61 protein-coding genes, 1 pseudogene and 2 riboswitches (1 of these 64 only partly in view) are annotated in these 56022 nt (G+C 44.7%); of the genes and pseudogenes, 45 read left to right on the top strand and 17 right to left on the bottom strand.

What is annotated here, in order from left to right; all coding sequences use genetic code 11:
• Nucleotides 1-8 precede the first annotated feature (8 nt).
• Complete coding sequence (locus IEY34_RS06855) at nucleotides 9-785, top strand: S-layer homology domain-containing protein (RefSeq protein WP_189009518.1); 777 nt, start codon at nucleotides 9-11, stop codon at nucleotides 783-785.
• Nucleotides 786-945: 160 nt separating this feature from the next.
• On the top strand, nucleotides 946-1611 hold the full coding sequence (locus tag IEY34_RS06850) for a tetratricopeptide repeat protein (RefSeq protein ID WP_189009515.1): 666 nt from the start codon (nucleotides 946-948) through the stop codon (nucleotides 1609-1611).
• A gap of 14 nt (nucleotides 1612-1625) precedes the next feature.
• Here the strand turns inward: IEY34_RS06850 and IEY34_RS06845 are convergent, their stop codons facing one another.
• Nucleotides 1626-2684 (bottom strand): acyltransferase, encoded by a 1059-nt coding sequence (locus tag IEY34_RS06845; RefSeq protein ID WP_189009511.1) that lies wholly within the window; start codon nucleotides 2682-2684, stop codon nucleotides 1626-1628.
• 272 nt (nucleotides 2685-2956) lie between these two features.
• Here IEY34_RS06845 and IEY34_RS06840 point away from each other — a divergent pair, with 272 nt between their 5' ends.
• The 5 genes from IEY34_RS06840 (at nucleotide 2957) to IEY34_RS06820 (ending at nucleotide 7879) form a co-directional block, all read left to right on the top strand.
• On the top strand, nucleotides 2957-3388 hold the full coding sequence (locus tag IEY34_RS06840) for a DUF86 domain-containing protein (RefSeq protein ID WP_189009508.1): 432 nt from the start codon (nucleotides 2957-2959) through the stop codon (nucleotides 3386-3388).
• Between the two features lie 82 nt (nucleotides 3389-3470).
• On the top strand, nucleotides 3471-4103 hold the full coding sequence (locus IEY34_RS06835) for a helix-turn-helix transcriptional regulator (protein ID WP_189009505.1): 633 nt from the start codon (nucleotides 3471-3473) through the stop codon (nucleotides 4101-4103).
• A 193-nt stretch (nucleotides 4104-4296) separates the two neighbouring features.
• The gene (locus tag IEY34_RS06830) at nucleotides 4297-6399 is read left to right on the top strand and encodes a methyl-accepting chemotaxis protein (protein ID WP_189009502.1); all 2103 of its coding nucleotides are present in this window, start codon (nucleotides 4297-4299) and stop codon (nucleotides 6397-6399) included.
• A 653-nt stretch (nucleotides 6400-7052) separates the two neighbouring features.
• On the top strand, nucleotides 7053-7499 hold the full coding sequence (locus IEY34_RS06825; RefSeq protein ID WP_189009499.1) for a DUF948 domain-containing protein: 447 nt from the start codon (nucleotides 7053-7055) through the stop codon (nucleotides 7497-7499).
• A gap of 14 nt (nucleotides 7500-7513) precedes the next feature.
• On the top strand, nucleotides 7514-7879 hold the full coding sequence (locus tag IEY34_RS06820; RefSeq protein ID WP_189009496.1) for a YtxH domain-containing protein: 366 nt from the start codon (nucleotides 7514-7516) through the stop codon (nucleotides 7877-7879).
• Nucleotides 7880-7937: 58 nt separating this feature from the next.
• Here the strand turns inward: IEY34_RS06820 and IEY34_RS06815 are convergent, their stop codons facing one another.
• Both IEY34_RS06815 and IEY34_RS06810 read right to left on the bottom strand, forming a co-directional pair.
• Nucleotides 7938-9053, bottom strand: coding sequence for a phosphodiester glycosidase family protein (locus IEY34_RS06815; protein WP_189009493.1), 1116 nt, complete (start codon nucleotides 9051-9053; stop codon nucleotides 7938-7940).
• A gap of 121 nt (nucleotides 9054-9174) precedes the next feature.
• Nucleotides 9175-9843, bottom strand: a complete 669-nt coding sequence (locus IEY34_RS06810) for a helix-turn-helix domain-containing protein (RefSeq protein WP_189009490.1) — start codon at nucleotides 9841-9843, stop codon at nucleotides 9175-9177.
• A gap of 170 nt (nucleotides 9844-10013) precedes the next feature.
• Between IEY34_RS06810 and IEY34_RS06805 the strand changes: the two genes are divergently transcribed.
• The 7 genes from IEY34_RS06805 to IEY34_RS06775 all read left to right on the top strand — a co-directional run bounded on the left by IEY34_RS06805 (nucleotide 10014) and on the right by IEY34_RS06775 (nucleotide 17351).
• The gene (locus IEY34_RS06805) at nucleotides 10014-12050 is read left to right on the top strand and encodes a glycoside hydrolase family 15 protein (RefSeq protein WP_189009487.1); all 2037 of its coding nucleotides are present in this window, start codon (nucleotides 10014-10016) and stop codon (nucleotides 12048-12050) included.
• A gap of 16 nt (nucleotides 12051-12066) precedes the next feature.
• Nucleotides 12067-13227, top strand: coding sequence for a glucose 1-dehydrogenase (locus IEY34_RS06800; protein ID WP_189009484.1), 1161 nt, complete (start codon nucleotides 12067-12069; stop codon nucleotides 13225-13227).
• 405 nt (nucleotides 13228-13632) lie between these two features.
• The gene (locus IEY34_RS06795; protein WP_189009481.1) at nucleotides 13633-14052 is read left to right on the top strand and encodes a disulfide oxidoreductase; all 420 of its coding nucleotides are present in this window, start codon (nucleotides 13633-13635) and stop codon (nucleotides 14050-14052) included.
• 85 nt (nucleotides 14053-14137) lie between these two features.
• Nucleotides 14138-15118 (top strand): polysaccharide deacetylase family protein, encoded by a 981-nt coding sequence (locus IEY34_RS06790; RefSeq protein ID WP_189009477.1) that lies wholly within the window; start codon nucleotides 14138-14140, stop codon nucleotides 15116-15118.
• 110 nt (nucleotides 15119-15228) lie between these two features.
• The gene (gene racE / locus IEY34_RS06785; RefSeq protein ID WP_189009474.1) at nucleotides 15229-16038 is read left to right on the top strand and encodes a glutamate racemase; all 810 of its coding nucleotides are present in this window, start codon (nucleotides 15229-15231) and stop codon (nucleotides 16036-16038) included.
• A 121-nt stretch (nucleotides 16039-16159) separates the two neighbouring features.
• The gene (locus IEY34_RS06780) at nucleotides 16160-17050 is read left to right on the top strand and encodes a M14 family metallopeptidase (RefSeq protein ID WP_189009471.1); all 891 of its coding nucleotides are present in this window, start codon (nucleotides 16160-16162) and stop codon (nucleotides 17048-17050) included.
• A 91-nt stretch (nucleotides 17051-17141) separates the two neighbouring features.
• Nucleotides 17142-17351, top strand: a complete 210-nt coding sequence (locus tag IEY34_RS06775) for a hypothetical protein (protein ID WP_189009468.1) — start codon at nucleotides 17142-17144, stop codon at nucleotides 17349-17351.
• Between the two features lie 274 nt (nucleotides 17352-17625).
• Here the strand turns inward: IEY34_RS06775 and IEY34_RS06770 are convergent, their stop codons facing one another.
• The 3 genes from IEY34_RS06770 to IEY34_RS06760 all read right to left on the bottom strand — a co-directional run bounded on the left by IEY34_RS06770 (nucleotide 17626) and on the right by IEY34_RS06760 (nucleotide 21233).
• Nucleotides 17626-17805, bottom strand: a complete 180-nt coding sequence (locus IEY34_RS06770; RefSeq protein ID WP_189009465.1) for a hypothetical protein — start codon at nucleotides 17803-17805, stop codon at nucleotides 17626-17628.
• A 131-nt stretch (nucleotides 17806-17936) separates the two neighbouring features.
• Entirely contained in the window at nucleotides 17937-18782 is an 846-nt protein-coding gene (locus IEY34_RS06765; RefSeq protein ID WP_189009462.1) for a bifunctional 5,10-methylenetetrahydrofolate dehydrogenase/5,10-methenyltetrahydrofolate cyclohydrolase, read from the bottom strand.
• A gap of 60 nt (nucleotides 18783-18842) precedes the next feature.
• Nucleotides 18843-18922: riboswitch (ZMP/ZTP riboswitch) on the bottom strand.
• Nucleotides 18923-18986: 64 nt separating this feature from the next.
• On the bottom strand, nucleotides 18987-21233 hold the full coding sequence (locus tag IEY34_RS06760; RefSeq protein ID WP_189009459.1) for an FAD-dependent oxidoreductase: 2247 nt from the start codon (nucleotides 21231-21233) through the stop codon (nucleotides 18987-18989).
• A 123-nt stretch (nucleotides 21234-21356) separates the two neighbouring features.
• Here IEY34_RS06760 and IEY34_RS06755 point away from each other — a divergent pair, with 123 nt between their 5' ends.
• The gene (locus tag IEY34_RS06755; protein ID WP_189009456.1) at nucleotides 21357-22139 is read left to right on the top strand and encodes an AraC family transcriptional regulator; all 783 of its coding nucleotides are present in this window, start codon (nucleotides 21357-21359) and stop codon (nucleotides 22137-22139) included.
• Nucleotides 22140-22192: 53 nt separating this feature from the next.
• Here IEY34_RS06755 and ytvI read toward each other — a convergent pair whose 3' ends face one another.
• The 3 genes from ytvI to IEY34_RS06740 are packed head-to-tail and all read right to left on the bottom strand — an operon-like array spanning nucleotide 22193 to nucleotide 24462.
• On the bottom strand, nucleotides 22193-23305 hold the full coding sequence (gene ytvI / locus IEY34_RS06750) for a sporulation integral membrane protein YtvI (protein ID WP_189009453.1): 1113 nt from the start codon (nucleotides 23303-23305) through the stop codon (nucleotides 22193-22195).
• 16 nt (nucleotides 23306-23321) lie between these two features.
• Nucleotides 23322-24071: a type I methionyl aminopeptidase gene (gene map / locus IEY34_RS06745; RefSeq protein WP_189009450.1), complete on the bottom strand. Its 750-nt coding sequence runs from the start codon at nucleotides 24069-24071 to the stop codon at nucleotides 23322-23324.
• A gap of 31 nt (nucleotides 24072-24102) precedes the next feature.
• Nucleotides 24103-24462, bottom strand: coding sequence for a winged helix-turn-helix transcriptional regulator (locus IEY34_RS06740; protein WP_189009447.1), 360 nt, complete (start codon nucleotides 24460-24462; stop codon nucleotides 24103-24105).
• A gap of 246 nt (nucleotides 24463-24708) precedes the next feature.
• On the opposite strand from IEY34_RS06740, the gene IEY34_RS06735 reads away from it, so the two are divergent.
• Together IEY34_RS06735 and IEY34_RS06730 are read left to right on the top strand one after the other, a co-directional pair.
• Nucleotides 24709-25011, top strand: coding sequence for an iron-sulfur cluster assembly accessory protein (locus IEY34_RS06735; protein ID WP_189009445.1), 303 nt, complete (start codon nucleotides 24709-24711; stop codon nucleotides 25009-25011).
• Complete coding sequence (locus IEY34_RS06730; protein WP_189009442.1) at nucleotides 25011-25232, top strand: YuzB family protein; 222 nt, start codon at nucleotides 25011-25013, stop codon at nucleotides 25230-25232. The genes IEY34_RS06735 and IEY34_RS06730 overlap by 1 nt, the downstream gene beginning before the upstream one ends.
• Before the next feature lie 389 nt (nucleotides 25233-25621).
• Here IEY34_RS06730 and IEY34_RS06725 read toward each other — a convergent pair whose 3' ends face one another.
• Nucleotides 25622-26116, bottom strand: a complete 495-nt coding sequence (locus IEY34_RS06725; protein WP_189009440.1) for a glutathione peroxidase — start codon at nucleotides 26114-26116, stop codon at nucleotides 25622-25624.
• Between the two features lie 168 nt (nucleotides 26117-26284).
• Between IEY34_RS06725 and IEY34_RS06720 the strand changes: the two genes are divergently transcribed.
• Nucleotides 26285-27775 (top strand): esterase-like activity of phytase family protein, encoded by a 1491-nt coding sequence (locus IEY34_RS06720; protein ID WP_229757501.1) that lies wholly within the window; start codon nucleotides 26285-26287, stop codon nucleotides 27773-27775.
• Between the two features lie 55 nt (nucleotides 27776-27830).
• On the opposite strand, the gene IEY34_RS06715 is transcribed toward IEY34_RS06720, so the two are convergent.
• Entirely contained in the window at nucleotides 27831-28715 is an 885-nt protein-coding gene (locus IEY34_RS06715; protein ID WP_189009437.1) for a TIGR01777 family oxidoreductase, read from the bottom strand.
• Nucleotides 28716-28825: 110 nt separating this feature from the next.
• On the opposite strand from IEY34_RS06715, the gene IEY34_RS06710 reads away from it, so the two are divergent.
• From IEY34_RS06710 to IEY34_RS06680, 9 genes and pseudogenes are all read left to right on the top strand, one after another.
• Nucleotides 28826-29830: a UCP032817 domain-containing protein gene (locus IEY34_RS06710; RefSeq protein WP_189009434.1), complete on the top strand. Its 1005-nt coding sequence runs from the start codon at nucleotides 28826-28828 to the stop codon at nucleotides 29828-29830.
• A 195-nt stretch (nucleotides 29831-30025) separates the two neighbouring features.
• On the top strand, nucleotides 30026-31249 hold the full coding sequence (locus tag IEY34_RS06705; protein ID WP_189009432.1) for an MDR family MFS transporter: 1224 nt from the start codon (nucleotides 30026-30028) through the stop codon (nucleotides 31247-31249).
• Nucleotides 31250-31360: 111 nt separating this feature from the next.
• Nucleotides 31361-31453: riboswitch (cyclic di-GMP riboswitch) on the top strand.
• A gap of 94 nt (nucleotides 31454-31547) precedes the next feature.
• On the top strand, nucleotides 31548-31847 hold the full coding sequence (locus IEY34_RS06700) for a hypothetical protein (protein WP_189009429.1): 300 nt from the start codon (nucleotides 31548-31550) through the stop codon (nucleotides 31845-31847).
• A 488-nt stretch (nucleotides 31848-32335) separates the two neighbouring features.
• Nucleotides 32336-33250 carry a DHH family phosphoesterase gene (locus IEY34_RS06695; RefSeq protein ID WP_189009426.1) on the top strand — a complete coding sequence of 305 codons (915 nt, stop codon included), beginning with the start codon at nucleotides 32336-32338 and terminating at the stop codon, nucleotides 33248-33250.
• Between the two features lie 89 nt (nucleotides 33251-33339).
• Nucleotides 33340-33468, top strand: a pseudogene (locus IEY34_RS36585) (VOC family protein); the annotation flags it as partial.
• A complete protein-coding gene (locus IEY34_RS37250) occupies nucleotides 33461-33589 on the top strand; it encodes a hypothetical protein (RefSeq protein WP_268240110.1) in 129 nt (42 codons plus the stop codon). The pseudogene IEY34_RS36585 and the gene IEY34_RS37250, both read left to right, overlap by 8 nt.
• A gap of 131 nt (nucleotides 33590-33720) precedes the next feature.
• Entirely contained in the window at nucleotides 33721-34416 is a 696-nt protein-coding gene (locus tag IEY34_RS06690; protein ID WP_189009423.1) for a response regulator, read from the top strand.
• Entirely contained in the window at nucleotides 34413-35486 is a 1074-nt protein-coding gene (locus IEY34_RS06685) for a sensor histidine kinase (protein ID WP_229757500.1), read from the top strand. The genes IEY34_RS06690 and IEY34_RS06685 overlap by 4 nt, the downstream gene beginning before the upstream one ends.
• Nucleotides 35487-35609: 123 nt before the next feature.
• The gene (locus tag IEY34_RS06680; RefSeq protein WP_189009420.1) at nucleotides 35610-36416 is read left to right on the top strand and encodes a DUF8832 domain-containing protein; all 807 of its coding nucleotides are present in this window, start codon (nucleotides 35610-35612) and stop codon (nucleotides 36414-36416) included.
• Between the two features lie 386 nt (nucleotides 36417-36802).
• On the opposite strand, the gene IEY34_RS06675 is transcribed toward IEY34_RS06680, so the two are convergent.
• From IEY34_RS06675 to IEY34_RS06655, 5 genes are all read right to left on the bottom strand, one after another.
• Nucleotides 36803-37438, bottom strand: a complete 636-nt coding sequence (locus IEY34_RS06675) for a M23 family metallopeptidase (RefSeq protein ID WP_189009417.1) — start codon at nucleotides 37436-37438, stop codon at nucleotides 36803-36805.
• Between the two features lie 343 nt (nucleotides 37439-37781).
• Nucleotides 37782-39008 carry a serine hydrolase gene (locus IEY34_RS06670; RefSeq protein WP_189009414.1) on the bottom strand — a complete coding sequence of 409 codons (1227 nt, stop codon included), beginning with the start codon at nucleotides 39006-39008 and terminating at the stop codon, nucleotides 37782-37784.
• Nucleotides 38926-39882 carry a DCC1-like thiol-disulfide oxidoreductase family protein gene (locus IEY34_RS06665; RefSeq protein ID WP_373291165.1) on the bottom strand — a complete coding sequence of 319 codons (957 nt, stop codon included), beginning with the start codon at nucleotides 39880-39882 and terminating at the stop codon, nucleotides 38926-38928. Before IEY34_RS06665 ends, IEY34_RS06670 begins: the two co-directional genes overlap by 83 nt.
• A gap of 385 nt (nucleotides 39883-40267) precedes the next feature.
• Nucleotides 40268-40960, bottom strand: a complete 693-nt coding sequence (locus tag IEY34_RS06660; protein ID WP_189009408.1) for a DUF5819 family protein — start codon at nucleotides 40958-40960, stop codon at nucleotides 40268-40270.
• Between the two features lie 67 nt (nucleotides 40961-41027).
• The gene (locus IEY34_RS06655; protein ID WP_189009405.1) at nucleotides 41028-41372 is read right to left on the bottom strand and encodes a hypothetical protein; all 345 of its coding nucleotides are present in this window, start codon (nucleotides 41370-41372) and stop codon (nucleotides 41028-41030) included.
• Between the two features lie 401 nt (nucleotides 41373-41773).
• Here IEY34_RS06655 and IEY34_RS06650 point away from each other — a divergent pair, with 401 nt between their 5' ends.
• The 16 genes from IEY34_RS06650 to IEY34_RS37705 all read left to right on the top strand — a co-directional run bounded on the left by IEY34_RS06650 (nucleotide 41774) and on the right by IEY34_RS37705 (nucleotide 53329).
• On the top strand, nucleotides 41774-42565 hold the full coding sequence (locus IEY34_RS06650) for a helix-turn-helix domain-containing protein (RefSeq protein ID WP_189009402.1): 792 nt from the start codon (nucleotides 41774-41776) through the stop codon (nucleotides 42563-42565).
• A gap of 118 nt (nucleotides 42566-42683) precedes the next feature.
• Entirely contained in the window at nucleotides 42684-43580 is an 897-nt protein-coding gene (locus IEY34_RS06645; RefSeq protein WP_189009399.1) for a phytanoyl-CoA dioxygenase family protein, read from the top strand.
• A gap of 20 nt (nucleotides 43581-43600) precedes the next feature.
• A complete protein-coding gene (locus IEY34_RS06640; protein WP_189009397.1) occupies nucleotides 43601-44410 on the top strand; it encodes a sugar phosphate isomerase/epimerase family protein in 810 nt (269 codons plus the stop codon).
• Nucleotides 44411-44677: 267 nt separating this feature from the next.
• The gene (locus IEY34_RS06635) at nucleotides 44678-44887 is read left to right on the top strand and encodes a DUF3955 domain-containing protein (protein WP_189009394.1); all 210 of its coding nucleotides are present in this window, start codon (nucleotides 44678-44680) and stop codon (nucleotides 44885-44887) included.
• Nucleotides 44888-44910: 23 nt separating this feature from the next.
• Entirely contained in the window at nucleotides 44911-45819 is a 909-nt protein-coding gene (locus IEY34_RS06630; RefSeq protein WP_189009391.1) for an ABC transporter ATP-binding protein, read from the top strand.
• On the top strand, nucleotides 45812-46579 hold the full coding sequence (locus IEY34_RS06625; RefSeq protein WP_189009388.1) for an ABC transporter permease: 768 nt from the start codon (nucleotides 45812-45814) through the stop codon (nucleotides 46577-46579). Before IEY34_RS06630 ends, IEY34_RS06625 begins: the two co-directional genes overlap by 8 nt.
• A 31-nt stretch (nucleotides 46580-46610) precedes the next feature.
• Complete coding sequence (locus IEY34_RS06620; RefSeq protein WP_189009385.1) at nucleotides 46611-47090, top strand: DUF2975 domain-containing protein; 480 nt, start codon at nucleotides 46611-46613, stop codon at nucleotides 47088-47090.
• An 11-nt stretch (nucleotides 47091-47101) separates the two neighbouring features.
• A complete protein-coding gene (locus tag IEY34_RS06615; protein WP_189009382.1) occupies nucleotides 47102-47308 on the top strand; it encodes a helix-turn-helix domain-containing protein in 207 nt (68 codons plus the stop codon).
• Between the two features lie 94 nt (nucleotides 47309-47402).
• Nucleotides 47403-47663 (top strand): AraC family transcriptional regulator, encoded by a 261-nt coding sequence (locus IEY34_RS06610; protein ID WP_189009379.1) that lies wholly within the window; start codon nucleotides 47403-47405, stop codon nucleotides 47661-47663.
• 148 nt (nucleotides 47664-47811) lie between these two features.
• Nucleotides 47812-48516: a GntR family transcriptional regulator gene (locus IEY34_RS06605; RefSeq protein WP_189009377.1), complete on the top strand. Its 705-nt coding sequence runs from the start codon at nucleotides 47812-47814 to the stop codon at nucleotides 48514-48516.
• 81 nt (nucleotides 48517-48597) lie between these two features.
• A complete protein-coding gene (locus IEY34_RS06600) occupies nucleotides 48598-49611 on the top strand; it encodes a zinc-binding alcohol dehydrogenase family protein (protein WP_189009374.1) in 1014 nt (337 codons plus the stop codon).
• Between the two features lie 13 nt (nucleotides 49612-49624).
• A complete protein-coding gene (locus IEY34_RS06595) occupies nucleotides 49625-50761 on the top strand; it encodes a mandelate racemase/muconate lactonizing enzyme family protein (protein ID WP_189009372.1) in 1137 nt (378 codons plus the stop codon).
• Nucleotides 50762-50784: 23 nt separating this feature from the next.
• Nucleotides 50785-51633 (top strand): SDR family oxidoreductase, encoded by an 849-nt coding sequence (locus IEY34_RS06590; RefSeq protein WP_189009369.1) that lies wholly within the window; start codon nucleotides 50785-50787, stop codon nucleotides 51631-51633.
• Between the two features lie 61 nt (nucleotides 51634-51694).
• Nucleotides 51695-52018 (top strand): L-rhamnose mutarotase, encoded by a 324-nt coding sequence (locus tag IEY34_RS06585; RefSeq protein WP_189009366.1) that lies wholly within the window; start codon nucleotides 51695-51697, stop codon nucleotides 52016-52018.
• Between the two features lie 142 nt (nucleotides 52019-52160).
• Complete coding sequence (locus IEY34_RS06580; protein ID WP_189009363.1) at nucleotides 52161-53144, top strand: glycoside hydrolase family protein; 984 nt, start codon at nucleotides 52161-52163, stop codon at nucleotides 53142-53144.
• Entirely contained in the window at nucleotides 53141-53329 is a 189-nt protein-coding gene (locus IEY34_RS37705) for an RICIN domain-containing protein (protein WP_189009360.1), read from the top strand. The genes IEY34_RS06580 and IEY34_RS37705 overlap by 4 nt, the downstream gene beginning before the upstream one ends.
• 146 nt (nucleotides 53330-53475) lie before the next feature.
• Here the strand turns inward: IEY34_RS37705 and IEY34_RS06570 are convergent, their stop codons facing one another.
• Entirely contained in the window at nucleotides 53476-54024 is a 549-nt protein-coding gene (locus IEY34_RS06570; protein ID WP_189009357.1) for an RICIN domain-containing protein, read from the bottom strand.
• 538 nt (nucleotides 54025-54562) lie between these two features.
• Between IEY34_RS06570 and IEY34_RS06565 the strand changes: the two genes are divergently transcribed.
• Both IEY34_RS06565 and IEY34_RS06560 read left to right on the top strand, forming a co-directional pair.
• The gene (locus IEY34_RS06565; RefSeq protein ID WP_189009354.1) at nucleotides 54563-55717 is read left to right on the top strand and encodes a glycosyltransferase family 2 protein; all 1155 of its coding nucleotides are present in this window, start codon (nucleotides 54563-54565) and stop codon (nucleotides 55715-55717) included.
• A gap of 15 nt (nucleotides 55718-55732) precedes the next feature.
• A protein-coding gene (locus IEY34_RS06560) for an aminotransferase class III-fold pyridoxal phosphate-dependent enzyme (RefSeq protein WP_189009351.1) crosses the window boundary here: on the top strand, nucleotides 55733-56022 show its 5' portion. Its footprint extends 985 nt past the window's final position; 290 of the gene's 1275 nt are visible here — the first part of the coding sequence; its start codon is at nucleotides 55733-55735; its stop codon lies beyond the right edge, outside the window.

Genomic DNA, 56022 nt, shown 5'->3' with positions numbered 1-56022 from the left:
GCAGACAAATGAACGGAACGCTTACGGCCTCCGTCACACCAAGCTATGCCTCCAATTTGAAAGTAGCCTGGAAAAGCAGCAATCCCAACATCCCTTCTGTAGACGCCAAAGGGAATATTAAGGCGCTTATTCCCGGTTCAGTAACCATTACCGCAAGCGCTGATGCCGGGATTACGGATCAGAGTAAAATAACTGTCACGGAAGGAACTGCGGTGAAGCCTGATCCCACGGATACGGGGGTCACAGCAAGCCCTTTTACGGATACGAAGGGACACTGGGCAAGCGCTGAGATTGCCAACGCTTATGAGCTTAAAGTGGCTAGCGGCTATCCTGACTTTACATTCAGACCGGATGCAAGCATCACGCGATCCGAATTTACCGTTATGCTTATGAACGGCTTGAAACCTGTTCAGGAGGGTGACCCGCTTACGTTCGGCGATACGAACACGATCGAGGACTGGGCGGCAAAGGCAGTGAAACAAGCTGTCAAACTAGGAATCATCAGCGGCTATCCAGATGGGACCTTTCATCCGACTTCCAACATTACCCATGCCGAAATGATCTCCATGGTCGTGAAGGCATTGGGTAATGCGCTTACCGCAGGACTTTCCACGAATTATGCGGACGATGCCGACATTCCGGATTGGGCCAAACCGGCGGCCGTCATCTCGGGCAAAAATAAGCTCCTTGGCGGCACGCAAGGCAATCATTTTGCCCCATCTGCCTTAACGACCAGGGCGGAAGCTGTGGCAGCCATTGTGCGAATGCTGGGGTTGAAACCATAGGGGGCTGGTTTTACCTCAAGGTACAAATTGACTTGATAACCTAGCCGCCGGCTGGGTTATTTTATATGCTTTTAGAGAAAAGCGGAGGCTTATCAAAGGGAATGGATGACTGATATCGTCATAATATGGTAGTATTAGGAAATTGAAAGGAGAGTTTACTGTGTTACTTAAATTTTTGGCTTTTGGTTTGTTATGGCGTCTTGTAGGCAATCCGTTTATTGCCCTTCTAATCTTATTAATCATACTCTATGTGTTAGATAGAAGATTTGTCGGATTAACGCCAAATATTTTTAAGCCGTTCCAGTTGAACCGCCGGGCTGCACGGCTGCGCAGTGATTTGCATGCGAACAAGCATAATACCTCAGCGAAGCTGGAGTTGGCACGCATCTTACTTGAACGCAAAAAGTATCGTGAAGCACTTCCCTACTTGGAACAAACTTTAGAGATTATGGAAGATTCAGCGGATGTCCACTATGAAGTAGGTCTATGTTATTTAAAACTAGGGGATCTGGCCAAAGGCGAGAGCTTCATGCTCAAAGCTATAGAATTGAATCCGCGCGTCAAATTCGGCGAAGCCTACCTCCGATTAGGCGAGGCATTGGCTCCTGCGGACCCGAGCCGTGCGGCTGCCTTCATTGAGCAGTTCCGTGATCTGCATTCCTCCTCGGTGGAAGCTTATTACCGGCTCGGTCAGCTGTATACGCAGCTCGGTCGTACAGAAGACGCCAAGCGCGCGTATCGCGAGGCGCTCGATATTTACCGCGGCTTGCCGCGTTACAGCCGCAGACAGCAGCGGCGTTGGGCGCTGTTAGCGCGGTTTAAATAGGAAGAACCTGAGGTTCAGCGCCTCAGGTTCTTCTTATTAACTATGCGCGTATAAAGCAGCACGATCAGCCAGGAGCCGATCAGCCCGATGAATATGGAGCCGATTGTGTGCCAATCATACAGCCCAATCGACGATTTCTGATCGGGTCTGGTTTGATCCCAGAGTGTCAGCAAGGCTGGATGGAAGAGGTAGATTCCGAAAGAAGCCGTGCCGATGGAGGTGGCGAAACGACTTAGGCTGGTTTCTTTCACAAGCAATTGGCGCGCCCCCAGATCAACGCATAGCGGCATAGCCAAACAATAGGCAAGCAGCGCCAATTCAAACCAGGTATTTTCAAGAGAAATAAGGCTATATTGATGAAGAAGCAGCAGTACGGTATAAGTGGTCCCAGTCAGCACCGCGAAGGTCCAAATCCATCTTCGGTACTGATTGGCCCAGTTGATGATGGCTGAATAATGAATCCCCATAAAAGCGCCGAACGCGAATAATGCCGTATAACTGATAAACAAAGAGGCATATTCAGGGATTGGCGTAATCCAATGGTGAAAGCTATAGCCTGCCGCTTGCAGGCCAATTCCTAGAGGGATTAAAAGTCGACGAATGCGATTTGAGCGTTTTACGAGCGTCATCATCCATGGGAATAGGAGATAGAACTGAACAATGATGACCATATAATAGAGATGATAGCTGGCATTTCCAGATAGCAATAGTTTAACGACATAAATCACATCGAAATGAATCGTTCCGTGAAACATAAACTGGTTATACAAATAGTAAAAAATAGACCAAAGCACGTAGGGAATCAGAATCTTACGCAGTCGTTTCGTCCAGAAAGTACGAGACATGCCCGGCTCCCATCGGTCGTAGTAGGTGTAGAAAAGGACAACACCGCTGATCCAGATGAACAAAGGAACCGTGAATAAACTGGCCTGGTTGAGTGTGAAGAAGACAGCTTGAGAAACGGTGCCTAGAGGCAATAAAGTCGCCCCAGAGGTTCCGTGTATGAGCAGGACAGCTAGGATTGCAATTGCGCGTACGATGTCGATTTCTGGAAGTTTGGGTCTAGATAACATTGGGGAAGTCTCCTTTTTTCACTTTTTTCACTGTATCATGAAAGAATTAACAGGACAACAACATCCTTAGCAGGTGAGTCAGGCTGCTTGCTTGACGCTTCCTAGCTGCCCGCGATACACTGAGAGAAGATTGAAACAAGAAGTCAAGAGGGTGAAGAACATGAGCTATGAATATGTCATGCAGGCGATATTGTTAGTGTTTTTAGTTATTATTACTTTTTTTGCAATGGTAATTTGGACGAAATGGCGTAAAAGAGGACGGAGATAGCCGTATGTACTTTATTAATCATGAACAAATTGATCAAAGAATTCAGTTTCTGTCTTCTTTAGCAGAAGCTAGCAACCAGTTGAAACAGCAGTGGGAGCGCGACACGAATGATCTTGTTTGGCAGCTTGCCCAAGAGCGTGTGCTTCATTTGGCTATCGAAACGGTGACGGATATTGGAAGTTTACTAATTGACGCTTTTATATTGCGAGATGCGAGCAGTTATGAGGATATTCTCGAAATTGTCCATGGTGAAGGGGCTTACTCGGAACCATTGAAAGAAACGCTGCTGCAGCTTGTGAAGCTGAGGAAGCCGCTCGTTCAAGATTATGCAGAATGGAATCGTCAGGATTTAAATCCGCTAATCCCTCTATTGCCAGCGGTTTTTGAGGAATTTGCTTCCAGTGTTAGCGCATTTATCAAGCACGAATTGGAATAACATACATAGTTGTTTCTTAATTTACTTATTGGTTATGTTGCTGTAAAATGATTCTAACGATAGTCTGAGGGTAGGTGAGCCAATGAATCAAGCACTTGAAACATCCACACGTAAAGTGATTCTTTCTATGCTCAAGACTCAAGGGCCTCTAAGTGTTCATGACATGTCCAAACAGCTGGGGATAACAGAAATGGCCGTCAGACGTCATATTCATTCCTTGGAGAAAGACGATTTGCTCGAAACAAAGCTTGTCCGGCAGGCGATGGGCAGACCGACGAATGTTTACACATTAGCCCCGCTAGCTGACGAATTATTTCCCAAGAAATATATGCAGCTAACGATAGATTTACTGGATGAATTGCTCGAAGGCGAAGGTCATGAGAAAATAGATCGGCTTTTTGAAGGCAGACAAGAGAAGCTTCAATCTCGCTATGAGGCACGAATGCAAGAGAAGAGCTTAGAACAACGGGTTGCTGAGCTTGCACTCATTCAGAATGAGAATGGTTATATGGTGGATTGGTCACAGGTAGACGAAGGCGAGTTTGTGTTCAGCGAGCATAACTGTCCGATTACACAAGTGGCGAATGTATTTCAACAAGCTTGCCGATGCGAGCTAGCGCTTTTTCAGCATTTGCTTGACGCCAATGTGGAACGAACGGAATGCTTGGCCAAGGGCGGCAATAAATGTTTATATATCATAACGCAAAATAAATAGTCATCCATGGAGTGTAATGCTCAAGTGGATGATTTTTTTATTGGCGAACACCGATAGCGCATCTGCGATTACCCGGAGCTGCTTATTTGTGTTCTTATTTTTACCCAATTATTTTGCGTAAGACTATTCAAAAATTTTGTCGAATTGTCGATAAATATTTAAAAGCAGCAGATAGAGAGTGGGGAGATTAATTATGATGTGGTTGCGTAACCGGAAATTGTCTTTTAAATTAGGAGTCGCGATTGGTTTGGTGCTTCTCTTAGCTTTTGGAAGCTTGATTGGTGTGAATCTCAAACAAATCTACAGCACCAGCTTGAGTCAGGGAGAATCGGAGGCGAAAGAGGCTTCGTCAGCCGTATCCAATAACTTTCAGAAACAGGTGAATGAGACCGTTGCGTCCTTGTCGACGCTTCGCAGTGTGGTTCTAGAAGCAAGTACTTCCAAGTCATTGACACGCGAGGAAGTAGTCCGGATTTTTAATGCGGAATTGGTTGAGCATAAAAAGATGTTAGCCTTTTATACGCTGTGGGAGCCTAATGCATTCGATAAGAAAGATGCAGCAAATATCAAAAAACTGCCCTATGACGACAGCACAGGCCGCTTCATTCCCTATGTGGTAAGAGTTGATGACAAAATTGATGTCCAGCCCTTATTGGATTATGAAAAAGAAGGCGCAGGAGATTACTATCAGATCGCCAAAAAGACGAAAAAAAATACGTGGATTGAGCCGTATCTATATCCCATCAGCGGGAAAGATGTCTTAATTACCTCATTGATTATGCCGATTATGGACAAGCAGGGCAATTTCCTTGGCATCGTAGGGGCGGATATGGCGCTTAGCGATTTGCAAAAGCAAATTGAACAACTAAAACCACTCGGCGGCTACGCATCGATGGTCTCGGCAGCTGGAAGCTATGTTGCGAATGGAACTTCACCCGAGAAAGTGAGCAAATCTTATAGCGAGAATCCGGAAGCAGCAGCCATTTGGGAAGGTGTTCAAAAAGGGGAACGTTCCTCTTATATGAAGGGAAGCAACGGAGAGGATCTTCACTTATTTACGCCTATACAACTTGACGGCTCAGATCACGCTTGGTATATGGAATCTGTTATTTCCAAGCAAACGATTTTGCAAGCTTTTAACGAAGGACTGACCCTTTCTCTGATCATTGCGATTTCGGCTTTAATTATTCTGGCTGTCATTATGTTCCTTATTGTTCGGATGTTTGTTCTGAGTCCAATACAAGCAGTAAGCCGACTTTCCGTGAAGCTAGCGGAAGGCGAATTTACCGAGAAGCTGACGGTCAAAGGCAGAGATGAGTTCGGACTGATGTCGGAACAGTTTAATACAATGGTAGACAAGCTGCGTATGATGATTCACACAGTGACTGAGCATGCCATGTCGGTTGGCGCAACGTCGGAAGAACTGAATGCCAGTGCCGAACAAACAAGTAGGGCCGCCGAAACAATCGCGATTTCTATTCAGGAGATGGCTAGCGGCTCCGAGACGCAACTAATCGATGCGCAGGAAACGGCACGAGCAATGATGGAAATGGCAATCGGTGTTCAGAAAATTGCTGAATCTACCGCGATCGTGACGGACTCCACAGAGGATGTAAGAGTCAAAACAACGGCAGGGAATGACAACATCCAAATGGCGGTTCGCCAAATGGGCTTTTTGAAAGAGAAAGTCGAAGAAACTTCTATCGTAATTCGCCGCCTAGGTGAGCGTTCGGAAGCGATCGGGAGTATCATTGGTGTTATCTCCGGGATCAGCAAGCAAACGAACTTATTAGCGCTTAATGCAGCTATTGAAGCATCAAGAGCGGGCGAGCATGGCAAAGGCTTCGCCGTGGTAGCCGCGGAAGTTCGCAAGCTTGCCGAGCAGTCTAACGCAGCTTCTCATCAAATCGCAGAATTAATTAGTGAAATCAGTGAAGATACGAAGTTAGCCGTGAAAAGCATGGATCAAGGGACAACGGAAGTAACCAAGGGTGTTCAAGTCGTAACCGAAAGCGGCGCGATTTTCGCCTCTATTACAGTGGACATGACACAGGTTCATCAACAAATTCAAGAAGTTTCAGCGGCGTCAGAGCAAATGTCAGCAAGCACGGAGCAGGTTTTGGCGACAGTGGAACAACTGGCAAGCATTGCAAGAAGTTCAACGCACAATGCGCAAAATGTAGCTGCAGCTTCCGAAGAACAGTTAGCCACAATGGAAGAAATCAGTGCTTCATCGGAGGCCTTGGGCCATCTTGTACAGGAACTGGTAGATTTACTTGCCCGATTTAAAGTGTAATGGATGAAAGGCTGTCTCACAAGGTTATCTTGTGAGCGGCCTTTTTTGCATGATGAGCATTGGTAGTAATGATCAAGGCAAGGAATAACCCCAGCTGCTTCGCACAGAGATAAGGGAACTTCAAGCTGCTATATTCTAGCGAAAAGCGTTACTTACGCAGGTTGGAACTACAGTTCACTAATCTAGTCAATAGTCTCATACGGCATCTAATGAACTGTATGATTCTTATAGGCGAGAAAAAGGCTGCTTTGAGGATTTAGTGAACTGGATTGGCGCTATCGAGCAAATTTGAGGCGTAAAGGTGAACGTTTGCTTGATATAGCGGTTCTGGCATTCATTAGATTTTCAGAATGAGTGATTTTGGCCGTATAACGGTTATTGAGTTCGTAAAGGGGCTTGGGCTTGCCTCAAGGTGCATTGATTTGGCGACCTAGCCGCAGGCTAGGTCACTATCACAGCCCCAGGCCTAATTCCCGGCCTCGACCTCCATAGGGTTGCAAGATCTTTTATCCACGCTGTCAGCACCTGAAAATTTTTTGGTTTTTTTTGTGTCAAAACAAGCAGCAGCTACTTATACTGTACTAATTCATAGGCATTCGTCTAGAAGCCAAGACGCAGCACGCATGTTTTACAGCTCTCAGGAGGTGCCCGATATGACATGGATCGAAATCAGTATTGTGGGTTCAGCAGTTGCTTTTGTTCTGCTTATTGCCTTTGCTGTACGTTTGTTGATAGCTGCAACACATGCGATTCGTCAAGTGCATGATGCTATTATTCAAATAAAACAGCAGGCAGCGGCAACAGCTGAGCAAGCCGAGCAACTTTTTAAACAAACAGGGCAACTTACTGAAGAGGTGCACATGCAGGTGCTGGCACTAGAGCCAACAATCCAATCCATCGGGAAGGCAGGAGCCTCTATAGGGGATGTCGCTTCTGTCCTTCGCAAAGCCTCACAAGTGATGAATGAATCGATTCATGGTGCGGAAAGGGTCGTAAATACCCACCACAAACGTATTCAAGATGCCATGGAGTGGGCAACGACGGGTTTCGAGCTGTGGCAAAGATGGCAGGCGCATCGGAATGCCAAATCAGACCATTAAGGAGTGGATGTCACATGTCCAATGAAAAAAAAGGAAAAGATCTCCTCATCGGAGCCGTGGTAGGCGGCTTACTAGGAGCAGCAACAGCGCTGTTATTTGCGCCAAAATCCGGTCGTGAACTTCGAAGCGACATCGCGGGGCAAGCACAAGTCGTAAGCGATAAGACTGTGCATATCGCCAGTACAGTAGGTCAAAAAACACAAGACGTTGCCAAGAGCGTTAGCTCTACAACAACAGAACTAGTAGGCAAAGCCAAAGATGCGGCTTCCAGTGTCGTAGGAACGGTTCGTTCATGGAAAGAAACGAAGCATACGGATTTCGTCGATGATATCGCAGCTTCCGAAGCCGCAGAAGATTTGGTTATCGTAGGAAATCGCTAAACAAAAGCCTCCACATCCGTTTAACACACGGATTGGAGGCTTTTTGCTATTTGCATATTTACCATTTCGAAGGGTCAATTTTGCTGATATCCAAACCTTCCCAAACATTTTTGATAGGAGCCGATTCCGGATGGTCATAAAGCAGCCACGCAGTCGGGAGGTAACGTTCTCCATATTCGCTGGAAGGTTTATTAATAATGTCATTGTTATGCACGAGAACGGTGGATGCGCCACCATCCAGATTAGCCGCAGTGACGGCGCCGTGGGCAAGGAAAATTTGCTGCACATCATACAAGGTTGCCCCGATGCTATGTTTCTGCCTGCCATCAATGATGGCGAATAGAATTGAGCCGTCTTTGGTTTGCGCCATACTCGTTCGCGGCGCGATGCCCCATCCATCGGCTTGACTTTTGATTTGTCCAACCCCGTTGACGATAAACCGCGGACTGAAGGAAACAGCTTCCTTGACGCCCATTTCAACAAGTTCGGATACTTTATATTTGCCTGCAATCATGCGGCCTTCTTTATCAATCCCGACGACCTGCACCGTTCCATTCATACCTTTGTCATTATAAAAGATTTTGCCGCCGGACATGACGATTCCTTCGGGCTGAAACCCGTTGCCTTCCCAATTGGGATCGATGAATCCACCGCCATTGACGCCGAGAATTGCGCCGGTTCGTTTGACCATGGAAGAGACTTTCTCACCTTTGCCGACTTTCTCAGGAACGGCAATCCGCAGTTTTTTGGGATCCGAAATCGTCACAAGCTGGCCTTTGAAATTAGTGCCTGAGATCGGTTCAATCTTGACCAATTCTTTCTTCTCAATAACTGGCGTTTTTACATTGGGACTGGGCTGGATTTGAACAATCCCTTTATCCTTTTCATTGCCCATTTCATCAAATTGTTTCCAGTAGGCTTCCACACGTTTCTGCAATTCCGTGGAGCCAATTAAATATTTGGCCCAATCCCTGTGTTGGGTTGTGATTAACGTGTCCGCCATCATTAATCGGACAGTGGAGCCGGAGGAAGTCAGGAAGAACCAACATAAGCCGATAACCGAAAAGCTGGATAACGTTAAAAATGTATATAAGATAATGCTTGCTCCTGCAGACCTTTTTCTTCGCTTACTCGTTAAGCGTGACTGCACGGAGGCGGTTTGTTGGACAGCCATGTCTAATTTACCAATCCTCTCTACCACAGAAATCAAATGTTAATTCCCTTGAATAGACGAAAAGAAAGGAGAAAAAGTTCCACGATTGCTTGAACTTATCTCCTTCTTTTACGAATTTTCTTTAGCTGGGGAATTTTAAAGAAGAGAAGCGCGATTCCGTTGCACTGGCATTTCGGTCATATTGATATTCCAAACCTTTGCCCGTATTGCGGGCGACGCTGCGAATGAGCAGATCGTGATATTTCTTCTGACGAATCGCCGCGATGACGACATATTTGCCTACGCCCAGTGGATCGAAGTAAAGCTTGCCTTCTCGTTCCACATATTTCTGCACATGATTCAAATTGACGAACAGGTCCGTATCCATTTTCTTAAATCCTTGCTCCTCCAACTGATCCAGGAAATGACTGAAATCGAGTAAGGAATTCACGCTTCGGCTCAATTGACCAAGGCGTGTATGGTAGATCATTTCTTTGGTGCTTACTTCGATAAATAAAGTATCCGCCATCTCAACCTGATCTTGTTCGCCAGATTCAGCTTTAGGTTCTTGTTCATTTTCAAGATATCCGGCTTTCGACATTAAGTCTGTGTAGGAAATGTTGTAGGCATCCGACAGCTTCTTCAACGTGATTGGTGATGGATTGATTTTCTCATTCGTCGAACGGTTGCGCTCTAATTCAAGGTCTCTGATATAGGCATGCGAAAGCCCGCTTTTGTGGGCTGCTTCTCGCAAGGACATTTTACCGCGCAAACTTTCCAAAAACTTTCCGAATCCTTCTAATTGTTTCATAATGAATCCCTCCATATGTATCATATTGTAATTGAGTTTGCGTGAAATGAAAATGATTAAGGCACGAAATGGTGCTATTTTCCTCAAATTCCTACTCCAAGGGGCAGCGTGCATATTTAGACGCATCAATTGGTAAATTAGAAGCAACATCTTGGAAAGAGGCTGATGGCATGGCAAGAGATTTACCTATCGGAAATGGCAATGTGCTCATTAATTATGATGCTGCTTATAATATTCGTGACATGTATTACCCTTTAGTAGGTCAAGAGAATCAATCTAGTGATCATCTTTCACATTTTGGTATATGGAGTCCTGAAGGATTCTTCTGGATCGATCAACCTGAAGTGTCAAAAAAGCAGATGTACCTGGAAGATTCCTTAGTTACCAACGTGGAATGCGTGCACGAAAGATTAGGTCTAAGTTTTAATATACGAGATGGTGTGGACGTTCAGCAAAATATTTTTTTGCGAAAAATGAAAATCGAAAACCGCTTTGACACGGAAAGAGAGATCAAGCTCTACTTCCATCTGGATTTGCAAATCTATGGAAATGGTGTCGGGGATACGATTTATTATGATCCGGAACTGCAATCGCTGCTCTTTTATAAAGGCCATCGCTATATGTCGTTATCCTGCTACTCGCCCGATCAAGAGAAATCAGCGCCGAGCGGTTATGCTACAGGGCAAAAAGGGATTCATGGCTTGGAAGGCACTTGGCGTGATGCGGAAGATGGCCACCTGGGTGGAAATCCAATCGCGCAAGGCTCTGTGGATGGCATTATCGAAATGACGCTGAAAATCCCTGCTAAAAGTACGAAAGAGGCCTGGTTCTGGATCTGTTTTGGCAAAACGAAGCAAGAGGTCGAACGCTTGGAGCGACTGCTCAGGGCGGCGAAGCCCCAAACTTTATTGCAGCGCACACACGATCATTGGGTCAAATGGGTCAATCAAGACCCGCATCAGCTGTCGCTGCTCAAGCCAGATTTGGCCACCTTTTATAAGCGATGTTTGTTGATTACCAGAACGAATATCGACAATCGGGGGGCTATCATTGCCGCGAACGATTCTGACATTTTGAAATTTGCCAAAGATACGTATTCGTATATGTGGCCCCGCGATGGTGCTTTGGTGTCGCATGCGCTTGACCGGGCAGGCTATCATGATTTGGCCAGAAAGTTTTTTGACTTCTGTATCAGAGTGCTTACACCAGAAGGCTATTTGATGCATAAATACAACCCGGACAGTTCGGTTGGTTCCAGCTGGCATCCGTGGGTAGATGGGCAAGGCAAGAAACAGCTGGCGATTCAAGAAGATGAGACGGCACTGGTTCTATATACGCTGTGGCATCATCATAAGCTGGCCGGAACGTTGGAGCAATCCCGCGAGGATTATGAGAAATTCGTGAAGCCGACGGCCGACTTTCTCGTTCATTACCGAGATGCCTCAGGCCTCCCATTGCCTTCCTATGACCTGTGGGAAGAGCGTTATGGGGTTCTGGCATTCACGGTCTCTTCCGTTTATGCAGGGCTGGTTGCAGCAGCGCGCTTCGCCGAGTTTCACCAAGATAAAGCTCGTGCTGTTTATTATGCTGATATCGCTGAATTGGTGAAGAAAGCAGCTGAGCAGCAGCTTTTTGCACCCGAACAGAATCGCTTCCTAAGGGCCTTATATTGGAGCTATGAGGAAAATAAGTATATACCGGACTATACGATGGATATGAGCATGTATGCCTTATTTGATTTTGGGTTATTTGAATTGGGTGACCCGCGGCTCATTGCTACGATGCAGTTGTTGAAAGAAAAGCTGTGGGTACATACCGATATAGGGGGTATCGCCCGTTATGAGAACGACTATTATCATCAGGTTACGAATGATATTTCGCAAGTTCCCGGAAATCCATGGTTCATCTGTACGCTTTGGTACGCAGAGTGGCTTGTTGCGTCAGCGCAAACGGTTCAAGATCTGGTAGAAGCCGAGGATTTAATGCGCTGGGCGATCAAGCATGCTTTGCCATCTGGCGTTATGGCTGAACAAGTACAACCATATACCGGAGAGCCAATGTCCGTATCGCCGCTGACATGGTCGCATGCTTCTTATATCAAAGTTGCACAAGAATATTTGTCCAAGCTCAAGCAGTTGACCTCCAATAGCCCCAAGTCAAGTATTGACGCAAGTGAGGATAAAGTGCTGGAACCCGTTATTCACTAGCTGGGAGGAATCAGTGATGAGAGTAGTACGAGTCAAAAATGTTCGGCAGGGGACCCCTTCGATTGTCCTTGAAACAATGCCGGACCCAGCGCTAGCGCATCCGCAGGAAGTGCTTGTCAAGGTGCTGGCCGTAGGGCTGGATGGGACGGATAAAGAAATAGTAAAAGAGAAATATGGCGTGCCGCCGGAAGGCGAGGATGACTTAACGACCGGACACGAGTCGCTTGGCGTTGTGATGGAGGCAGGGGCAGACAGCGGCTTCCGCAAGGGGGATCTGGTGACCGCGATTGTGAGGCGGCCCTGCCGCAACCAGCGCTGCGTGAATTGCCGCAACGGTCACTCGGACTTCTGTCAGACGGGCGAGTATGTGGAACGCGGCATCAAGGGAGCCAACGGCTTCCTCTCCGAGTTCTACAAGGAGGAAGGCCGATACTTGGTGCAGGTTCCCGTGGACCTGCTGCAGCACGGGATGCTCGTCGAGCCGCAAAGCATCGTCGAGAAAGTATGGGACCAGGTGCTGCGCGTCCAGCAGCGCCTGATCTGGGAGCCGCAGAGAGCACTGGTTCTCGGCTCAGGGCCCTTGGGGCTGCTCGCCGCGATCACCTGCCGGCTGCTGGGGCTTGAGGTGTTGGTGTGGTCGATGTCGCCACAGGACAGTCTGCAAGCGCAGCTTGTGAAGGACATCGGCGGCTCGTACCAGCAGGCCGGCGCAGCAGGCAGCGCCGCGACTTTGACGGCTTATGCCGAGAGCATCGGCAAGCCGCTGGATTTCATTCTCGAATGTACGGGCTACAGCCCGCTTGCCTTCGAGGCCATGTCTATCCTAGCGCCCAACGGTGTGTTGGCGCTGCTGGGGGTTACGCCAGCTGATCGGCAGCTGGAGATTTCATCCGACATGCTCAATCAGAGCATGGTGCTGGAGAACAAATGCGTGCTGGGTTCAGTGAACGCAGCGCGCAAAGATTTTGAAACCGCCATCTACCGCCTGCAGCAGATGGAGAAGCAGTACCCCGGCTGGCTGAATCGGTTGGTCACCAACCGTATGGATCTGGACGCCGTGCCGCAGCTTGATTTTGCCACCATCGAGATTAAGGCGGTGGTTGACCTGGTTCCTGTGGAACAATGGCGTGGCCTTGTGGAACAAACGAATGAAGTAGCCTATAGTTTCTCGGTATAAGTGAGTGGTTGTACGTGGCGGCTAGTGGGCAGAAGGATGCCCGCGTGCCGCTTTTTTATGTTTTGGAGTGATCGCAGAGATACGCCAGCTGCCTCGCGGGGAGGTAAGGGAACTACAGTCCGCTATTCTAGCCAAAAGTGCCCATATCGCGGGGGTGAGGGAACTACAGTCTGCTATTTTGCTATTTCATGGGAAATTCAGCGCTTTTCACGGAAATAAGGCCCTGTAGTTCCGCTAATACCCTCGCATCCCTGCTTTTTGACCAAATAGCGTCCTAGAGTTCCCTTACGATCCCTCCAAATCGAAAGCGTGATCCGCAGCTAACCCATTTTGAGAGTAACATGTTATGTTAGACTTCTTTTCTATAATTTTCTATAATAAGGGGGAAGGGGAGGACGAATATTGATGTCGAATAAATGGTTAAGAGATAATGGGATGCACATTTCGTGGCTCATTGCTTTAATTGCTACTTTGGGAAGTCTGTATTTTTCTGAGATTATGCATTTTTTACCTTGTAAATTATGCTGGTATCAACGCATTCTTATGTATCCTCTTGCGATTATTTTGGGGATTGCTGCTGTGCGCAGAGACTATAAGCTAACGATTTATGTTCTGCCTTTGACGATCTGGGGAGCTTGTATCTCCATTTATCACGTCTTGCTGCAATCAGGTGTTTTTCATGAATCAGCTACGGGCTGCGGCCCTGTTCCTTGTGATGTGGATTACTTGAATTGGCTTGGATTTATTACAATTCCGATGCTTGCTGGAACAGCTTTTATCCTGATCAGCATCCTCCAATATTTGACGTATCGCGCCACGAAATAAGACGTTTTTTTCCGAATAGGCAGGTAATTTGTCTGGTGCTGTCGAAATGAGAATGAGCAATTTCATTCCATAACGAGGTGCTCTCATGAAGCCAATTACTAAAAGCGCTGCACTGCTGATCCTTTTTAGTGCTACATTGATCGGCTGTGCAGACAAAAGCCTGCTCCCCACAGCTTCAAGTCCAATTCCAACGGCAACGCCGCAAGCAACGGCAGCTGCAACGCCAACACCTACAAGTAAACCAACGGCAACACCTGTGCCGACACCTAAAGCTACAACTGCCCCAACGCCATCGCCCGTGTCAACGGCAACACCTGTGCCAACTGCTACTCCAAAATCATCTGTCGTAGGTACGAATCCCAAGCCGTCAGCAGCCGAGAAGGTTCCTTATTCTTGGTACTACATGAAAAAGAAAACAGGGCAAGTGCCCGATTTTCCGAAAGAAACGAAATCATTCACCGCAGATCAGAAAGCCGTATGGGTGGGCACCGGTAAAAAAGTCTACTTAACGATCGATGCAGGTGGTCCTTTGATCGAGGTCGATCTCATGCTGAAATCACTCAAAGAAAATGGTGTGAAAGCCAACTTCTTTATTTCAGGAAACAACATCAAGAAAAATCCTGATTATTTGAAAAAGATTGTTGCTGACGGTCACTTCGTTGCCAACCATACAATGACGCACAAAGATTTCAATGAGCTGAGCGATGATCAGATTCGTAAGGAAATAACGGATTTTGAAGCTTTATACAAACAATTGACAGGGAAAGAAGTCGAGAAATATTTCCGCTTCCCTTTTGGAAGTTACAATATGCACAACCTTAGCTTAGTATCCAGTATGGGCTATACGTCTGTCTTCTGGTCCACAGCCATGCGCGATTGGGAACCAAGAGCGAACGGAGCTGAGGATCCTTACAATGACATTATGAACAATTTGCACGATGGCAATGTGATTTTGATGCATCAGGGCTCTGAGGAAAATATGCAGGCGCTAGCTCGTATTTGCAAAGAGATTAAGAAGAAAGGCTACGAATTCGGCCTTGTGAATGAGCTCGAGTCCAAAAAATAGGGGACAGACCAGAAAACCGATTACTTCACCCAGGTACCTTTCAGCTTGTACGTTCATATTCTATCCAAGTGGTTCCGTAATTCATTAAGCGGCAAAGGAAGCGGATAGGTGTGCAGCAAGCGATAGCCGTACTGGACTCCGGAGTCGGAGGATTAACCGTTGTAAAAGAAGTCATGAGACAGCTGCCGCAAGAAAAAGTCATTTATTTCGGAGATACAGCACGAAGTCCTTATGGTCCTCGCTCTGCCGGAGAAGTGCGCAAATTCACACGACAAATCGTTGACTATTTAGTACAATTTAATCCTAAAATGATTGTTATCGCTTGCAATACAGCGACTGCAGTTGCCATAGACGATATCCGTGAGCGCGTATCAATTCCTGTGCTTGGCGTCATTTCGCCAGGCGCCAGAGCGGCCATCAAGCATACTAAAAGTGGAATTATCGGGGTTATTGGTACGGATGGAACGATTCGAAGTAAAGCCTATGAACAGGCGTTAAGACTTATTTCTCCGCAAATTCAGGTCTATAGCCAGCCGTGCCCTTTGTTAGCGCCTTTCGTTGAACAAGGGATGTTCGATCCTACTCGCTCGCTAGAGGTGGTTGAACAATCACTTAGACCGTTGGCAGGAAAGCCTATGGATTGTTTAATTCTGGGCTGTACGCATTATCCATTCCTGACGGAAGCGATCTCAAGTGTCATGGGGCCGGACGTTACGTTGATTTCTTCCGCAGACGAGACTGCAAGAGAAATCAGTACAATCCTTTATCATCAGAACTTACTGGCTTCGTCTGGATTCCTCCCGATTCATCAATTTTTCTGCAGCGGTGAGCCTGAACGTTTCAAGAAAATTGCCGAAGGCTGGCTCAAAGAGCAGATCTCCATAACACCAGTCGTATGGCAGGTGCCGACGATTATTTAATTGAACGAGCGAAATAGACCCGATTGGGTCTATTTTGCTTTGTTGGTGATGCCGCATGATTCTTAGGCTGACGGCATATTCATATCCTACGAAGTAGATAACTGAGCTGTGAGGTGGTCATATGTTAGGATACGGATATGCAACACTTTGGGAGGAATTGAATCGACTTGGCAAGATATATCCTTTCCTGCATTTTGAAATGATTGGTGAAAGTGTTATGGGGAAACGCATCCCTGCGCTGCGAATTGGCGCGGGAGCGAGAGAACTGCATATGAATGCAGCGTTTCATGCGAATGAATGGATTACGACGCCGCTGCTGATGCAGTTTGTGGAGGATCTGGCTTGTGCTTACGCCCGAGGTACGGCTTGGCAGGGCAGCAATATTAGACGGCTTCTTGCCGAATATTCCTTATGGATAGTCCCGATGGTGAACCCCGATGGCGTGGATCTCGTTCTACAAGGGGTCACGGAAGATCATCCGTACCGTGAGATACTGTTGGAGTGGAACGGCGACAGCTTGGATTTCAGCAATTGGAAAGCGAATATCCGCGGGGTAGATTTGAATGACCAGTTCCCGGCACATTGGGAAGATGAGGCTGCCCGCAGAGGTCAATTGGGACCGGGGGAGCGGGATTACGGCGGGGAAGCCCCACTGACTGAGCCGGAGGCTTTAGCGATGGCTCAGTTTACGGAGAATCACGCTTTTGAACTCGTCTTGGCATTACATACGCAAGGTAGAGAAATATATTGGAATTACCGCGGCTATGAACCGCCAGAGTCTGAATCCTATGCAGAGCGATTGTCGCTCGCAAGCAATTATAAAGCTGTTAAGCTGACAGATAGTGACGCAGGCTACAAGGACTGGTATATCCAACAGTTTCGCAAGCCCGGTTTCACGATTGAAGTCGGCTGTGGGGAGAATCCCCTGCCAATAGAAACATTTTCTTCCCTCTATTCAGAAATTGTGCCGATTCTATTAACTGCTTTAGATTTGCAAGCTGTCAGTCGGTAGACAAGTAGCTTGAACTTGACCTTGCCCCCCCAAGAACCGTTCCGACCAAGCTTCATATACTGAAGGGAGGAAATTGTTGGGAGGCGTGAATATGGCACCACCTAAAGGGAAGGGCAAGGTATCCAAGAAGAAGGTACTGTCATCCAGAGCGCAGTACACGATGAGAATGGTAGAATCATCGACATGCGCCGTTTGCAAGACACCTTGCACAAGAGGACTTCATTATTTATCTTTAATGTCTCAGCCAGGGGCTGTGGGTAAAGGGGTTCCGTGCATTTTGACAAGACGCAAATTAAATTAATGAAAAAGTCCATGCTTCCCAAAAGGAGGCATGGACTTTTCGCTTATTTATGACCTTTTCCACTTTTCTGATCCTGAGTGCGTGTTGTTGTGTTTTTGCTGCTTTGTCCTTGTTGTTTATGACCTTCAGACATTGTGTTTCACCTCTTGAGTACGTTTTGGGAGTGCGAGATTATTATGAGCATTCGAATGGATTTGATACGATAAAAAATAAAAGCCCTGACCAGACGATATACATCGTTAGTCAGGACGATAAGCCGAATAGATCTATACAATTAATGGTTGGGAGTGAGCAGCTTGTCTTCCAATGTTTGTTTCAGCTTCTTGATGGCATCTGTTTCTAGCTTGTGGTTCTGACTAAATTTGGCTCCCGTTAAAGCAAGCGCTTCCTTAACAGTCATCTCTACGCGAATAACTTCTTCGCCTTGCGAGATTTGAATGGATTTTTGGCCCATTTTCATCACTCCTATGTCAACTTTTTGAAGTGAAAACCTTGATTTGTCGCACTTTTAATATAACATATCATGTCAGGTTAAACAAGGGTTATTAAGACCTATTTTATAAAGAAAATAATGTCGCACGATGGTTACTGGCCTACCTTTTCGGCCGCATCCACGGTGTGCTTGAGCAGCATGGCTATGGTTACCGGACCTACGCCGCCTGGAACAGGTGTAATCGCACTCGACTTCGTGAGACAGGCCTCATAATCGACATCGCCGATATTCCCTGAATTGTATCCGGCATCGATGACAACGGCGCCTTCTTTGATCCAAGATCCTTGAACAAAGGCTGGTTTGCCTACCGCAGCAACAAGAATATCTGCTAATCCAACGATATGATCGAGACCGACTGTCCGGGAATGACAGATGGTGACCGTTGCGTTTCGGTTCAAAAGCATTAGGGAAACAGGCTTGCCAAGAATGGGGCTGCGGCCAATAACGACGGCATGCTTGCCTTCGATAGGGATTTGATAATCATCCAGTATGGCTAGGATCGCCGCAGGGGTGCAGGAAGGAAAGCTTGCTTCGCCAAAAGCATTTTGCGCAAAGCCCAGCATCGTAACGCCATCCACATCTTTATGAATGCTAATGGCTTCAAAGGCGGCTCTTTCGTCAATTTGAGGCGGAACCGGATGCTGTAACAGAATGCCGTGAACATAGGAATCTTGGTTCATTTCATGGATGACGGCAATAAGCTCTTCCGTTGTCGTCGTTTGCGCGAGATGAATGCGTCTGGATTGAATCCCTAAGCGGCGGCAGGCATTGCCTTTCATGCGCACATAGGTTTCCGAAGACGGATCATCACCAACCAGGATGGTGACCAGACAAGGCTGGATGCCTTTTGCCGCTAATTGGCTGACTCTAATGGCTAAATCTTGTTGGATCTGATGGGCAACGCGGGTACCGTCCAATAACAATTTGTCTGAATTCATCTTGCCACAACCCTTCGAATGGATGATAAAAACACAAAGAGGCAAGGGGATGACTCCCCTTACCTCTGCCCAGGCGTACGGCATATGCATCAATGTGCTTCCCCATGGATATCCATGTTCCGCCAGTTACACATTAACTTTCAATTATTTTTATCATAATCGTAGGCCCAATAAAACGCAAGCTTAGCATCTAGATCATCCATATTAAGTATAGCAGCGAATTTCCAAGATTTCAGCTCGCTCAGAGCCATTCGTAGCCTCAATGAGAACACGGATTCGATCCGTTGTCACAGGGGCTGTCAGCACATGAACATGATGCCGAGTGTGATTGTCAGTTCCTTCTGCTACGGTAGTCCACTCACCACTCGTGAATGCTTGTAGTTTATAAGATTTAACGAGTTCCGGGATTATTTCAAAATCGGTTCGATGATGGTGCAGGTTAATCAAATCTTCATTGACATCATCATTGAATGTAAGATGCACGCTCTGAATGTGGACAGCTTCTGTCCAGCTCACTTCAAGCCATTGGGGCTCGGAGACTTGTAAGGAAGTTGATGACCATGCATGAGGTCCGCCATAAGGACGCTTATAGCCATCAGCAGCTTTATCCGGTGTAAATGCCTTCGTAGGCGAGAGCAAGCGGAAACAGATAGGGCTTCGAACGAATTGGTACTGACGCCAGTCCACCACGGGCTGGTGATGATGCATATCGCCGAAATCAGCCGACTTCTCGCTGCCGTAGGCGAATGAATGGACCCCAGTCTGCGGTTGGGCGGATTGATGAACAGAAACAGCGGGATTGTTTTTCAGAATAATAAAAGCATTCTGCGCCGTTTCTGGGTGCCACGCAAGCGGAGCCTTCACCCAATGCTGTGTTCCCTGCGGGACGGCAACTTGGATGGAACTCACCAGACTTGCTGGAACGTAGTTCTGCGGCTTTCCTGTGCTCCAAAGCTCAACAGTCAGCTCAGTAGCTTCGGAAGCGTCTAAGAGCAGTTCTACGCCTTCTATGAACGGATCTACCGGCAAGAGTAAAGCAACGTGTTTATCCAATGACAGGATAGACGCAGATTGCTCCAGTGCAAGCTGTGTCAGCGTGCTGGAGGCGCTCACGGCGGCAGCGCTGCGCACGAGATCGGCTGCATCCGTGTTCTTCACGCCGAGCACAGCAGCATCCTGGCGCAGCAGCGTTTGCTGCAGCTCGCCCAGGTGGCCGTCGTGCAGCTCGCGAGGCGAGATGCCCTTCGCCGCGCAAAGCGCGGCTCCCGTGCCGGCGGCTTCGCCGATGACAGCGCAGGTTGCCATAACGCGCGTAGTGCCGAAGGCCACGTGGGACGCGCTGATGTTGCGTCCAGCCATCAACATATTCGTCACGTTGACGGAGTAGAGGGAGCGGAACGGAATATGGTAGCTGCCATCCATATGCATATGCTTGGAGCCGCTCACTGTGGCATACATGCCTTGCGGCGGATGCAGGTCAATGGACCAACCGCCGAAAGCAACGCGGTCAGCGAACAGTTCCTGGGCGATAACATCGTTCTGATTCAGCACGTAGTCCCCAACGAAACGACGATATTCCCGCTTGCCTGGCAAGGAACCGATCCATTCGAGCGTGAGATTGTCGCTGTCGAATTGACCGGAATTTTTGATGTAATTCCATATCCCGTAAATAACGGAGGACAACTCGTCGCGAATGCGTTCATTATCATGAACAGTATCCAGTTCACCGCCCCATTCAATCCACCAATACGAACAGCCATTATCCCCGCTGCGAATGACACGTTTCATGGGGATTGAAGTCTGCGTGATATCTTTGGCGAAGCTAGGTGCGATATATTTAACCGGACGGCCAGCATCCTTTGTGTAGAACAACAGCGTACTTCCGAGCGTGATGTCATCTTGGACAAGCGGAGCCCATTCTTCGTTGAATTCCTCTTGGGCCTCGCGGCCAATACGAAACTTGGCGCCAGCCAAGAACCCTACAAGGCCATCCCCCGTGCAGTCGAGGTAAACGCGGCTGTCAAAGCGAATCCGACGTTCAGATCCCATCATCCAGCCCGTGACGGAGCGGATCGTACGACTGTGTTCATCCCCATCTGCTTCAACTTCATGAACATCTGTATTTAAGAAAAGTGTAATATTCTTTTCTGCTTTCACTTTTTCAAGCACAATCAGATCCCAGATATAAGGGTTTCCATCGATATTGCGGTACTGATTTTCGACAAACAACTCGCCCATAATGCCAGTTTCACGCGCATTGCGGTGTACACCATGGGAAGTGGCGCCGCATACCCATACGCGAACTTCACTGCTGGCGTTTCCGCCAAGTACCGGACGATTCTGAACAAGAGAGACAGTTTGACCTAATCGGGCTGCTGCAACAGCCGCGCAAACGCCTGCTAAACCGCCGCCAACTACGGTAATATCGGATGATACGATTTCTTGTTTCATAACTAAGCACCTCGCTGTTGAATGGAATGTATTTGATTTCATCATAAAATAAATGATTCCCAATGAACATGCAGAGAGTTACAATAAGCATATACTTTATTTCATTATCAGGGAGGCTGTTGGATGCGCTCTCACGATCTGTCATTGAAACTTCTTGGGCATGTATACTGGCATAAGAAGACGGAGTTCATGTTGGAAGTAGATGATTACCCGCTTTGGACGTTATTTGCGGTAGAAGAAGGTCGGTTTGCTTATCGAATAGGTGAGCATCAAGGTGAAGCCAGTTTCGGAGATTTGGTGCTATGTCCACCTCAAACAGCTTTCCACCGCCAAACATTGGAGCCCCTTTCCTTTCATTTCTTGCAGTTTATGTGGCTGTCAGAACGAAGCACAGAGGAAGAAGGCGATTGGGCTGGCAAGCTGTCGATTCAAGATAAAGATCGATTACTCTCCAATTATCGCTATCTAAGACAACTGCAGGGTTGGGACGAAGAGAGCACGATGCATAGACAGCATATGGTGAATGATCTGATTCGTATCGTTGCCATGGAGCGGGCGCTAAGCGATGACACGATTTCTGAATCGGATGAGCTCATGGAGGATGCGCGCAGGTTTCTACTGGAGCATGCCTACGAACGCTTATCCATGTTGGATGTGGCTGTAAGTCTGGGCCTGACCGCTGTCCAATTTACCCGTAAATTTCGCCGAGCCTTTGCCCAGACACCGTCCGAATTTCTGAATGAAATTCGCCTTACGCGAGCTCGGCATCTCCTCGAGGGCTCGGCCTTAACCTTGGATGCCATAGCCGCGAAGTGCGGGTATGAGAATGGTTTTTATTTGAGCCGCGTCTTCACGCAGAAGATCGGCATGGCGCCATCGGTCTATCGCAGCAGACACCGTGTATAAAAGAAGAGCCTTGATCTCCGGTTATGGAACCGAATCTCAAGGCTCTTGTTCATTTAAGGTCCGTCGTAGGGAAGTCGGCCTTCGACGTATTCATCCTCAGGCTTGCGAATCCAGCGCTGTAAATATCCTTGCGTATGTAAGGCTTTAATCAAGATGATCAGGACAGGGGAGAGAATCACGCCTGCAATCCCAAACAGAGAAAGCGAGAGAATCATAAAGGCTAGGGTTGTAAAAGCCGATACGCCCAAGGATTCCCCAGTAATCTTGGGCTCCATGATTTGCCTGACGAGAATCACGACAAGCAAGATGGCGCTGAGCCAGATTGCTAGTGTCGTTTGACCAACAATGAAGAGATAGATAATCCATGGGATGAACAAGGTCGACACGCCCAGCAATGGCAGCACATCAAAGATGGCTGACAAGAGCGAGATGGAGAAGGCGTTGTTGACGCCTAGAGAGAGTAACGCAATGAAGACAACGACGAACGTCAAGGTAATCAGTTTAGCTTGTGCTTTTATGTAAGAGACAATGCCTTTCACCACGTTCTCCTTGAGGAAAAAGAAGACGGATTTGAAGGTTTTGGGTGTCTTTTCACCGGCAATGCGTTTCCAGGAATCAATTTCGATACTGAGGAAATACGCCAAGATGATGCCGACGATAAAATTAAACATAAAGGTCGAGAAAGAGGTGAGTTTCGTCACCAAGCCAGATAGAACGGCGATGATGAATTTGGAGGCGTTGCCAGCGAATTGTCCGGCATAGTCTTTGGCTTTGGTGATGACATCGGGCGGCAGTGTTTGGAAGCGATCATTCAATTCACTGATTTTATGTACAATTTGATCATTGAAAATAGCCTGATAATCATCGACTTTATCGACAAGACTCATGATTTGACTGGTAAAAATAACGACGGCACCTGCCAATGCGCCCAAAATTATCAAGACAAACAGCAGCGTGGAAATGGCGGATGCAATTGACTTGCGCATTCCTTTGCGATGCAAAAACCTAGCGAAAGGCTCGATCATCATAAAAATGATCAGAGCCAGAAAGATAGGCGTTGCGATGCGGTACAGATAGCTGAATAACAGCATGAATAGATATACAGTTAGAACAATGAGAGCAATGTCAAAGGCTGTTCTCCAATATTTCCTGTAAAAAGAAAGCATGCATGTTCCTCCGGCATCATGATTGTTCGGTTAAAATAATCGGGCCTTCACTTGTAATGGCAATCGTATGCTCATATTGGGCAGATAGGCTGCCGTCATAAGTTCTAGCTGTCCACCCATCGGCATCGACCTTGGAATGGTATTTCCCGACATTCAACATCGGCTCAATCGTGAAAACCATCCCTTCCTTAATGCGCGGGCCTTTGCCGGCAGGTCCATAGTGAGGGACTTGCGGTTCTTCATGCATTTCGGAGCCGATGCCGTGTCCGATAAAATCTCTGACAACGGAGAAGCCTTGTGCTTCGGCATATGCTTGAATGGCATGGGCCACATCGCCGATGCGGTTGCCGGGGATGGCTTTCTCAATCCCTTTGTAGAGTGATTCCTTCGTGACGTTCAATAATTTCTCAGCGATCGGCGAGATGGTTCCGACTGCATAGGACCAAGCAGAATCAGCCAACCAGCCGTCTATACGAACAACCATATCAATAGTGACAATATCGCCGTCTTGAAGCGGTTCTTTTTTCGGAAAACCATGGCAAATCACGTCGTTGACGGAAGCGCATGTCGCATATTGATAACCATGATAGCCCTTTTGCTCGGGCGTAGCACCGTTTTTGGCTAGAAAACTCTCGACGAATTGGTCAATTTCCCAGGTGGTGATGCCTGGACGAATCATTTTAGCGATTTCTTTGTGGCAATCAGCCAGAATACGGCCGGCTCTGCCCATTTTTTCAATTTCTTCTTTGGTCTTGATGGTAATCATGACGTTCCACTCCTCTGACGATATTCTTACATTATGTCCATTTTGCTGACCATAGCTTCATTTCTTTTAATATTTGATGCAAATCCTCGCCTTTTGGTGTCAGCGTATACTCGACCGTAACAGGCACAGTAGGGTAAGCCATTCTTTCCAAGACCCCATGCTCTTCCAGGTGCCTAAGAATATCTGTCAATGACTTGGGACTAATGCCCGTGACTTGGCGCTGCAGCTCACCGAATCGCTTCGTTCCGCAAAACAATTCTCGCAGCACGAGAAACGCCCATTTGCCGCCAATCACTTCAAGTGTACGTTCAATGGAGCATGCAATTTCTTTGGGTACTTTCGGAATATAGTTGCTGAGTGGAGCGACTTTTTCATTCTCTAGGGTTGACATAAGTTCGCTTCCTTTCAATGTATAATACCCGACACTAACGTAGAGGTAAGTAAGTAACCAGCCTGTATTTAGTGTCAATTGTTTTCACTACTATGTATTTTAAAGTTCAGGCCATGAATTAGCAAGACTTACGTACTTTGTTTGCGTCGAGAGATGTTTACGAAGGTTCCATGGACAAAGGTTGATTTCGTGCCTTAGATTCTTTACAATAAGAAATAAAATTATAGTTTCAGGAGATGTGTACATATGAACGTCAAAATTTCTCGTAACGCAGCAAAAGTTCTTCAATTGGAGCTTGATAAAGAAGAAAACAAAGGTTTGTTAGTTCGTGTACAAGTGACTCATTCCCATGGTGACCACGCTCACTACGGTTTAGGTCTTGACGATAAATCAGAAAATGACGTCCTTGTCAGCACGGATAAAGGGATTGATGTGATTTTGGATAAAACGGAGCCGTTGCTCGATGGCATCCGCATTGATTACTTCTATACGCCGGAAGAAGGCTTCATGATTACAAACCCAAGCAAGGGGAATCACGGAGATCACTAATGCGCAATGATATTCGCATTTGTGATAAATGCAAACACATGAAAGTGAAGTCCGCCCTTTCAAAAATAAGCGTCATTGCTCCGGAAACTGAGGTCAAAGTAGCTTGTAAATCGTATTGCGGCCCTTGTTCTCGCTTTGCTTTTATTTTCATTAATGGCCGCTATGTAACAGCTCCTACGGAAGATGAAGCCATTGAAAAGGCAAAAAAATATGTGAAATAACCAAAAAGCATCCGCTCATTCTGTGAGCAGGATGCTTTTTGCATTAGATAAGGCTGAATCCATGCGGATAAGTGTCGATAAGGAAATAAGCCATCGGATCTTGTTTGGAGTAAACGCGGAGTTACTCCAGCTGCCTCGCGGAGGAAAGGGAACTACAGTGCGCTATTTTAGCAAAAAGTGGTTTTATCGCGAGCGAGAGGGAACTGCAGTGCGCTATTTTGTTGTTTGAAGGGGAATTCAGCGCTTTTCGCGGAAATAAGACCCTGTAGTTCCGCTATGACCCTAGAATCCCTGCTATTTGCCTAAATAGCGTACTGTAGTTCCCCTTAACAGGATTTGTCCGCTTCGAAGAAGCTGATCTCTCAGGGCGGCGAAGCCGTTTTGATAATTTAAGCTTGGACAGCGGATTTCTCAAGCAGTTTACGAATTTGCTCATCGATTTTACTTGGTTTTGTAGTAGGGGAGAAGCGTTTGAGGACGCGGCCATCTTGATCAACGAGAAACTTCGTGAAGTTCCATTTAATGCCTGAGCCAAATATACCGGAAGTCTGTTGTTTCAGGTGGCGGTACAAAGGATGCGCGTCGGATCCGTTCACATTAATTTTGGAAAACAGGGGGAAGTTGACGCCGAAATTTAATTGGCAAGCCTGTTGAACCTGTGCATCGTCACCGGGTTCCTGATCCATGAATTGATTGCATGGAAAACCCAGCACGCTGAAACCTTGATCTTTATAGGTGTCGTGGAGCTCTTGAAGTCCTATAAATTGGGGAGCCAATCCACAATTCGTTGCCGTATTGACGATAAGCAGTACTTGACCTTTGTAGTCAGCAAGGGATTTCTCTTCACCGCGGATCGTTCGAACCGTAAATTGATGAACGTTCAAAAGGATCACCTTCTCCTATTTATTTTGTACAAATTAATTGTACACAACTTTTAGTCGGATTGCAAAGATTAATTTATTTACAAAACATTCATATCTCTCTAACACTGTGCGAATAGACAAGCCGTAAGCTAATCTCAAAGGAAGATATCAAATCATTGGAGGGTTAAAATGAAAAGATTTTTTAGAAGAAAACGCTTGCTCTTATTGTTTGCCGCTATGGGTACCTTAACCAGTGCAACTGTTGTCGCAGCAGGTCCGGCAGCGCTGGAAGCTATTGCGGTAAAGTTTCCAATAACATCCGGTGGCAAAACGCTAACCCTCGACAAAGATCCCGTTGTCATTGACGGCAGTACCTATGTACCCCTTCGCGCGATTGGTGAAGCACTTGGGAAGCAAGTGGAATGGAATGAATGGAATCAGTCTATTTCCCTCAAGGATATTCCGAAAGTGACAGGGAAATTTGAGTGGAAAAATGCGCCTGTTCTGGACAAAGGGATTCAAGAAGGCGGCTTCTCCGGTCTAGTGCATTTGCCCAAAGATGCTCCCGATACGTTCTATGCGCTTGCGGATCGCGGACCTAATGGTGAAATAGGCAAAGATAAATTACGCACATTCCCTATTGAAAGTTATGTTCCTCGCTTGTACAAATTCAAAATTGCGAACGGTACGATTGAAATTCTGGAGACGATTAAACTCTCCTTGCCGGACGGCAAAATCGATAAAGTAAGCAAGACCAAATACATAACAGGTTTGCCGAACCTAGACGGAACGGACGAAGTGCCTTACGATGAGAAAGGGGCAACGAAACTTTCCTACGATCCGGACGGATTGGACTTGGAAGGTATCACCTACAGCCCATCGGATGATACGTTTTGGATTTCGGATGAATACCGGCCATCCATTCTTCAAGTTAAACGCGATGGAACGATTCTGGGCCGCTATGTGCCAAAAGGTGCCAAAGAGAAATTAGTGCAGGCCGGCGCACAAATCCCTATTTTCGATACGCTGCCTGAGGTTTACAACAAACGTATTGCCAACCGCGGCTTCGAAGGTGTGACGATTTCACCAGACGGTAAATTCCTATATACTTCCATTCAAAGTCCAATGGCTAATCCGGATAAAAAAACAGGGGAAGCCTCCAGAAATCTGCGTATTCTTAAGATGGATCTGGCGACGAAACAAATCGTTGGTGAGTATGTGTATGTGGCCGAACAAGCGGGAATGTTTGTGAAAGTGAATCAAAAAGATATCGTCATCAGCGATATGTCGGCACTTTCGAGTGATGTGCTGTTGGTGGATGAGCGTGATAAAAACGCGGGCGCTGATGCTCAGTTGAAGAGGATCTACAAATCCGATTTCTCGAAAGCAACGAATATTTTGGGGAAAGAGGCCAGCAATAACTTGGAAGGGCTATCCATTCAACAGTTGAAGAATCAAGGGATTCAGCCTGTAAGCAAAGAGTTGATCGTTGATATTGCCAAACTTGGCTATCCCTATGAGAAGATCGAAGGACTAGCGGTCGTTGACAAAAATACGATTGCCATTGTCAACGATAACGATTTCGGTATCAGCTATGATGAAAAAGGCGTATTGACGTTGACAGGAGCTCCCACACAATTGCAACTTATTCAAGTAACGGATGACTTATCTACCAAATAGTTGGATAAACGAAACCCAGGTTAACGAGCTGTGCTCGCGGACCTGGGTTTTCTATTCAAACGATATCGGCAAGCGCTTTTTCTACGTCTATGTACTTGAATGTAAATCCATTCGCAAGAAGAACGTGCGGGAGCACCTTTTGGCCGTCTAAGAGAAGGGTGGACAATTCGCCGAAAATCAGCTTCAGCACGAAAGCGGGGAGCGGGAATAGATTAGGTCTATGCATCGCTTTCCCTAATGCCCGTCCGAATGCTAGATTGGTCACCGGATTCGGCGCTGTGGCATTAACCGGTCCAACGATGGCATCGTTCATGATGCAGAAATCGATTAATCGCACCATATCTTCAATATGGATCCATGAGAGCCACTGCTTGCCGCTGCCTATTCGGCCGCCAACGCCAAGCTTGTAAGGCAGAGCCATTTTGGGAAAAGCGCCTTCTTGGCCATCGAGCACAAGTCCTACGCGCACTTTGACGATTCTGGGTCCTTTGATTTGATCTGCCGCGTGTTCCCACTGCTCGACGACACCTGATAAAAAATCGACTTGACGATGAGGACTTCGCTCATCGAATGTCTCTGTCTCTGAAGTACCGTAGACGGACATCCCAGAAGCATTGACAACCACTTTTGGTTTGGTGGTCAACCTTTCAACGAGCTGTGCAACCTGTTCAGCGGCCTTAATGCGTGATTGGACAATGCGCTCTTTGGCTTTGGGGGTCCATCGTTGATTAATGGATTCTCCAGCAAGATTGACGATCGCATCCAAGCCTTCGAGGTCTTGTGAAGAGGTTCGCAGTTGCTCCCAGGTTATAGTACGCGCATGCGGGCTCACAGCTTGGGCTGAACGGGAAATATTGATTAATTCATGGCCTTGCTGCTGCAAATGTGAGATCAATCGCTTGCCAATAAAGCCGCTGCCGCCGGTAACTGCAATTTTCATCGATCAGCACCTCCTTACGAGTATTATAGGTGTTGCAACCTCTATTTTCCAACGATTGTTATTCTTCGATTTACATAGATGTGTTATATTGGAAATAAGGAGGGATGCTCATGTTTCGTTTTTTATTCGGGAAATCATCCAAACCGCCCAAGCGCAATCGTCCTGGGAAATCCAAACCTAGTTATCGCGCAGCAGATTTACCGCAAGGGCTTGGTTTGCAAGCCGGCATTCCATTAGCTCGTCTAGTCGCTAAATTGGACAGCGCACTTCCGCCTGATTATGTAGAAAGACTCCAATATCGTGTCAAAATTGAACACCCGCTTATGAGTGATGATGAGTTTTCCTGTAAATGGTTTGAATTGAAACGATTTTTCCTCATGAATCTGATCTTAAAGCGAACCCCGATGTTCAGCCATGAAATCGACGCTATTTGGCACGAGATGCTGATGTTCACACGGGAATATCAACGCTTCGGAGAGCAATTCGCTGGTGGCGTTATTCACCATGCGCCAGAGCGCGAACCAAAGGAAATGCCGGGAGAGCGCGCATGGTTTGACTGGGTGTATGCGCATTTATTTGAATTTACGCCAACCAGCGCCCGCTGTTGGAATGGCTTTTTCCGTAATCCGTTGGATAAGGAACGAACAGACTTGCTTCGCGGCGGGAACGAAGAGGAGATCGCCGAGCTGTGGTTTGATATGGAGCAAGCGAAGCGATATCCCGAAGTGGCTGAAACGATCGGCTTGCTCGTAGCGCAAGCGATCTCGGAAGCCGAGAAGGCCGCGAACAGCCGCAGGTTTGAGGATACAGGCTGGCAGAACTCCTTATCCGGGCCTAACAGTATGGTCTACTTGGCTGGCGCGATGATGTTCTTCTCCATCAGCGAAGCCCACGATTACACGAGCGGCATGGACTCGTATATGCCTGAGAATCAAGAAGATACAGGGAAAGACAGAACCTCCAACTGCTCGGCGTCAGGCTGCGGTGGCAACAGCAGTGGCGACAATAGCGGCGACACCAGCTCCGGCGGTGATTCTGGCAGCAGCAGCAATTGCAGTTCCGGATCGGGTTCCTCCTGCTCATCTTCCAGCTGCGGTTCTAGCTGCAGCAGCTAGCCATTAGACCCAAATCAATCAGAGACTGTTCTCAAGGTGTTCGACACTTGAAGACGGTCTTTTTTGTTGTGCGCTCTACATCCAACAAAAACCAATAAATCGAAGACACCAATCGCCAATTTTCGTGTATAATTGGAATTCGATGTTCATTTGATTGACCGTCGGTAAATAAAGTGGTGATAGGAGTCTCTTTACATGAATCGGTTGCGTGGTTTTCTTGGTTCTTATCATCCCATTGTGCATACGCTGCTGTTGGGAACGGTGATGGCTAGGGCAGCGTCATCGATGAGCTTGCCTTTTCTTGCCATCTATTTGGCTAGACATTCGTCCATGAGTCCCGTCATGATAGGAGTCGTTATCGGGATGGGCTCTCTGGCAGGAACGGTCGGCGGTTTTATTGGCGGGACATTATCTGACCGATTTGGCCGAAGAATTATTATGTTAACCGCACTATTCGGCTGGGCGTTCGTATTTCTTGGCTTCAGTGTCGTTAAATTACCGCTGCTGTTCATGCTGCTCAATATGCTGAACGGGCTGTGCCGGTCCTTCTATGAACCGGTATCGCAGGCCTTGATGGCAGATCTGACAGAACCTGCGAAGCGACTCAGCGTATTCTCACTACGCTATATGGCCATCAATGTTGGGGTTGCTGTTGGTCCATTGTTAGGTGCTTTTTTTGCCACCTGGAGCGGCTCGCTTCCTTTTATGATCACCGGTATCATTTATTTTATCTATGCCGTTACCCTGTATGCCCTGTTAAGCAAGTTTGGCATAAAAAAAATCGAAGGCGAGAAGAAATCACCTGTTACTTTTGGTTCTGCATGGCGTGTCATTCGCAATGATATGACTTTTCGCTACTATATTCTAGGCGGTATTATTGGCGCAATCGGCTACTCGCAGGTCATGGTGACACTTTCGCAATATTTGGAAAAAAGCTTTGTGGATGGCGTCAAAATGTTTGCCATTCTGATGAGCGTTAATGCAATTGTTGTAATTGTCATGCAAATTCCGCTTACGCGCTGGTCTGAGAAGTATACGCCGCTTGCAGCTATCGTTTTTGGCAATTTGATGTTTGCCTTAGGCGATATTGGATTTGCGATGTCGCATTCGCTTATTTGGCTCATTGTTTCGATGAGTATTTTTACATTGGGTGAGATCTTGAATTACCCGGCAGCGAATATGTTGATTGACAAATTAGCGCCTGAGCATATGCGAGGGACGTATTTTGGTGCCCAAACCTTAACGAACGTCGGTCACTTTATGGGGCCATGGATTGGTGGATTTTTGCTTGTTTCCTATGGGGGCAGCACGTTGTTCAACATCATGGCAGTAATTACAATGGCGGGTTCCATTTTCTACTGGAAAGGCACGATTCGTCAAAGGTTGCCGAAAAATACGTCGAAAAAAGAAATTTTATGAAAATAATTGAAAAAATAGTTCTTGAGAACTATTCGAATTCAAAACAACTTCCCTTATTCTTGAGAGTGTAGATCATTTAAACCAAATTCAACCGATACAACATGTTACACATCTCGACAAAGGCAAAGCTGACGAAAGTCAGTGACGCAAAGCTAAAGGGGCTTCCTTGTCCTGAAACGGACTCATTGCCAGCCAGCTGCCGAACGATTGGGTATTCAACATAGAACCCCTCCGATCGGATTAATCGTGGGGTTTTTCTCTGTCATAACCAAATACGAATAAAGGAGGACCAAGCAGCATGCAGTCTGAACTACATGAAGAGCAAAAAGTAACTTCGCTATGTGGTAATCATGTTGCCCGTTTGGTGCCGTCTTCAGACGGACCAAAGCTGATGATTAATCGAGAAGAATATGCCTTGAATGAAAATTGCTGGGATGTTGAAATGTTTCATGGGAGAAGCAACAGCATCTTGATTTTCTACTGGAAAGGCGAAGTTAAGCTATCCGTAAAGATACCGCCTATTGCTCAAATCGAAGCATTTTTGACTAGGCTTTATCAATGTTTGTCTTCCAAGTTAAGAACGGTGCAGCCGATTTAGGCGTACCGTTCTTTTTTTCAGCATTTAAGACTTTATCAGTTTTGGAGTGAACGGGGAGTTACCGGGCCGCCTCGCGCGGGAGGGAACTACAGTGTGCTATTCTGGCGAAAAGTGTCAGTATTGCGAGTTAGAGGGAACTACAGTCCGCTATTTTGCTGTTGGATGGGGAATTCAGCTCTTCTCGTGGAAATAAGGTACTGGAGTTCCCTTAATGCCCAAGTATACCGCCTTTTTACCTAAATAGCGTCCTACAGTTCCCTTTATAGACGGGGTACTCCCTATTGGCCGAATAAGGTTATTGAGTTCGTAAGGAAGCTTGTGAAGATGCATTGACTTAAAGACCTAGCCGCAGGCTAGGTCTTTCCTTGCTGCTAGCGGAAGTGTTCTCCGCAAGACAAAAGCATTGTCACGAAACGACAGAAGCTGATATAATAATAAACGATAAGGTAAGTAGTGCAAAAGAACTACGATTAGGGGGCTACACGAGCATGAGATTAATTACACGTTCGGATTTTGATGGTCTGGTATGTGCGATGCTTTTCAAAAAAATGAATATGGTGGATGAAATGAAATTCGTCCATCCCAAAGATATGCAGGACGGTTTGATTGAAGTTACGGAGAACGATATTTTGGCCAATGTCCCCTATGTAGCTGGGTGTGGTCTATGGTTTGATCACCATTCCAGTGAACTTGAACGTATGGGCGAGAAGGTAGCGTACAAAGGTGAAACGCGGATTGCCCCAAGTGCGGCGCGTGTCGTTTATGATTACTATGGCGGCCAAGAAACCTTTGGCGATATCGATGATATTATGCAAGGCGTAGACAAAGCGGATTCGGCACAATTTAGCAAAGAGGATATTTTGAATCCAAGCGGTTGGGACCTGTTGTCCTTTATTATGGATGCCCGCACAGGCCTCGGTCGCTATCGCGATTATGCAATCAGCAATTATCAACTCATGGAAGAACTGGTCGAGCACTGTGCGACGAAATCTGTTCATGAAATCATGGAACTGCCTGATGTGAAGGAGCGCGTGGCACGTTACCTGGAATTGGACGTTCTCTATCGCGACATGCTGCAAACCTATACACATACCGAAGGCAATGTCATTATTACGGATCTGCGTAATGTAGAGACCATTTATCCAGGCAATCGTTTCATGGTATACGCCCTTTATCCGGAGCAAAATGTATCGATTTGGATTGTCGATGGCCGCAATAAACAAAACTGTGTATTCGCGTGCGGTCATAGTATTGTCAATCGCTCCTCCAAGACGAATATCGGAAACTTGATGCTCCAAAATGGGGGCGGAGGTCACCAAGCTGCGGGGACTTGTCAGGTGGATTATGACCAAGCTGAGGATGTATTGAAGCAAATAGTTGCAACGATGAGAGCAGAGGGTTAATTCATAAAACCAACCGCAGGACAGGAACCTCCCTGATTGCGGTTTTTGACTAGATATCGGCATAGGAGGCATCTCTATGAGATTGGATAAGTGTGAAGGAATTGCAGGCTAAGGGAATTGAGGTGGAGCCGGTGTTTATTGATTCGATTACAGGAGATAAATACACATTTTTTGCAGATCCAGACGGGCTGCCTTTGGAGTTGGTGGAACATGTCTAGCGACAATAGGAGAACGACGGAGCAGGAGCCCAAATTGAGCTTTGCCAAAGGCTGTCTGTGGAGTCTTGTTGTGATGATCCCTGTTTGGGCTATTTTTATTTGGTTCTTTTTCTTTAAATAGAACTCTTTGTTAGCTTGATTGGATGAGAACTGCTATCGGCAGGCTGATCGAATGAGCGACAAAGGTTTTTTTTTATTTTTTTGTATAGGGTATGGGGGTATGGTATATTCTAAAGGGGTGAATTTAATTATATGAAAACAATTTTAATTGTTGATGATGAAGAAAAAATTCGTGAAGTGGTTGCGTCCTATTTGCAAAATGAGGGCTATCGGGCTATTCAGTCCGAAACAGGGAACAAAGCACTTGAACTCGTTCGAGGTGGCAATGTGGATCTACTCATTCTGGATCTGATGCTGCCGGACATGTCCGGTGAAGATGTATGCAGGGCGATACGGCAGTTTTCTCCAGTTCCTGTCATCATGCTAACAGCGAAGGTTTCGGAGGATGACCGCGTCCAAGGCTTAACACTCGGTGCCGATGATTATGTCTTGAAGCCTTTTAGCCCACGTGAACTAACAGCAAGAGTCAAAGCTATACTTCGTCGCACGCAGGATGATACGCTTCTTGCAGAAATCATCTCGTTTCATCATGAGGATCTCGTCATTCGGCCAATGAAGCATGAAGTTTATAAAATCGGCAAACGGCTAAATCTGACTCCCAATGAATATAAATTGCTGCTGATTCTGGCACATCATCCTAACCGAACTTTTACACGGGAGGAACTCGTCGAAAAAGTGCTCGGTTTTGATTTTGAGGGCGATCATCGATCGATCGATCAACATGTCAAAAACCTCCGTCAAAAAATAGAAACGGATCCCAAAAAGCCTCAATACATCGTTACCGTCTACTCCATAGGTTATCGGTTTACGGGAGGGGAATCATCGTGAAAGGATTATACGCACGGATTGTCATCGCGTTTATTAGCATAGCGTCCGGTGTTTTGCTCATCTCAACCATAGCGTTTATCGTAGCGACACATTACCACTTCTCCCTGTATCAATCACAAACGATGGAGATGAACTCACCGACATTTGATGCCCATTTTGAGCAGGCATTAGTACAGTCTGTTCTTTGGTCTGCCATCCTGTGCATATTGCTCTCCGTTCTGATAAGTCTTTTGGTCGCCAAGAGGATCACAGCTCCGCTCATACAAATGAAAAAGGTCGCAGAGCGCATGGCGCAAGGAGAGCTCAGCACAAGAACGACAGTCAAAGGCAAGGACGAAATCGCCGATCTGGGGGGCTCCCTTAATCATCTTGCTGAACAACTGATGCTTCAGGAGCAGTTGCGTAAAACGATGACGGCTGATGTGGCGCATGAATTAAGAACGCCGCTTGCAACACTCAAAAGCCATATGGAAGCGATGATAGATGGCGTTTGGACGCCAAGTCCCGAGCGACTGGAGTCTTGTTATGAGGAGATTGAACGTTTGCGATTCCTGGTAGGCGATTTAGAGCAATTAACGGAAATGGAGTCCCCCCATTTCAGGCTGAAGCTGCATCAAGAAAATGTAGCAGTCATTGTTCAACGCAATATCGAAGCGATTCGGGCTTCTTTTGACCAAAAGGGAGTTCATCTTGTATTTGAAGGTTTAACTAACGTTGAAACTGTACTGGATAGGCAGCGTTTAGGTCAAATTGTGGTGAACCTTTTAACGAATGCGCTAAAGTTTACGCCCCAAGGGGGGAAGGTCTCTGTTGAAGTGAAGGAAGAACAACACTCCGTGATCATTCTTGTATCGGATACTGGAATTGGAATTAAAGGAGAGGATCTACGTTTTGTATTTGAACGGTTCTACCGCGCAGAGAAATCCCGGGATCGTAAATCAGGCGGGAGTGGGATTGGATTAACGATTGTAAACAAATTGGTGGAAGCGCATGGAGGAACTATTCGAATGGAAAGTCGTGTTGGTGAAGGAACAATGGTAGAGATATATATTCCTAAGATTTTAGTGTAGATCTAGATAAGATCTATGTAAGTCTACATAAGATCTACACAAGCATCTTTTATAATAAAGGTTATCAGGAGGAGTGACTTAGATCTCAGATCAAAGATCTCATAAGAATTTGAGGAGGAAATTATGAAAAAAATAGCCATTTCAATTCTGCTTACGGCTGCTCTCTTAACGGCATGCGCTAAATCAGGAGGTTCGATGGACCATAGTGCTATGACGAAAGAGGCAGGTTCCACGCAAGCAGAGAATGTCCAAGCGCAGTTTAAGCTTTCTAGTGACAAGACAATGCCGAAGCAAGATACTATGATTACGATAAAAATTCAGGATAAAGACGGCAAATCAATTGAAAAATTTGATACCGTGCATGAGAAACAGATGCACTTTATCATTGTCAGCAAAGACTTATCTTTCTTTAATCACATTCACCCGGATTATAAAGGAAAAGGTGAATTTACCGTTACCACGCAATTTCCGACTGCAGGCGAGTTCAAGGTGATCGCCGATATCACGCCAACGGGTATGGGAGCAATGAGCAAGAGCCAATGGGTGACAGTTCAAGGTGACCTTCCTGCTCAAAAACCAATTGAACCTGATGCTTCATTAACTAAAGTGGTGGACGGTAAGGAAGTAACACTTTCAATTGATCACCTTATGGCGGGCATGGAACTGAACTTGAACTTCAATATCAAAGACGCTCAGACGAAGAAGCCAGTAACGGATCTGCAGCCTTACTTAGGAGCAGTTGGACACGTTGTGATCTTAACGCAAGATGCAGAGAATTACCTGCACGTGCATCCGACAGATGAGAAAGCGTCGGGACCGGATGCCAAATTTATGACGACATTCCCGCACAGCGGTGTATATAAGATTTGGGGACAATTCCAGCAAAACGGTAAAGTATTTACGGTACCTTTTGTTGTGAAAGTACCTTAATGATTGGAGAAGGAGCTAAGCGGCTTGATATGCTTAGCTCCTTTTTATCTAATGAACCGGATGATGCTTATATACCGAAAAATAGCTGCTTTGGCGATTTAATGAACTGAGTTGGCGCTATCCAGCATTTTATAGGCGGAATGGTAATCATTTGCTTGATATAACGCATCTGGAAATCGTTAGATTTTCAGAATGAGCGATTTTGATCGAATAAGGGTTATTGAGTTCGTAAAGGGGCAATCGGAGAACAGCATGATGAATGGCAGCCTCTCATCAGCGGTGGAGGATTTTTGATGGTTCGTTAGCTCACGACGCGCGGCGGTGTTTACTCTCCTGATGATGTTTGATCAGGTTCGAGAATCTGCTAAGCCTGCCGCAGCCCCAATCTACGGACCATTAATACCGATCACATCATTTCTTTTCAGGTAGCGCCCCTCTACATACATTGGAATGGAGATGGCGGTTCCATTCTCTTTACGGACAGCGTGCATGTGTAAATGAGGCTCAAAAGAGTTTCCAGAGTTTCCAACCCTAGCCAATTCCTGTCCTTCTTCCACGGTGTCCCCGCTTCTCACAACAATGCTTCCGGGCTTCAAATGCATTAAATAAACATAAACACCTTGACGCTCGATGACAACTAGATTTCCTAAGTGGTCCTTATCTGGACTTTTATAAGGCTGGTCTATTAAGTCGTCCACTACTTTTACGACTTTACCACGCAGTGGACTATAAACAATTTCATTGTATATCTCAAACTCATTTAATGGATGAGAAGAACCAAATAACCTCTTTGTCGCCCCGAGTTTGTTTAGCTTGACAATATCGATAGCGTGCTTTTGAAACAAATCCGTGTAATGGTAGTTGATAGCTTCGTTCTTGCCTCCATGCAAGATATAATACGTGCCGGTGGACTTGAATGGTAGCGCCAAGCTTATTCCACGCTCATTTTCAGGAGCTTTAAGTATATTTAAGAAATAGCTTGTTATTATCAGTTGAAGTATCGAAATGATTATAAGTAACACCCTTGGCAACCACATGCTTTTTTTGTGTAATGTAGGTTCTCTTTTCACTTCAAATATACAGCTTAGAAAAATGGATATTCCTAGAATAATTAGGTACATGTTTTTAAGGTAGACACTATATTCTCCCCATGCAGCGGTTATATATAGCCAAGTAAAGTAGCTGACAGAGAAAGTAACATATAATAGCCAATTCAAAATGGACCTAAAAGGATAGTATACTAGTAAAAGTATAAGGAAAGGGATAACGAACATTTTTATCATCTGTATCAAATCCATTCATACCAGAAAATTATTTCTAACGCTCAATTCATCGCAGCATCCTCGTGACCAAAACATCACTCTGTTAATTTGCATTTGAAGCAAGCTTCTCGATGACCTTATTTCTAAACTCGTCATCCCGCATCATCGTCGCCAGAAAGTCATCGAACTTGTTTCTCAACCATAAGTTCTCTGTTCCCGTTGAATCGTTAAGGAAGGCCGCAATTTCTAACGTTTCACCGTTTTTCTTGCATCCATACATGGCCGAAGTAACAACAAATAGTGTAGTCCCACCTTTGAACCCGATCCTAGTATATTGGGATTTTGCGGAGGGTTGTTTTCCTACCAAACGATCCAAAATTTTTTGAACGTCGGGGGGGAAATAGGTGGCGCTATTGATTTTATTCATTAAAGAAGCATATTCTTTCGTTGTTCCGCTGGGCAATCGCTCGGACTCCAGCTTTTGAATGCTTCTTTTGAAGCCCTCTTTTCTGTTCAATGTTTTGATCGTGGCTGAATCAGACTCATTTTTTAGAATGTTATGCAGTATATAAGCATAGGATATATATTCCTCTTGACTCATTTCAAGCATACGCTTGATTAATCGTTTACCCTGCAACCCTTCTTTATCATGTACATACATCGATACAAGCATGGCCGAAGAAATCGGGAATATGGAGGTATGGTTCAACATCCCCAGTTCTGACAAGCTTGCATTAATTCTATCTCCTCCAAGCAGCTCAAATATATATTCCGTACAAGCATTCGAACTGAACTGAATCATTCCTCTTGCGATTTCGTCCAGGGTCAATTCATTGTCGGCTTCAAGATAATCCTTCAAATCGTATTTCCAGCTTGAATGAGCTCCTCCATCCGTGCCAGGAATATAGTATCTCTCAACATCATTGAGGCTGACTAGCGTTTCAGGATCAATGAGCCCATGAGCTGCTTGGTTGGCATACTCCACTGCAAGAATTAATTTAACAGTACTGGCTAGTGGCATGACTTTGTCTGAATTATATTCAAGAACAGGTTGGTCGTTATGCAAAATGTATAATGAGCTATAGACTCTATTTTTCGCAAAATAGGTCAGTACATGCTGTGCGGTTTTTTTATTATCCGAATATTGCAGAATAGCTGCTAATGCAAAAAAGGCGATGATAAGCAGACACACGGCAAGAACTGTCCAAATGACAACAGGCAATATTGATCCCTCCAGTAACAACAATTTATTTGTTAACCTGCTCTCGCATACACATATCTGTACAGTGATTCGGCGAAACGATAACTCTTCTTTTCGCAATAAAATCATAACAAGCCTGCCCGATCCCGAAATACTTCGATGCTATTAAAAAAGGCAACAACGGCCAATACATTATAATTCGCTTCGCTAACTGAATAATCGAATCAATCCCATCTACAACGACAGAACTTTTTAATTTCTTGCTGTGCATGCGAGCTTCGAGTCTAGTAATATCTAAAGAATAAGAAGTAATAGTTTCGGGTTCTCTAAACGAGACAAATTGAACCAAATTAAACATATCCATCTTCTCGCAATTCGTCTTCACTTGCTGACACATGGAACACCAACCGTCGTAAAAAACTACAATTTTATGCTCGTATAAATATTGATGACCTAATCTGGAAGTCCTCTTCATCAGTTTATCTTTCATCAAAAAGTACTTATTAGTCATGCACGTATATAACTTTCGATAGTCTGCATCGGTAAATAACAAGGCCTCCATCGAGATCATAGTGATCGAGAACGTAATGAGCCCCATTCCAATGCCAATACCTAGATGAAACATCATAATAGCCAGAACAATGACGATCTTCGAAAATTTATTAAACAATAAAAAGGGAAACGAGATTTTTATAATGATGCTTAAATACGTAGCGATGATGGACAAATATACGAAATGGTCGGAAAAGCTTGTTAATACCGGTCTGGAAAAAGCTTTCACTTGGGATATGTAGTAAATCGCTGTTCCATTATTCCACATGCTTCCAATGATCTGATAGAACCCGGAAGTAAAATACACAATGCATAGCTGGATAATACACATCATGATTGAAAAATTGTGAAGTATGCTTACAAATTTATTAGCAGCTTTTTTACGATTGGCATCAACCGAAAAATATTCCGTACAATTAGCAAATAACAGGTAAAAGAGAGCAACACACATTAAATTATCGCCCCCGTCACCGATATACATCGTTCTTTTATATAAGGAATAATAAAAGATAAAATTGAGGATTGAAAAAATCTTTCCCCGATAACCTATCGTATATAAAAAAGCAAACGCAATTCCTAAATGAAAAATGATATCAAAATAAAATAAATTATCACTTAAATTATATAAGGAATATGTAGAATCTTTAATCTCATTGTCAATAATATTAAAACCGACACCGCTCCATAGAAAGTACCTCTGAGTGTAGTGTATTAAATAATAATACAAAATGAGAGCACCAAATATAAATCTTAAAATACTTGCACCAATTAAAAATCTATCCTTAATAAAGAAACGAATGATACGGTCTATACTAGTAGTCATGAAACCTCCCCGTTTAAAATAATTTAATGACTTCTTCATCTACTTTTTTCCAATCAAGAACGACGTCGTCTATGATCTTCGGGTCAAAATTGGCTTCATTTCGTTTTGAAAATGGAATGGTATCATAGATCATGACTCGAACACGTATTGCTTCAACTGATTCATTAGGATAAACTGCTTTGACATAAGAGGAGGCATATCTGTAAAGTTCCTCTTCTCCCCTCTTTTTCTTGGTTTTCTCTTCATTTTTTATTATTTTTACGATCTCATCTTGACTAGTCTGATCTGTATCCTTATTTTTTTCGATAGCTTTCATATACTCCACAACGTATTCATCCTGATGCTGTCCATAGTAATCCGTTACCATACCTTCGATAATCCTAACGATTCTATTGTATGGAGTGAATGGATCTTCGTTGTTTTTATTGATTATGGGCGTTGTTAGATCAATCCATTGATCTTCTTTATTGTCAACTCCATTCGCCTTTTTTACTTGCAGAAAGACATAGGAGTTTCTTTTTATAGGTTCAGGAGCAAACAAATGCCAATTTTGAACAAAAAAAATAGAGGTGTATTTGATTAAAAAAGGTCGGTTAGCCATAGAAATAGGATTACTTGGTCCAACGGAGAGTAAAATTATTAAAAAATGAAATACGACAAATAGGCTTAAAACAATGATTAATGAAAATACACTCATCTTCCTCATACCTGATCTCCCTCTTTTTAAGAAGGAGCGTACCGTAGTTAGTACACTCCTTCTTGGCAATCATTATTTACTTATCAAAGATAATATCTGTACCTTCCTGAACCAACTTATCGTTTGTTGCACCGAATGCATCCGACAAATTGCCTAGTACCTCTGGTGCATAGTGTTTAGCGGCTTCGGTTCCGTAAACATATGCTTTTTGTGCAGCGTTTCCTACTGCTTTTGCAGCTTGAGCTACTGCTTTCACTGCACTTGCCAGTGCCAAAGGTTGAACTTCTTGATCATTAATGGAAGTGCTTGGTGGAGCAATTGTCACTTCATTTGTCGGCAATTGGCTGGTTGATTCTGATGCATAAGCACTAGTTCCCATAACAGCCAGAGACAGTAAACCAATAATTAGTATTTTTTTCATATTATCACCTCCTAAAATATAATTATCATTCTATGAGAAATAATAATTTAAGTCAACAAATTTTTCCATTAATAGACACACATCCCAATATTGGTTTTACAGGATGAGATAATTGGTCAGCCTAACAGCGATAAATTAAGCGAAGCTTACGCCTTATTAAACATTTTGGTAAAATAGAGATATGGACTCGAATCTCTTAAAACAAATCCTTCCGATCAATATCAGTATTTAGAGTAAGTGTTGCTAATGAGGTGCAAAAATTTAATGAATGTGACGAACCTACAATTGGTTTCAAAGTTTTAGTGTGTGAAGGATGCGATGACATACGGAAAGTATGCTTTTGATGTAAAAATTGTTTATGTATATTTACTTTAATTGATAACCAAAGGGGGGAGTTGCCCATGCATCAACCGCTGCAAATCAGGAGCTTTATCGGAACACATGACAAAGATTGGGAGGATCTGTCCTTCTTTCGTCACGATAGCTTGGAGATTACGGTTATTATGGAAGGACGCGGCTTGTTTCGTTATAAGGACCAGCAATTTGACGTGGACACGGGACAAGTGGTACTTATTCCCTCCGACTTCCCTCATTCCTTCCATGCGGTAACCGCTATTCGTTTCGGGGTGGTGCTGATGGATGGGCTGCCCAAGGGAACAAGGTCTTGGTTTGACAAGCTGATCACGGGTAACGTTCCGCGAATCATTTCGTTATCGCGTTTGGACCGGGAACAGTACGAGCTTCTCTTTCGCCAGTGGCTGCGGATTTACTCCGCCCCGTTGAAAGAACGTGAAGAGAACTATTTGACGTGGATTCAAGTATTGTCGCTATTTATTTATGAGCATTCGCAGCCAGAACAGCAAGCGCTTTCCATCACGCATGCCGCTGATTACATTAGGCAAAACCTGCAAAGAGGCATACAGATTTCCGACCTGGCTCAAATAGCAGGGCTTTCGGAGGAAGGATTTCGCAAACAATTCCATAAGGTGTACGGCATGACGCCCAAACGGTACCAGCAGATGTCTAAGCTGACTGAAGCCAAATGGCTGCTAAGCTCGTCGGACAAAGACATGCAGTCCATTTCAGAACTTATTGGTTTCTCAGGCCTGCATGCTTTTTCCGGGTGGTTTAAAAAACTCGAGGGACAATCCCCGACGGAGTGGAAAAAATTACAACGCATGTATCATCACTAATTCGTATTAAGCGTGTTTTTGAGTAAATTCTGTTTGTTTTTGGCTAACGACTTTCAGGTTCCCTTCCATTATGATTTAAGCATGCAGTTACTCATAATAAGCGAAGGGGAAATGAAACATGAATGTGCAAATCGGACAACGATCTTTGGAAATGGGAGGGCCTTACCTGACTGAACTAAGGAGCTCCAACGATATTATGAATGATACGGAAGCGTTAAGGGAACGGCTTGCGGAAGACGGATATTTGCTAATTCGCGGTTTACACGATAGAAATCAAGTGCTTTCAGCGAGAACGGAATTTCTGCAAAGCATGCAGGAGATGGGACGGCTTGACCCTGCTGCCCCGCTGGAGGAAGGTATAATCGGCGGAGAAAATAAGGGCGCAATGTGGGGGAAGAGCGCTGACGAACTGAAGGATTCGTTTCCACAGTTTCTTAACGTAGTAAACAGCTCCAAGGTTATGGATTTCTTCGAACGGCTGTTATTGGGGCCAGCCCTGACCTACGATTATAAATGGCCACGGGCCGTCGGTCATGGCGGAAATACGGGAGCACATTATGATATCGTTTACATGGGAAGAGGGACCAAAAATGTATATACGATGTGGACGCCATTTGGGGACACCTCGCTTGAATTGGGAACGTTAGCTTTATGTCTTGGTTCGCAGCATTTTGACAAAATTAAGCAAACCTATGGAGAGATGGACGTAGACCGTGATAACGTGGCAACCGGCTGGTTTTCCGAAGATCCGGTCGAAATCGTCGATACCTTCGGCGGCCAATGGGCGACTACAACCTTCGAGGCTGGAGATGCGATTATTTTCGGTATGTATATGATGCACGCTTCATTAAACAATACGACTAACCGCTACCGACTTAGCGCGGATACTCGTTATCAGCTTGCGGTGGAACCTACGGACGAAAGATGGATGGGCAGCAAGCCCAAAGGGCATTACGCTTGGGGCAAAACGCCGCCAAAAACAGTTGATCAAGCACGCAAAGAATGGGGCGTCTAACAAACCGGAGGAATGTGAATATGCAATTTAAAATGTTCAAAGCATTATGGGGGATGGAGGGATCTTTGGAGGAACAGTTCGAGCGTATACACCAAGCCGGTTATAAAGGGATCGAAGCATCCTTGCCGGCGCCCGAACATGCCAATAGATTCCGGGAATTACTGGACGAGTACCAGTTGGATTATATTGCGATGGTGTTCTCGTCTAAGGATAACCATGCGGGATCTTTTGAGCGAAGTGTGGAGCAAGCGGCCGGGTTCAATCCGATCCTGATCAACTCGCACAGCGCGAAGGATTCGATGCCTTGGAGAGAGCAAATCGATTTCTTTACAAATGCAATAGCCGTCGAGCAGCGGATCAGCATTCCGATTGGACACGAGACACATCGGGGTCGCGCCATGTTTACCCCTTGGGGGACGGCTGACTTGTTAAAGGAACTGCCCGATTTGCGCGTGACGGCAGATTTCAGTCATTGGTGCTGTGTGTGCGAATCCCTCCTTGAGGATCAAGCTGCGAATCTTAGCATTGTCATGGAAAGGGTCATTCATATCCACGGCCGCATCGGTTATGCGCAAGGGCCACAGGTGCCTCACCCGGCTGCCCCGGAAAATGGGCTTGAGCTTCAAGCACATGAGGGGTGGTGGCGGCAAATTGCCGAGCAGCATGGTGCTAAAGGCCGGGCCGGTATCACTTTTACACCGGAATTCGGCCCGCCGGGCTATATGCATACGCTGCCTTTTACCAACCAGCCAGTTGCTGATCTGTGGGATGTTTGTCTGTGGATGGCGAACCATATGAGCAAGAGACAGGAAGAATGGTTCTCAATTTGATGGTTTAGCAATGAATTCACTGGGGGCATAACGCTCCATATCGAGAAATCGCTCGATATGGAGCTTTTTTGTTAGCTCGGATAAGGTATGTGTTGCTAAGCTAGGTTTTTGTTGCAAGAAGTACTCTAAGTCAATATATATTTATTGTTTTACGATAAATATGTATTGACTTAGAGTATTTAAGGGATTATTATAAAGGTGCGAAGGGCGTATTTATATAGCTTTTCCTAGTCGGAAGTTATCATACTTAATAAAGGAGTGTATACGATGAAAAAGAAATATCTATTAGCATCTTCACCCATGGTTTTAGGGGTCATTTGTATGATTAGTTACTTTATGATCGGTTCAAAAGCAGAACCGGATGGTACGTTGGTTGAACATTTCTTCCTGGTTCCATTAAGTTATCTTCTTGTTTTTAGCAGTATCCTTATTTTTTTAGCTATGGCTATAAGGTCAATCTTGAAAAGAAAAAAATAAAAGTTATTTAGGAGGAATGAAAATTGGATGGTATCGTAGTCAAATTAGAAAACGTCCATAAAAAGATAGGAAATCATGAAATTATTCGTGGTCTTTCTTTTGCAGTTAGAGAAGGTGAGATTTATGGCTTTCTAGGACCGAATGGGAGTGGTAAAACGACAACTATTCGAATGATGACAGGTCTTATTCATATGACAAAAGGTGATATTACCGTGTGCGGTCATAGTATTCGTACAGCGCGTGAAAAAGCGTTGGAGCAAATCGGAGCCATTGTTGAAAATCCTGAGTTATATGAGTATATGACAGGCATGCAGAATTTAAAGCATTTTGCCAATATGGCTGTTACGTCTATTAGTAAAGAGCGTATTGCAGAGATTGTAAAGCTTGTAGATTTAGAACAGGCCATTCATAAAAAAGTAAAAACATATTCACTTGGAATGAAGCAACGCCTTGGTATTGCGCAGGCTTTATTGCATAAACCGAAGATATTAATTTTAGATGAACCAACGAATGGATTAGATCCAGCGGGTATTCGGCAAATACGTAATTATTTACAGCGTTTAGCGAAAGAAGAAAATATTGCGGTAATCGTATCAAGTCATTTATTAAGTGAGATTGAACTTATGTGTGACCGTGTTGTTATTATTAAGGATGGACAATTCATACAGGAGTACAACTTACATGAAAAAGCAAAAAGTGAAGATACCATTCAAGTGGCTTTTGAAGTTGATGGTGTAGAAAAAGCAAGTACCATCATAAAAGGCAGCATAAAAGATGGCACTATTCTTACATTCATCACAAAAGAAGAAATTCCACAGCTTGTTGAGCAATTGGTCAATGCTAATGTGCGTGTTTATGGCATAACGGTTCAAAATAAAACATTGGAAGATGAATTCTTAATGATTACGGGTGAGGAGAGTCGTCATGCTTAGATTGATTCAAAATGAATTTTTAAAATTACATGCTAAAAAAAGTATGTACGTCTTTATTGGTGTGTTAGTTTTGTTAGAGCTTGCAGCAGCATTTGCCATTAAACCATGGATGCCATTAGCAGAAAAATTTACAGGTTTTTTATCATTCTCAAATACTGTGTTTGTGCCTATTGTACTGCTTACGACAATCTTTGGGATTGCAATAGCGTCTCGTGTAGTTAGTGAGGAGTTTCAAACCGGAACCATTAAACAGTTACTTATTCGACCTAGAAAACGCATTACTATCTTACTTTCCAAATATTTTACAGTGGTATTTGTATTGATTTTTGTGTGCAGTATAGCCTTGCTGCTTTCGATGGCAATTGGGATTGTACTCTTTGGTAGGGGGAAAGAGGAGTTAACATTTGTTATGTTGCTAAAAATAGTATGTTATCAAATATTACCAATGCTATTTTATCCAACCGTTTCATTTTTTCTTGCAAACTTTTTCAGAAAATCAGTTTTACCATTAATTATTGCCCTATTTATTTTCTTCTTAGAAGGCGTAATTGTGAAATTCTTGCCAATGATGTTTAAAAAATACTTGATATTTTCTCATTTAGATTTAGCCATGTATGACAGTAATATACTTATTAATGGGGGAGCTATGCCACCGTCTCTCGATTTCAACTTTACAGCTTCATTATTATTTGTAAGTTTACACTTTGTAGTATTACTGATTGTATCTAGCACTTTATTCCAAAAACGTGATGTCCTATAGTATATAGGTGCTAAGGGAGGGAGGTTTTTTTATGAGACAGAAAGAATTATCAGCGTGGTTAAAATTGATCATTATTATTTGCGGATTATTTGGTCTGTTGTTTTGCTTGTATATTGGTCCTGAAACTGGAAGAGGAATTTTACTGGATTCAGGAAATAGGCAGGAGTTATATCACCCCTTTGTTGCTTTCATTTGGATTACAGGCATTCCATTTTTTACTTCTTTAGTGTTAGGATGGCGGATATGTTCGTGTATTGGATCTGATCAAGCCTTTACCTTTACAAATGCAGATAGATTGAAAATAGTAAGCATATTATCAATGATTGAAGGTATTTTGTACGTTGGTGCACTCCTATATCTTTTGATAGTCGGGAGTTATCACATGAACATTGTAGTTATTCTTTTACTGATTCTATTCTTCTCTGTCGTTATTTCTGTATTTACTTCCATGCTTTCTCATTTAGTTAGAAATGCTAGTGAAATAAGCCAGGATAACGATCTAACGATTTGAGGTGTAATATAATGTCTATTATAGTAAATTTGGATGTCATGCTGGCCAAAAGAAAAATGAGTGTGACAGAATTATCCGAGAAATTAGGGATTACAATGGCCAATGTATCTATATTAAAAAACGGAAAAGTAAGAGCTATTAAATTTTCAACGTTAGAAAAGATATGTGAAGTTCTGGAATGTCAACCAGGTGACATTTTAGTATTTCAAAAAAATTAAAGCAAAGCGACTGCTTTTTGTATTTAATCGTAAAATTTTGGTGGATTATCGAAAAATATTGAAATACTCGTTTAATTTAAGATGGTACATTTGAATGAGACAGCGGTACGCTGCTCAGGTGGGAGTTGGATTTGTGCCGAGTACGGATCATCCGGAGATAAATAAAATACTTGAATACGTGAACAACAACTATGACAAGGAACTTACGCTCAGGGGGATGGCTAAGTACGTTAACATGTGCGAGCAAGTAGGTTTTGTTCATCTGAATTATTTCCTGAAGCAGTTCAAGAAAAGGACAGGTGCAACCCCATCGGAATTCCGCGTAAGTAAAAAGACAGAACGGATAAACAGCTAGAGTGGGAGGAGGCAGAACCGAAGTATATCAACTTTACCACAAGACATGACTCATTCAGTTGACTTGTATACAAGTATACATGTATAATCAAAATAAAAAACATGCTAAACAACTTGAAAGCAGCATGAAGACGAGAGAAGGTTAGCGTATGGCGTTGCAAGAATTATCAACCAACAGAAAAACTTTGGGGATTAAAGCCTATCAAGCTATTCGTGATGAGATCATCAGTTTGCAAATTAAACCAGGTGAAATGATTTATGAAAACGGTATCTCTGCACAGTTAGGTGTAAGTCGTACGCCTGTTCGTGAAGCATTTAATATGCTGCTTAAAGATGAGTTGATTGAAATTCTTCCGCAAAAAGGAGCACAAGTTGCACTAATTTCGCAGCAGAAAGTTGCTGAAGCTCAGTATGTACGAGAATGTTTAGAGGTAAGTACGTTCAAAATAGTGGCAAGCATGTGGAATAGTAAGGAAGCCAAGTTTCGAGAACTAGAAGATGAAATCAATAACATCATTAATCAACAAGAGCAGGCTGTCGCTGAGCAAAATTATGTTTCTTTTGTTGCTTTGGATGGGCAATTTCATGAAAAAATTCTTAGTGTGATAGAGAATCGCACTGTTCTTGTTGTTATGAATCAGATGAGAGCTCACTTGAATCGCATGAGGTATTTGGAATTACTGGAAGCCCGTCATGAACAAATCGGTATAGATCAGCATAAGGAGATTTTTGCAGCAATCAGAGCAAACGATCCATCTAAGACGGAAATATTGTTAGCTTGGCATTTGCGAATTCTTGATGATGTGAGACCTGATATCATTAAAAAGTATTCCCATTTTTTTAAAGAGAGCTGACAAATTTTTTTATAATAACTTGTATACAAGTATTCAAGGGTGAAGTAATATACAAACTTCGTTTTATGGGGGCTAACTTAGATGAAAAGTATCCGATGTTCACAACCGAATAAATTAGAAATGGTTCAAGCCAATAAGCCTATGCGGCGGTCGGGAGAGGTCTTGATTCAAATTAAAGCGATTGGTGTTTGCGGGACGGATTACCATGCATACAGAGGCAAACAACCTTTCTTTACGTATCCGAGAGTACTTGGGCATGAGATTGCAGCGGAAATTGTAGAGATTGATCCAAACCCATCTGACATGAAACCAGGAGATTCAGTTACGATAATTCCTTATCTACATTGTGGAACATGCATCGCTTGCCGGAATGGCAAATCCAATGCTTGTGCAAATTTACAGGTTATCGGTGTGCATAAGGACGGTGGAATGAGTGAATTTCTAGCCGTTCCGCTCGACAAAATTGTAAAGACAGCGAACATGACCTTGCAGCAGACGGTGATCATTGAACCAATGGCTATTGGCGCTCATGCGATAAGACGGGCTAATTTGAAACAGAATGAGTTTGTTCTTGTTATTGGTGCTGGCCCCATAGGAATGGCGGTAATGAAGTTTGCTAAATTGGCAGGCGCCAAAGTCATTGCGATGGATTTCAATCAGGAACGATTGGATTTCAGTAAACGGTGGGCGAATATCGACTATGTGATCAATGCTACAACTGATGCTATGGAAGATCTTATTCGCTGGACGGATGGTGATATGGTTCCAACAGTCATTGATGCAACTGGCAGCGCAAAATCTATGGAAAATTCGTTTAAGTATGCCTCACACGGAGGGAGAGTCGTTTTAGTCAGTTTGATTCAAGGAGAAATTAGCATTCATTATCCAGAGTTTCATAGAAAAGAATTGTCCTTACATGGAAGCCGAGCAGCTACGAAAGAAGATTTTGAGTATGTGATTACATGCATGGAAAATGAATGGATTGATGCAGAGTCATTTATCTCTCATCGTGCACACTTTGACGATGCTATAGATGCCTTTCAACACTGGTTGAATCCCGAAAGCTGCGTTATCAAAGCGATTATAGAATTGTAAAAGGGGAATTATTATGAAAATTGATTATGTAATTACCACTGCATACCGAGTGCCGCCAAGCGTAGTATGGGAAGATGCGACGAACCGTGTAGATGCACTGGAATTCATCGTTGTTGAGATCCATACGGATACTGGATTAGTGGGTACAGGTTTAAGTTATACGGTAGATATTGGTGGTACGGCAATCAAGACGCTGATTGAAGATTATCTCGTTAATTTGATTGTTGGCATGAATCCGCTTCACTACGAAGCAATTTGGCAAAAATTGCAACGTCAATCCAGACGGCTTGGATTAGGCGTAAACACGATGGGAATAGCTGCGATTGATATCGCGGTGTGGGATTTAATGGGAAAATACTACAAACAGCCGCTGTATAAATTACTTGGCGGGGCAAGAGAAAGCATTCCTTCTTACATAAGTGAAATTAATTTAAGCAGCGAAGATACGGTACAAGATTTGTCGGATCGCATTGAGAGCTACATCGATATGGGGTATCAAACGATTAAAATTAAAATAGGAAAGGAAGATTTGGAAGAGGATATTGAACGAATCAGGAAAGTTCAAGAATGTCTAGGGCCTCATGGCAAGGTCTTGGTTGACTTGAACCAGAAGTGGAACGCTGCCGAAGCTTTGACGAAAGCTGCGAAGCTGGATCATTTGAATCTTGGATGGATCGAAGAACCGATGCTGTATCATGACATTCAAGGCCATAGGCGGTTGAAGAATGCGATACGTACGCCGATTGCACTCGGTGAAAGTTTATACAGCAAATATCAATTCCTTGAGTATTTGAAAGCGGATGCCGTAGATATTGTACAAGCGGATGTGGCATTCGTAGGCGGCATTACGGAATGGCACAAAATTGCACATCTTGCTGGTGCATTCGGCAAACTTGTTGCCCCGCATTTTATGATGGAGTTATCCCTTCACTTACTATGTGGAGTATCCAATAGCTATATGTTAGAGAATGTAGTAGGAGGATCTTTAACAGAATTAGGAATATTGGAAACGCCAATTCAGATAACGAATGGGATAGGAATTCCTTCGGATGTACCAGGGCACGGCATTATATTTAACAAAGAAGCACTATCTGTTTATCACCTGGATTCAGCAGTCGTCCGGCAAGTATTTGCAGGCGGTAGTAAATAATCGTGCATAAAGAGGGGATAGAAATGAAGTCAACACATGATCATCTTATGGGCAGGACAGCAGTAATTAGTGGTGGAAGCGGCGTATTATGCCAAGCAATGGCCAAAGAACTGGCGTCATATGGAGTGAACATCGTCATATTGAATCGGACGGAAGAGAACGGTCGCAAGGTGGCCGAGGACATTGAACGGATGGGCGGTAAAGCGATAGCTTTGGCGTGCGACGTGGTCAATTTGGAAAGTGTCAAGAGAGCAGAACAGCAAGTTCAGGATACATTTGGATTTTGTGACATTCTCATTAATGGAGCAGGCGGCGGGCATCCCCAAGGCAACACCACGAATGAAACACTACAATTGGCGGATTTGGCTAATAGCGAGATTTCAACATTATTTGATATAACGGAAGACGGATTTCGTCATGTACTTGATCTTAATTTAATGGGGACATGGATCCCTACGCAAATTTTTAGCAAGCATATGATTAATCGGCAAGGAGCTGTCATTATTAATATTTCTTCGATGGCAGCGCCACGTCCAGCAACCAAAGTTCCGGCATACAGCGCATCCAAAGCAGCTGTCGATAATTTAACGAAGTGGTTGGCCGTTTATTTAGCGGAAGTAGGGATCCGAGTTAACGCCATCGCGCCTGGTTTTTTCCTGACTGACCAAAATCGAAGAATGCTCCTCCACGAGGACGGTTCCCTTACCGAGCGTTCCCAAAAAATTATTGCGCACACGCCCATGGGAAGATTCGGGAAGCCGGAGGATCTCATAGGTACGCTAATGTGGCTAGTAAATGAAAAGACGTTCGGGTTTGTAAGCGGTATCACGGTGCCGGTAGATGGAGGATTTATGGCGTACTCGGGTGTGTAAACCAAACGTGTAATGTGGAGACACCTAATCTTGCGTTTGTATTGAAAGGAGAAAGTGAGTCATGATCAGACGTGGATCGGTTATTAAAGTTAAACCAGAGTGCCTCAAAGAATATGTAAAACTACATGCGAATCCATGGGAAGCTGTTAATCAAAAGATTAAACAATGCAACATTCAAAACTATTCTATTTACTACAAAGACGGCTATTTATTTAGTTATTATGAATATACAGGAAACGATTTCGTTGCGGATATGCAGAAGATGGCTGAAGACCCCGCGACGCAGGGATGGTGGAAACTGACAGATCCGTGTCAAGAACCGCTGGATACAAGAAAAGAGGGAGAATGGTGGGCTGCAATGGATGAAGTCTTTCATTTGGATTAGCATTGAATTTTTCTCTGCTTTTTCTGCTAAATCCAAATATCTTGAAAGAATTACCGAAAATTGATGAACTATTCGTAACTTTGAAGATGGTACACTAATCTTGTTAAAAGTAAATCGATATTCATTGAGGAGTAGAGACGCTATGAACTTCCATTCTATGATGCTTCCTGTACCAACGACAAATGCTATATTTCAGTTGAATGGTTACCATGTATGGTGCCCGACGGTGGCAAAAGGTCCTGACGGACGCTATCATATGCTATTCTCGTGCTGGCCTTCTGCGAGCGGGCATGATGCATGGGTGTCCCAATCCATAGTAGGCTATGCGGTTTCGGACAACCCGCTGGGCCCCTTTGAATTTCAGAACATCGTTCTGCAGGGCAGCGGAGGCAAGGGGTGGGATGCCGATGTCATCCATAACCCGACAATGATCGCTTATGGGAATAAGTATTATTTGTACTATATGGGCAACTATGGAAATGGCGAGTATTGGGATCATCGCAATCACCAGCGAATTGGAGTAGCTGAAGCCGATCATCCGGGAGGGCCTTGGCGTCGCTCGACACAGCCTGTAATAGATGTTAGTCCTGGATCCTGGGATCATTTAGTGGTCAATAATCCTACAGTAGCCGTAACGGCGGAAGGTAAGATCGTAATGGTGTACAAAGGCGTAGGGCAAGGCGAGTTGCCTAAAGGGGGAGCAGTTGTTTGCGGAGTAGCCGTTGCCGATCATCCGCTGGGTCCATTCCGCAAGGTGGCTGGCCCTATTATGGTCAATCCTGAGAATGATTGGTCAGTGGAAGATCCTTTTATTTGGTTCCAGGATGATCGCTTTTATGCGCTCGTCAAAGACTTTCAAGGATATTTCACGGGAACAGGTGAAAGCTCTGTCGCGCTATTCGAGTCAGGAGACGGCATAGATTGGGGGCCATCGGAGCATTCACTTGCTTTCAAACGTGAAATTGCTTGGTCGGACGGTACGGTTCAACCCGTAGCGGCAATGGAACGTCCGCAGCTGCTGTTTGAAGATGGGTGTCCTATCGTTCTATACTGCGCGGTTGCTGTCGATCCTGACAGAGAGATTTGTTTTAATGTTAGTATTCCATTGAAATCGTCGGAAGAATGAGTGCATGCTCATATTTAGGGAACGGCTATTATCATATCAGAAACGTAGGCAGCGGAGATTTATTGGATGTCAGGGGAGCGTCTTCATCCGATGGTGCCAATGTTATTCAATGGCCGAGCAATTACGGGTGGAACCAAGAGTGGGAACTTGTTGGAACTGGTGAAAAGGACCCGGTGAAAAATTAAAAACCGAGGCAGTGGCAAGTACTTGGATATGGCCTCTTCCAGATACGAAAAAAAGACGGTTTTTTGTAGCTATTTTTAGCATTCAACAAAAACGGGGCGTCCAGCAGTCAGTTTTCACTGACTTTCTGGACAGCCCCGTGGCGTTATTAATGAGCAATAATCCATCGCTGATTGGCGCCGCCCGTATAATCCCACTGGATAGCCTGCCCGCCGTCGGATGTCGACCATCCCGACATATCCAAGTACTTGCCGCTGCCACGGTTAATAATGTAGGACGAATGACCCCTATCGATACCGGTTGGGACAACTTTCCACTCTTGGTTCAGCCCGCCATTATCCGGCCATTGAATCACATTGGCCCCATTTGACGTAGACGCTCCGCTGACATCCAATAAATCTCCGCTATTTACGTTTCTGATGTGATAGTAGTCATTGCCTAAACTTTCCAAATACCACATTTGATCACTGGCCTCGGAACCCCAGGTATAGGACCATTGTATAATACTCGCACCGTCCGCTTGTTTATCCCATCCACTCACTCCTAATATTTTACCACTATTTATATTTGAAATGTGCTGAGCTACCGGCGTGCCAGTAGCATGCGTCGTCTGAGTAAATGCAGCAGGCGCTGCGGATCCAATAAATACAAGTGCCAGAATCGCTATCAACCATTTCCTCATGAGTAATCGTTTCATAAGATAAGTTCACTCCTATCATATTTTTTTACTAAGTTGCCGACCTAACTCGTTCAAAAAATAGATTTAATGGCCAGAAGACAGTTCATGCTACTATCGCGCTTTTAGCGTATGGAGAGTTTGCGATGGTGATGTCACCTCCTTTGGCTTAGAAGTAAGTAAAATTAAATAAAGGAAGAAAATTACTTTTAAAGTATATATTGCTTTTAAAGGGAACGTCAATCAAATCTTGAAGAACGATTCTGCAACGCATTCACATGTTAGGTTTGTTTACCTCCTTCCCCCAAAGCCATGAACATTTTTGTCATGCAAGTAAGGAATACCCCAAAAATATCAATGAAAAGAGCAATGCTACTAGTGTAAGATGAAATTGAAATTAATTCCAAATAAAGAATTTTCAAGATGATTACATGATTCCCGCACCAAGATGCCTCACGATTTGTTGCCAGTCTGTTTCTAGTCGCCTATTTATTTTCTTGCGGTCAATTTTCAAGCTTAGGATTGAAATTATGTATCAAGAATTTGGAGGAAGATGATTATGAAGCATTCAATCGTTGTTCCAGTCAATCAGGATTTTAACATTCTAACTTTGTTTACGGAATCCCTTATGAAGAGCATTGGTCCTTCGTCCCAAATCATATTTATCAACGATGGTTCTGGGCAAAAGGTTCAAGAGCTGCTGGAGCGGCTTCAGCGGGAAGCGCCTGCTGGGGTAAAGATCGAAATTATTCGTCATGAATATCCAAGAGGTTGTGCGGTTTCGATTAACGAAGCTTTGTCCATGGTCGAAGGTGACTATATTCATTTGCTTGATTCCGATATTATTCTTAATCCGAATTGGCAAGAGAAGATGGAGGCAACACTGAACAGCAGCCCGACGATTGGGATGGCCGGTGGCGTGCTGCTCTATCCGCAGACGGGAGGCATTCAGCACTGCGGCATTACGTTTGCTGATACGATTGGACGGCATTTGTTTCTGAATGCGACGCTGGAAGACATTCCGCAGGAGATATTTAACGTGCAAATGGTTGTATTTGCGATGTTCGCGATGAAGCGGGAAGTATTTGAGAAAGTCGGTTATCTGGACGAGAAGTTTTTCAACGGTTATGAAGATTTCGACTATCAGATGAGAGCGAAGGTCGCCGGTTATTCAACCGTTATTAATCCGGAGATTCGTGCTTACCACTGGGAAAGAAGCAGCGGCATTCATCGAAGCTTCAATCGGAAAAACAACTTGGCAAGGTTTTGGAAAAAGTGGGGAAATGATATATATAGTGATATTTGGGATTTTACGTTTTCTAATTTAAAAAGTCGGCTAGCTTCCAACAATTTAAAACACGGATTGGCCTTCACAGGAATTGACTTGGCTGAGGTGCGCAGCGATGCGGAGACGTTCTGGGATCAACTGCGAAAGTCAGGTTTGGTGTCATTGACGGATGTGCACGATTACTCGAGTCGCTTTCAGTCCAATGGCTCGATCTGGCTCCCGCAAGTGCTGGGCAAGGAACTAATCCATTCTTCGTCAAGACTATTGTTTCTGGTGGATAATTTCACTCGGTTACTCGACAACCGATATTGGATTGAGATACGGCGCAATGCCTCGTCTGAGGATTTAATCATTGATTTATATGGAAATGTCGTTATGATCAACCAAATTTACGAGAGCTGCTGGCCAGGGACGAAGGTTCGATAGTCAGGGGGTGTAATAATGGAAGAGACCATAGAGCAAATAAATTTTACTAGGAGCTTGGAATGGCTGGAGCAAGCTGCTGCAATTATTCCCGGCGGCTGCAGCACGCTTGCCAAAAGTCCTGAACGGTTGTTTCCGGGTTATACGGCATTATGTTGTGCGGAAGCGAAGGGTTCGAGATTTACAGATTTGGATGGTCATGTATGGTTAGATTGCGAGATGGCCATGGGGACGGTGTCCTGGGGGCATGCCCGAGAAGAAGTGAATGAGGCCATTATCAGGCAGCTGGCCAAAGGAACGAGTTTCTC

The sequence above is a fragment of the Paenibacillus marchantiophytorum genome, assembly GCF_014640555.1.
Classification (GTDB): domain Bacteria; phylum Bacillota; class Bacilli; order Paenibacillales; family NBRC-103111; genus Paenibacillus_E; species Paenibacillus_E marchantiophytorum.
The sequence above is the reverse complement of the archived record's forward strand: the minus strand, read 5'-3'. Positions and strand labels throughout refer to the sequence as shown.

What these genes read in the sequence shown, in the direction of transcription:
- IEY34_RS06650 (WP_189009402.1), top strand. Translation starts at nt 41,774, where the DNA reads ATGCATCAACCGCTGCAAATCAGGAGCTTTATCGGAACACATGACAAA.
- IEY34_RS06815 (WP_189009493.1), bottom strand. Translation starts at nt 9,053, where the DNA reads ATGGCTGTCCAACAAACCGCCTCCGTGCAGTCACGCTTAACGAGTAAG.
- IEY34_RS37705 (WP_189009360.1), top strand. Translation starts at nt 53,141, where the DNA reads ATGAGTGCATGCTCATATTTAGGGAACGGCTATTATCATATCAGAAAC.
- IEY34_RS06775 (WP_189009468.1), top strand. Translation starts at nt 17,142, where the DNA reads ATGGCACCACCTAAAGGGAAGGGCAAGGTATCCAAGAAGAAGGTACTG.
- IEY34_RS06570 (WP_189009357.1), bottom strand. Translation starts at nt 54,024, where the DNA reads ATGAAACGATTACTCATGAGGAAATGGTTGATAGCGATTCTGGCACTT.
- IEY34_RS06840 (WP_189009508.1), top strand. Translation starts at nt 2,957, where the DNA reads ATGTACTTTATTAATCATGAACAAATTGATCAAAGAATTCAGTTTCTG.
- IEY34_RS06755 (WP_189009456.1), top strand. Translation starts at nt 21,357, where the DNA reads ATGCGCTCTCACGATCTGTCATTGAAACTTCTTGGGCATGTATACTGG.
- IEY34_RS06835 (WP_189009505.1), top strand. Translation starts at nt 3,471, where the DNA reads ATGAATCAAGCACTTGAAACATCCACACGTAAAGTGATTCTTTCTATG.
- IEY34_RS06770 (WP_189009465.1), bottom strand. Translation starts at nt 17,805, where the DNA reads ATGGGCCAAAAATCCATTCAAATCTCGCAAGGCGAAGAAGTTATTCGC.
- IEY34_RS06720 (WP_229757501.1), top strand. Translation starts at nt 26,285, where the DNA reads ATGAAAAGATTTTTTAGAAGAAAACGCTTGCTCTTATTGTTTGCCGCT.
- IEY34_RS06760 (WP_189009459.1), bottom strand. Translation starts at nt 21,233, where the DNA reads ATGAAACAAGAAATCGTATCATCCGATATTACCGTAGTTGGCGGCGGT.
- IEY34_RS06795 (WP_189009481.1), top strand. Translation starts at nt 13,633, where the DNA reads ATGTCGAATAAATGGTTAAGAGATAATGGGATGCACATTTCGTGGCTC.
- IEY34_RS06680 (WP_189009420.1), top strand. Translation starts at nt 35,610, where the DNA reads ATGAAAAAAATAGCCATTTCAATTCTGCTTACGGCTGCTCTCTTAACG.
- IEY34_RS06640 (WP_189009397.1), top strand. Translation starts at nt 43,601, where the DNA reads ATGCAATTTAAAATGTTCAAAGCATTATGGGGGATGGAGGGATCTTTG.
- IEY34_RS06565 (WP_189009354.1), top strand. Translation starts at nt 54,563, where the DNA reads ATGAAGCATTCAATCGTTGTTCCAGTCAATCAGGATTTTAACATTCTA.
- IEY34_RS06855 (WP_189009518.1), top strand. Translation starts at nt 9, where the DNA reads ATGAACGGAACGCTTACGGCCTCCGTCACACCAAGCTATGCCTCCAAT.
- IEY34_RS06805 (WP_189009487.1), top strand. Translation starts at nt 10,014, where the DNA reads ATGGCAAGAGATTTACCTATCGGAAATGGCAATGTGCTCATTAATTAT.
- IEY34_RS06810 (WP_189009490.1), bottom strand. Translation starts at nt 9,843, where the DNA reads ATGAAACAATTAGAAGGATTCGGAAAGTTTTTGGAAAGTTTGCGCGGT.
- IEY34_RS06580 (WP_189009363.1), top strand. Translation starts at nt 52,161, where the DNA reads ATGAACTTCCATTCTATGATGCTTCCTGTACCAACGACAAATGCTATA.
- IEY34_RS06585 (WP_189009366.1), top strand. Translation starts at nt 51,695, where the DNA reads ATGATCAGACGTGGATCGGTTATTAAAGTTAAACCAGAGTGCCTCAAA.
- IEY34_RS37250 (WP_268240110.1), top strand. Translation starts at nt 33,461, where the DNA reads ATGTCTAGCGACAATAGGAGAACGACGGAGCAGGAGCCCAAATTGAGC.
- IEY34_RS06790 (WP_189009477.1), top strand. Translation starts at nt 14,138, where the DNA reads ATGAAGCCAATTACTAAAAGCGCTGCACTGCTGATCCTTTTTAGTGCT.
- IEY34_RS06710 (WP_189009434.1), top strand. Translation starts at nt 28,826, where the DNA reads ATGTTTCGTTTTTTATTCGGGAAATCATCCAAACCGCCCAAGCGCAAT.
- IEY34_RS06605 (WP_189009377.1), top strand. Translation starts at nt 47,812, where the DNA reads ATGGCGTTGCAAGAATTATCAACCAACAGAAAAACTTTGGGGATTAAA.
- IEY34_RS06645 (WP_189009399.1), top strand. Translation starts at nt 42,684, where the DNA reads ATGAATGTGCAAATCGGACAACGATCTTTGGAAATGGGAGGGCCTTAC.
- IEY34_RS06740 (WP_189009447.1), bottom strand. Translation starts at nt 24,462, where the DNA reads ATGTCAACCCTAGAGAATGAAAAAGTCGCTCCACTCAGCAACTATATT.
- IEY34_RS06620 (WP_189009385.1), top strand. Translation starts at nt 46,611, where the DNA reads ATGAGACAGAAAGAATTATCAGCGTGGTTAAAATTGATCATTATTATT.
- IEY34_RS06590 (WP_189009369.1), top strand. Translation starts at nt 50,785, where the DNA reads ATGAAGTCAACACATGATCATCTTATGGGCAGGACAGCAGTAATTAGT.
- IEY34_RS06715 (WP_189009437.1), bottom strand. Translation starts at nt 28,715, where the DNA reads ATGAAAATTGCAGTTACCGGCGGCAGCGGCTTTATTGGCAAGCGATTG.
- IEY34_RS06700 (WP_189009429.1), top strand. Translation starts at nt 31,548, where the DNA reads ATGCAGTCTGAACTACATGAAGAGCAAAAAGTAACTTCGCTATGTGGT.
- IEY34_RS06820 (WP_189009496.1), top strand. Translation starts at nt 7,514, where the DNA reads ATGTCCAATGAAAAAAAAGGAAAAGATCTCCTCATCGGAGCCGTGGTA.
- IEY34_RS06660 (WP_189009408.1), bottom strand. Translation starts at nt 40,960, where the DNA reads ATGAGGAAGATGAGTGTATTTTCATTAATCATTGTTTTAAGCCTATTT.
- IEY34_RS06695 (WP_189009426.1), top strand. Translation starts at nt 32,336, where the DNA reads ATGAGATTAATTACACGTTCGGATTTTGATGGTCTGGTATGTGCGATG.
- IEY34_RS06595 (WP_189009372.1), top strand. Translation starts at nt 49,625, where the DNA reads ATGAAAATTGATTATGTAATTACCACTGCATACCGAGTGCCGCCAAGC.
- IEY34_RS06735 (WP_189009445.1), top strand. Translation starts at nt 24,709, where the DNA reads ATGAACGTCAAAATTTCTCGTAACGCAGCAAAAGTTCTTCAATTGGAG.
- IEY34_RS06730 (WP_189009442.1), top strand. Translation starts at nt 25,011, where the DNA reads ATGCGCAATGATATTCGCATTTGTGATAAATGCAAACACATGAAAGTG.
- IEY34_RS06655 (WP_189009405.1), bottom strand. Translation starts at nt 41,372, where the DNA reads ATGAAAAAAATACTAATTATTGGTTTACTGTCTCTGGCTGTTATGGGA.
- IEY34_RS06670 (WP_189009414.1), bottom strand. Translation starts at nt 39,008, where the DNA reads ATGATTTTATTGCGAAAAGAAGAGTTATCGTTTCGCCGAATCACTGTA.
- IEY34_RS06830 (WP_189009502.1), top strand. Translation starts at nt 4,297, where the DNA reads ATGATGTGGTTGCGTAACCGGAAATTGTCTTTTAAATTAGGAGTCGCG.
- IEY34_RS06825 (WP_189009499.1), top strand. Translation starts at nt 7,053, where the DNA reads ATGACATGGATCGAAATCAGTATTGTGGGTTCAGCAGTTGCTTTTGTT.
- IEY34_RS06615 (WP_189009382.1), top strand. Translation starts at nt 47,102, where the DNA reads ATGTCTATTATAGTAAATTTGGATGTCATGCTGGCCAAAAGAAAAATG.
- IEY34_RS06690 (WP_189009423.1), top strand. Translation starts at nt 33,721, where the DNA reads ATGAAAACAATTTTAATTGTTGATGATGAAGAAAAAATTCGTGAAGTG.
- IEY34_RS06705 (WP_189009432.1), top strand. Translation starts at nt 30,026, where the DNA reads ATGAATCGGTTGCGTGGTTTTCTTGGTTCTTATCATCCCATTGTGCAT.
- IEY34_RS06625 (WP_189009388.1), top strand. Translation starts at nt 45,812, where the DNA reads ATGCTTAGATTGATTCAAAATGAATTTTTAAAATTACATGCTAAAAAA.
- IEY34_RS06610 (WP_189009379.1), top strand. Translation starts at nt 47,403, where the DNA reads ATGAGACAGCGGTACGCTGCTCAGGTGGGAGTTGGATTTGTGCCGAGT.
- ytvI (WP_189009453.1), bottom strand. Translation starts at nt 23,305, where the DNA reads ATGCTTTCTTTTTACAGGAAATATTGGAGAACAGCCTTTGACATTGCT.
- IEY34_RS06600 (WP_189009374.1), top strand. Translation starts at nt 48,598, where the DNA reads ATGAAAAGTATCCGATGTTCACAACCGAATAAATTAGAAATGGTTCAA.
- IEY34_RS06845 (WP_189009511.1), bottom strand. Translation starts at nt 2,684, where the DNA reads ATGTTATCTAGACCCAAACTTCCAGAAATCGACATCGTACGCGCAATT.
- IEY34_RS06665 (WP_373291165.1), bottom strand. Translation starts at nt 39,882, where the DNA reads ATGTGTGTTGCTCTCTTTTACCTGTTATTTGCTAATTGTACGGAATAT.
- IEY34_RS06800 (WP_189009484.1), top strand. Translation starts at nt 12,067, where the DNA reads ATGAGAGTAGTACGAGTCAAAAATGTTCGGCAGGGGACCCCTTCGATT.
- IEY34_RS06780 (WP_189009471.1), top strand. Translation starts at nt 16,160, where the DNA reads ATGTTAGGATACGGATATGCAACACTTTGGGAGGAATTGAATCGACTT.
- map (WP_189009450.1), bottom strand. Translation starts at nt 24,071, where the DNA reads ATGATTACCATCAAGACCAAAGAAGAAATTGAAAAAATGGGCAGAGCC.
- IEY34_RS06765 (WP_189009462.1), bottom strand. Translation starts at nt 18,782, where the DNA reads ATGAATTCAGACAAATTGTTATTGGACGGTACCCGCGTTGCCCATCAG.
- IEY34_RS06635 (WP_189009394.1), top strand. Translation starts at nt 44,678, where the DNA reads ATGAAAAAGAAATATCTATTAGCATCTTCACCCATGGTTTTAGGGGTC.